The sequence below is a fragment of the Prevotella amnii CRIS 21A-A genome (assembly GCF_000177355.1).
In the GTDB taxonomy this organism is placed as follows: Bacteria; Bacteroidota; Bacteroidia; order Bacteroidales; family Bacteroidaceae; genus Prevotella; species Prevotella amnii.
In genome coordinates, this window is sequence record NZ_ADFQ01000055.1 from 1 (window position 1) to 57,671 (window position 57,671).

Below are 57,671 nucleotides of genomic sequence, written 5' to 3' on the forward strand. Positions count from 1 at the left end.
GAAATTAGTGAGAAATGTATATATTTGTATAACCATTTATAAATAATTATTGGGTCAAACATTAAAAAGATAGTAAGATTATGAAGATAACTCGAAAGTTTATGTCTCGTCTAAACTCTTTGGCTTTATTATGCATTTGTATATCTAACGTTTCTGATAAATTATGGTATCAAGTCTTAATAACGGTTATTGTCCTTATAGCTATTGCTTTTAATATATTAAGCTATATTGGTTTAGGCAAAGAATATAAAACAAAAGGAAAACGTCTGATAAAAGTATTAGATACTGATGAAGACTTGTTGGTTATATTCTTAATAGGTGTGATAGTTAATTTAGGAGTACAAAACTGGTATCTTTTTTGGGCATGTTTAATAGCTTTTTTTATAATGATGCTTATAGAGATATTACCTATTGGAAATAAAGATATATAAAGTTTTATCCATATAAAAAGCCTATTTATAATGTGAAAAGCATATCTTTATGATGGGTAAAGATGATGAGTTTAAAGCAAAAATAATCTATTTTTACTTTATTTTTAATTTATTTTTCTTTCAAAAATAATTTATTTTTCTATGTTATAGATGTCTTATTGCAAGAGAAAAGTGCATTGCGTTGTAACTTATCTTTGAAAGTTAGGATTATAGAAGCTGATGAAAACTAAGTAATAAAGGGTATGAAGTAAAACAAAGTGTGTAAAGATTCTCGCTTGTTTCTAAGCAGTGCTTTATTTGTTTGTTTTAAGAATGTAAAATGCTTATTCACACCGAGTTGTCTTTTTGGTGCTACCTGTTTTTGTCATTTTTTTGTAAATCTATTGTAGCATGAATATTATTTTATTGCTTGTCTTTATTTATTTTTTTCGATTTAAGGCGTTTTATATATATAATTTTTTGTACTTTTACAGCTTAAAAGGGATAAGTAAAATGCGTCAGAATAAAGAAAAAGGGCATTTTAGGGCATTTTCCTTTTTTTTAGTGAGATAAAACGACAATAAAAAATAAATAAAATAATGGAAGATAATCAAACTATTGATCATGACAGAATCATGAGGATTAACATTGAGGAGGAAATGAAAAGCTCATATATCGACTATTCTATGTCGGTAATAGTGGCTCGTGCTCTGCCAGATGTTCGTGATGGTTTTAAGCCAGTACATCGCCGTATACTTTTTGGTATGCGAGGTATTGGTAATTTTAGTAACCAGCCATATAAAAAATGTGCGCGCGTCGTAGGTGAAGTGCTTGGTAAGTATCATCCTCATGGGGACTCTTCTGTATATGGTGCTTTAGTTCGTATGGGGCAGGACTGGAATATGCGTTATAAGCTTGTTGATGGTCAGGGTAACTTTGGTTCGGTAGATGGCGACTCAGCTGCTGCTATGCGTTATACAGAATGTCGTTTAGCAAAGATGGGCGAGCGTGTCATGGATGATATAGATAAGGACACCGTTGATATGGTAAACAATTTCGATGATACCTTGACAGAGCCTTCTGTTATGCCTACTAAGATACCTAATCTTCTTGTAAATGGTGGAAATGGTATTGCAGTGGGAATGGCAACAAATATTCCTACTCATAATCTTAGCGAAGTTATAGATGGTTGCTGTGCTTATATTGACAATCCTGCAATAAGTACAGAAGAGCTAATGCAATATATTCCTGCTCCAGATTTCCCTACAGGCGCATATATTTATGGGCTTCAGGGTGTAAAAAATGCTTATGAGACAGGTCGTGGTCGTGTAGTGATGCGCGCTAAGGCTGAGATAGAATCAGGTGAGACTCATGATAAGATAGTTGTTACCGAAATTCCTTATGGAGTAAATAAGGCACAGCTTATAGAATATATTGCCGATTTAGTAAAGGAAGGCAAGTTAGAGGGTATTTCTAATGTAAATGATGAAACGGGTCGTCAAGGTATGCGTATCGTAGTAGATGTGAAGCGCGATGCAAATGCTAATATTATATTGAATAAGCTTTTCAAGATGACAGCTTTACAAAGTTCGTTCTCTGTTAACTGTATTGCTCTTGTAAATGGTCGTCCTCGTTTATTAAACTTACAGGAATGTATAAAATATTTTGTAGAACATCGTCATGATGTTACTATTCGTCGTACTCGGTTCGATTTAAAGAAGGCACAGGAGCGTGCTCATATCTTAGAAGGCTTACTCATTGCTTGTGATAATATAGATGAGGTAGTACATATTATTCGTGCCAGCAAGACTCCTTCTGAGGCGCAGACCAATTTGGAGAAACGCTTTAATCTTGATGAGTTGCAGTCGAAAGCTATCGTTGATATGCGTTTAGCACAGCTTACAGGGTTGCGTATGGATCAGTTGCATGAAGAATATGAAGAGTTAATGCAAACAATAAAAAACTTGCAAGAGATTCTTGATAATCCGGAGCGTTGTAAAGAAGTAATGAAAAACGAGCTTTACGATATAAAGGAAAAATATGGTGATGAACGTCGCACAGAGATTATTCCAGACGAGCATGAGTTTAATGCAGAAGATTTTTATCCCAATGATCCTGTAGTCATTACTATTAGTCATCTTGGATATATTAAGCGTACGCCATTAACCGATTTTAAGGAGCAAGCACGTGGAGGGGTAGGATCGAAAGGTGCTCGTACTCGAGAAAAAGATTTTACAGAATATATTTATTCTGCTACAATGCACCAGACAATGTTGTTCTTTACCAAAGAGGGACGTTGTTATTGGATGAAGTGTTATGATATCCCTGAAGGAGATAAGAGCTCTAAGGGTAGGGCTATACAAAACATGTTGTCATTAGAACCAGGTGATGCCGTGAATGCTTTCCTACGTATTCGTGGGTTAGATAATGAAGAGTTTTTAGATACTCACTATGTTGTTTTTGTAACTAAGAAAGGCTTAGTGAAAAAAACTTTATTACGTGCTTATTCTCGTCCACGTAACAATGGTGTTATAGCTATTAATATAAATGATGGCGATGAGGTGGTAGATGTTCGCCTTACCAATGGTAGTGATGAGCTTATTATAGCTGACAAGAATGGTCGTGCATGTCGTTTCCATGAGAATAATGTTCGTACTATGGGGCGTGTGTCAACTGGTGTGCGCGGAATGAAGCTCGATGAAGATGGCGAAGATGAAGTGATAGGTATGGTGGTAGTAAATGATTCTGAAAACGAAACAGTTATGGTTGTGTCAGAGGAAGGTTATGGAAAGCGTTCCTTAGTGTCGGACTACCGTTTAACTAATCGTGGTGGTAAAGGTGTCAAAACTTTGAATATTACAGAGAAGACAGGTAAGCTGGTAGCAATCAAAACAGTTACCGACGATAATGATCTTATGATTATAAATAAGAGTGGTATTGTTATTCGTATGGCTGTATCTGAATGTCGTGTAATGGGAAGAGCCACACAAGGAGTGCGCTTGATAAACCTTTCTAAGAAGAGTGACACAATAGCTTCTGTATGTAAAGTAAGGAGTGCAGAAATGGAGGAAAAAGTAGATGAGGTAAATAATGCAGATGATGAGGATATAACAAATACTCAAGATAATAATACTGCAGGTTCTGTACACGAAGATAAAGAATGAAATTAATTATTAAAAATAAAACTTTAATAGATAACGAATATGAAAAAATTAATGTTTGCAGCAATGATGCTACTAGGTACATCGGCTGCTTTTGCAGGTGACAGTGAGCCGTTGAAGGCTATTTTGAAAGCTACAAGCTATGAGCAAGCTGCAAGTCTTGTTCAAAATAGTTTAAGCCAGTTAGCTAATAATGCTGAGAAGGCTAAGGCTTATGATAAGCTGTATGAGCTTGCTATGACAAAGGTTAATGCAGAGCAAACTATTCAGTTAGAAAACCAGACAGCTAAGCAGATGGGTAAAGAGGGCAATAAGCCTGTTGATGAGGACGGACTATATAAAGCTCTTGATCAGGCTCTTGATGCTGCAGCAGAAGTAAATAAATATGATAATATGCCTAATGCAAAAGGTAAGATAAAACCTCGTTATGCAAGCATAATTGAGCCTACCTATAATCTTCGTGGTCAGCTAATTAATGCAGGTATATTCTTTCAGGGAAAGAAAGATGATGCTAATGCATATAAATATTTAGCTCGTTATGTAGATACTGCAGAGTGGCCAATGTTTGCAAGCTTTGATAAGGCTAAGGATAAAAATCTAAATGAGATAGCTTACTATTCTGCTATATACGCTTATCAGAACAAAGAGTATGCTAAGGCAGAAAAGTATATTGCTTATGCTATTCAGAGTCCAGAGCGTGTTAAGGATGCTAAGCAGGTACAGTTAGCTATATTAGGTTCACAGCTAAAAACCCGTGAAGATTCTGTAGCTTATGCTCAGAAGCTTTCTACGATGTATGAGAGCGATCCTACTAATGAAGCTATTCTTACCTCTTTAACATCTACTTATAATGCGTTAGGGATGAAAGATAAATCGGAAAAAATATTAAATGCTGCTTTAGAAAAAAATCCAAAAAGTTATAGTGCTTTGATTATGAAAGGACAGTTAGCTCTTCAGGATAGAAAATATGACGAAGCTGCAGGTTTCTTAGAAAAAGCATTACCAATAGCAACAGAAAACAATCAAAGAGTAGCTTTGAATGCTTCTATAGGTCAGTGCTGGTTCTATAAGGCACAAGATCGTGTAGCTCAGGTGAAGGGTATTCTTACTCCTGCAGCAAAAGCACAGTTTAATGAAGTTTATAACAAAGCTATTTCTTATTTAGAGAAAGCTAAGAGTCTTGACACAGCTAAGGAGCAAAAAAACACTTGGGCTTATCCTCTATATGGTTGCTATTATTTTGTGAAGGGTGCAAAAGCTCCTGAGACAGTTGCTGCAGAAGCTGATATTCATTAATATTAGTAGTTATTATATTAATTCTATTCTGTTGAGATAGTTTTGCTTTAAAGTAAAATATATTCCAATAGGATAGAATTAATATATATATTTTATAAAAAGCATAAGTGTTTGTAAAAAGATAGTTTTTATAAAAAATGTATCTTTCTTTAGTGAGTCTTTATGCTTTATGAAAACTTTATTTGATGAAGAAGATTATTATATTATTAGTGTTTCTTAATTTCAGCTTGTTTGTTTTAGCACAACAAGATGCTTATAAGCAGGCAGAGAGCTATCATCATTTAGCGAAAAAAGAAGAGTCTAAACTGAAGAATATATCTATTAGAGACACTGTACAGTATTATACTACTGTGTACAATATAGTAGACTACTCATTAAAGAGCGATGAATTAGATAGAAAGCCAAATAAGAAAAACAAAATACGTACTAAGTTTGATGAAGATAATAAGACACGTTTAAATAGTTTTTGTCCTGTATTGATAGATGCAGGGAAATTTTTAGCAAGTAAAGAAAAATATCGTAAGCAGGGCATTAATGCGTTTAGCCTTTATCTGATAGCTAAAAAATCACCATTATTAGAAGGTAGTATAGACGAGTCGGGTGTGGCATCTTATTATTTAGCTTATTACTACCTTAAAGAAAAAGATTATGTTACCGCTGATAGATATGCCGACGATGCTCTAAAATATGATGAGACAGCTAAAGCTGGTGCTGATGTAAAAGCTGAATGTATGTATGAGCAGATGGCTAATGAGAGCGATTCTCTAAAGTATCTTGCTGTACTAAAGCGCTTGTATAATGCCGACCCTACTAATGAAAAATATTTTTCATGGATTATGCGCTTTTATCAAAAACCTACAGCAAAGTTTAATTTAGAAGATTTTGTTGATAGCAGATTGGAGAATAATTATAATTCTCCTATTCCGTGGATCTTAAAAGGAGAGATTGCTATGCATGCAAGGCGCTGGGAGGAAGCTGTAGATGCTTATAAGCATGCTGATAAGTTAGACCCTACACTTATACCACTTATATATAATATAGGTGTATGTCTTAATCAGATGGGATTACAAATACGCGATACAGTATTATCGCAGAGGAAGAAAGGTGAGATAGTATCTGAAACACTATATACTAAGGTGTTTGCAGAGGCAAGAGATTATTTAGAAAGAGTACGGGCAAAAGACCCAAGACGTAATAAAGTAGACTGGATAGGTCCTTTATATATGGCTTATACCATATTAGATGACAAACTGAAGGTTGCTGAATTAGAATCGATATTAGAAAAGAAATAAATATAATATTTTGAAGAGAGTATTTTATATATTATTATTGATGCAGCTCACACTTGCTACTTTTGGACAAAAGAGACAAATACAAATTGCAAGAGATCAGTTGAAACAAGGAAAAGAGTTGGTAAAGGTAGAGAAGTCTATGGAGCAGTTACTCGAAGATTCCTCTAAACGGACTAATCCTAAAATATGGCTTATCCTTTGTGAAGCGTTAGTAAAACAATACGAACAGGGTAATGAGAAATTGTATTTAAATCAAAAATATGATACAACGGCTTTCTTTACAATAACAAGGAAGTTATATCACACTATGTATAGTTTTGACTCTATTGATGTAAAACTTAGTGCTATGGGTAAGCCTAAGTATAGGGTGAAACATTCAGAATTATTAAACTCTATTCGTCCTAATCTGTTTAATGGTGGTGTGTTCTTTATTCATGCTCGCAACTTTAAATTAGCGTATAGCTTTTTTGATGATTTTATATCTTTAGAAGATCAGCCTCTTTTTAATGGGTATCATTATAGGAAAGACGACCCTTTAATACCTCATGCAGCATACTGGGCTATGTATTGTGGATATAAGCTATATGATGCGTCCTTGATATTAAGGCATCAAAAATTAGCTGAGCGAGATAGTTCAATGCTAAACTTTGTAAAACAGTATGAAGCAGAAGCTTATATTTTACAGAAAGATATGTCTCGATATGTGCAAACTTTGAAGGAAGGGTTTTCGCAATATCCCAAGTTTGCTTATTTCTTCCCTCGCTTAGTAGATTATTATGATAAGATAGGAGCAAACGATTCTGTACTAATAGTTGCAAACCGTGCATTGCAAGTAGACTCTACTAATATACTTTTCCGTTTTACAAAGAGTACAGCTCTGCTTAATATAGGTAGATACGGTCAAAGTATAGCTATCTGTAAGCAGTTAATAGAAGAGAGCCCTAACTTTGCCGATGCTTATTATAATATAGGTATGGCTTATTTTAATCAAGCTATAGAGCTTGATAAGAATTGGCAACGTAGCAAAGCTAAACGTAATAGTATAGTTACTTATTATGAAAAGGCACTACCTTATATAGAAAAGTATAAGGAACTAATGCCTGAAAGTAAAGAAAAGTGGTTGTCTCCCCTTTATACCATTTATTTAAATTTGAATATGGGAAAAGAGTTTGATGCAATAGATAAGATAAAAAATGGGAAGTAATGTTATTTTAGATAAGTTAGGTATAACGCCTAATGCTATGCAAGAAGCCACATTTAAAGCTATCTTACATACTGATAAAGATATATTAGTGTTATCTCCAACAGGTACAGGAAAATCGTTCGCATATCTTATACCATTGAGTCAGCTTATTAATATAAACGAAGATAAGGTACAAGCAGTTATAGTTTTACCCAGTAGAGAGCTTGCTTTGCAGCTGTGTACTGTTATGAAAGATTTAGGCACCGGACTTCGAGCATTAGCCTTATATGGAGGCAGGGCTACGATGGACGAGCATAAATTGTTAAATAAAGAAAAACCACATTTGGTTTTTGCTACTCCCGGGCGTTTAAACGATCATCTTGATAAGGGAAATATAAATGCATCGTGTGTAGACTTTATGGTTATAGACGAGTTTGATAAGTGTTTAGCAATGGGATTTCATGAAGAGATGTATAATCTTGTAAACAAACTTCCTAATATTAAGCGTCGTATATTACTATCTGCAACATATGCAGAAGAGATACCAAACTTTATATCAATGGGAAGGTTGTTAAAGATAGATTTCTCTGATAAAAGCGAAGTGTTATCTAATCGTGTAAGCACGTTTGTAGTACATAGTCAAGAAAAGGATAAGTTAGAAACTCTTTTTGCTTTATTATGCACTTTTAAAGATCAAAGCTCTATAGTCTTTTTGAATTATCGTAACTCTGTAGAGAGAGTATATAATTTCTTACATGAAAAAGGTTTTACCACTTCTCTTTTTCATGGAGGACTGGATCAAGCAGAGAGAGAAGCTGCTCTGTATCGTTTTTCAAATGGATCGGCTAATATTCTTATAAGTACAGACTTAGCTGCTCGTGGGTTAGATATTCCTGATGTTAATAATATAATACATTATCATCTTCCTGAAAGTGAAGACAGTTTTATTCATAGGGTAGGGCGTACTGCCCGATGGGATAAGGGAGGTACTACTTGCTTTATTCTTAGTCCAGAGGAGCAGCTACCCGATTATGTTAAGGGAGAGTATGAAATAATATCTTTACCTGAAGAGCTTCCTAAACCTTCAGAACCCAAGATGGCAACTTTATATATAGGAAAAGGTAAGAAAGATAAAATTTCTAAGATAGATATAGTAGGGTTTTTATGTAAAAAAGGCGGTTTACAGGCTTCAGACATAGGAAAGATAGATGTAAAAGACAGATATTCTTATGCTGCAATAAAAAAAAGAAAAATTTCTTCAGTTATAATTAATACTAAAAATCAAAAAATAAAAGGTATTCGTACTATAGTGGAAGAAATACGATAAAAATGCTTTCAAAATGGCAAGCTGATTTTTAATTAATGCCTAATATGGTTATTTGGTGTAAGTGGTATAGTAAATAAAAAAAAAGGTAAAATGCTTGTATGACTAAAAATAAAAGCGTAAATTCGCAACGTGGGTAAGCGAAATTATAATATGTTTTTGCATACTACTCTAAACTATTATAAAACTAACATTAAACAATATATGCGTATGAAAAAGTATAATTTTGGTGCAGGTCCATGTGTACTTCCAAGGGAAGTAATAGAAAAAACAGCTAATGCTATTTTAGACTTTAATGGTATTGGGCTATCTCTTGCAGAGATTAGTCATAGGTCGAAGGACTTTAAGCCAGTTATGGAAGAGGCTCAACAATTGGTAAAAGAAGTCTTAGATGTCCCTGAAGGGTATTCTGTTCTGTTTCTTGGAGGAGGAGCTTCTTTACAGTTCTGTCAGATTCCAGCTAATTTCCTTGTAAAGAAAGCTGGTTATGTTAATACTGGCGCATGGGCTAAAAAAGCAATGAAAGAGGCTAAGCATTTTGGTGAGACTATAGAGGTGGCATCTTCTGCTGATGATAATTACACTTACATTCCTAAGGGATATGAAGTTCCTTCAGATCTTGACTATTTGCATGTAACGACTAATAACACCATCTATGGTACAGAGTTGCATAAGGATATTGATGTTCCTGTGCGCTTAATCGGTGATATGTCTTCAGATATTTTTAGTCGTCCAGTAGATGTCTCTAAATATGATTGTATTTATGGAGGGGCACAGAAAAATCTATCAATGGCAGGTGTTACTTTTGTTATTGTGAAAGATGATGCTTTAGGTAATGTAGAGCGTGAAATACCCACTATGTTAGATTATCGTACACATACAAAGAAGGGATCTATGTTTAATACTCCTCCTGTAGTACCTATTTATACTGCTCTTGAAAATCTTCGTTGGATGAAAGCACAAGGTGGTGTTAAGACTATGGAAAAACGTGCTAAGGAGCGTGCCGACTTGCTTTACGGAGAGATAGACCGTAATAAGTTGTTTAGAGGTACTGTGAAATGCGAGGAAGATCGTTCTTATATGAATATCTGCTTTGTATTAAATGATGAGTATGCAGATTTGCAAGACGATTTCTTTAAGTTTGCTACAGAACGTGGAATGGTAGGAATTAAGGGACATCGTGATGTTGGTGGATTCCGTGCAAGCTGTTATAATGCAATGACTATTGAGGGGGTTAAGGCTCTTGTATCTTGTATGCAGGACTATGAAAAGAAACATTAACTAACAAAGAAACATCAGTGAGTAGATAGAAAAGGTTACTTGCTGATGTTAAAAAATATATTTAAACTTAATATATACATATTACTATGAAAGTTTTAATAGCTACCGAAAAACCTTTTGCAGAAGCTGCTGTTAAAGGTATTAAAGAGGAACTTGAGGGGGCAAAACATGAAGTTGTGCTGCTTGAAAAATATACAGATAAGTCGCAGTTATTGTCAGCTGTTGCTGACGTTGATGCAATGATAATTAGATCAGACAAGATAGATGCAGAGGTTTTTTCTGCTGCTAAAAATTTGAAGATAATAGTACGTGCTGGTGCAGGTTATGATAATATCGATTTAGCAGCTTCTATAGCTAATAATGTTGTAGTAGAAAATACTCCGGGGCAGAATTCAAATGCTGTGGCAGAGCTTGTTTTTGGTTTATTAGTATTTGCTATTCGTGGCTTTTATAATGGAAAACCAGGTACAGAATTAAAAGGAAAGAAGTTGGGTATACTTGCTTTTGGTAATGTTGGGCGTAATGTAGCTCGTGTAGCAAAGGGCTTTGATATGGATATCTATGCTTATGATGCTTTTTGTCCAGCTAATGTTATAGAGGCTTCTGGAGTTCATGCTGTTAATGACGAGAAGGAGTTGTTTAAGAAGTGTGATATAGTGTCTTTGCATATCCCCGCTACTCCTGAAACAAAGAAGAGTATTAATTATAATTTAGTAAATATGATGCCTAAGGGTGGAATTGTTATAAACACTGCTCGCAAGGAAGTTATTAATGAAGAGGAATTAATCCGTTTAATGAACGATCGCGCAGATATTAAGTATATAACAGATATTAAGCCTGATGCAGATGAAGAATTTGCCAAGTTTGAAGGCAGATATTTTAGCACACCAAAGAAGATGGGAGCTCAGACTGCTGAGGCTAATTCAAATGCTGGTATTGCTGCAGCAAGGCAAATAAAAGCATTCTTTGCTACAGGTGATACTAAATTCCAAGTAAATAAATAATTTTTTTTTATCAGATAAGGTTACTTATTTTTGTATATAAAAGGAATATTATAATGTACTATAAAAAGTGATTATGTACATTATAATATCCTTTTTAAAAAGAGAGTGATTAATTTTTATCCTAAAACCTAAATATTATGGCAATTGTAAAACCATTTAGAGGTGTTCGCCCACCAAGGCAGTTTGTAGAAGAAGTTCAAAGTCGTCCTTATGATGTACTCAACTCAGAAGAGGCAAGAGAAGAGGCTGGAGATAATGAAAAGAGTTTATATCATATCATTAAGCCAGAGATTAATTTTGAAGAAGGTACAAGTGAATATGATGCTCGTGTTTATGAGAGTGCTGTAGCTAATTTTAAGAAGTTTCAGGAAAAAGGCTGGTTAGTTCAGGACGATAAAGAGCATTATTATATATATGCTCAGACAATGAATGGTAAAACACAATATGGGCTTGTTGTTGGTGCATACGTTAATGATTATTTAACGGGAGTTATAAAAAAACATGAATTAACTCGTCGTGATAAGGAAGAAGATCGTATGAAGCATGTTCGTGTAAATAATGCTAATATAGAGCCTGTATTTTTTGCCTATCCAGATAATAAAACTCTAGATAGCCTTATTAAGCGTTATGCTAAGACTGAACCAGAATACGATTTTGTAGCTCCTATAGATGGTTTTAGGCATCAACTTTGGATTATTGATGATGAGAAAGATATAAAAACAATTACGGAAGAGTTTGCAAAGATGCCGAGTCTTTATATTGCAGATGGTCATCATCGCTCTGCAGCGGCAGCATTAGTTGGTGCAGAGAAGGCTAAACAAAATCCGAATCATACTGGAAAGGAAGAGTATAATTATTTTATGTCTGTATGTTTTCAAGCAAGTGAGCTAACTATTTTAGATTATAATCGTGTAGTAAAGGATCTAAATGGAATGACAACAGAAGAGTTCCTTACTGCTTTAACTAAAAATTTTATTGTTCAGAAGAAAGGTAGGGCAGCGTATAGGCCTAAGCAGTTACATGAATTTTCGCTCTATATTGATGAAAATTGGTATAGCTTGACAGCAAAAGAGGGAACGTATGATGATTCTGATCCTATAGGTGTTCTTGATGTAGATATATCTAGTAGGTTAATTCTTGATGACTTGATGGGCATTAAAGATTTGCGAACAGATAAGCGTATCGATTTTGTGGGCGGTTTACGTGGTTTAGAGGAGCTAAAGCGTCGTGTAGATAGTGGCGAGATGCGTTGGGCTTTAGCTTTATATCCAGTATCTATGCAGCAGATTATGAATATTGCAGATAGCGGTAAGATTATGCCACCTAAGGCAACATGGTTTGAGCCAAAACTTCGTTCAGGACTTGTTATACATAAGCTTGAGTAAAGAAAGTGTTGTGTGCTTAATACCTATTTATGTGTAACGATAAGTATAAAACAATATTGGAAACAAGAGTAGGCGAGGGGTTTTACTCTGAGAAGCGGAGTAAATTCTTCGCCTTCGCACATCATGTATGCTCTTCTATGGAATCTTTAGATATAGTAAAAGCTTATCGTAAGAGGTTTTATGATGCGCGTCATTGTTGTTATGCTTATGTAATAGGGGCTGATAGAAGCGAATTTAGAGCAGTAGACGATGGAGAGCCTTCTTCTACGGCAGGTAAACCTATTCTTGGACAGATTAATAGTAATAGCCTTACTAATATATTAGTTGTTGTAGTACGTTATTATGGTGGAATCAATTTAGGGACAAGCGGACTTATAGAGGCATATAGAACGGCTGCTGCCGCTGCTATTAGTAACTGCATAATAGAAGAACGTTTTATAGAAGAGCATATTAAGTTTGTTTTTTCTTATTTAAAGATGAATGTTGTTATGCGCATAATAAAAGATATGAAGCCTCGTATTATAGACCAATCTTTTGATAATATGTGTGAGATGGTTGTATCTATTCGTCAAAGTAAAGTGCAGGAGTTTAGAGAGAGGTTGGATAAAGTTTTGTTTGATTAATTTGGTGTTTTTCGGTTTTTGTATTAATTTTGCTATTAATAAGAGGAAGTATGGCAGAGTGACCGAATGCGCTGGACTCGAAATCCGGTATACGCCTTATCGCGTATCGGGGGTTTGAATCCCTCTACTTCCGCAAGAGATGTATTATAGATAATGTAAGTCAAATCACTTTTTTTGACAGGTGGAAAAATATAGGTAAAAAGATTTACCATGTTTCAGATAATGAAATGATTTTATCTAAGTGAGTAGTTGGTCGTTATTGTTAGTAATGATAAATCCAATACGCAGGTAGGGGCTCGAGTGAAAATATCAGGTGGTAAAGGTAGTGTGTACATATCCAAGAGGTCTAATGTTGTTACAATATAAGTAAGCAAAACATGGCTTACTAATAAAAAATCCTAAGTGTACTTTTCTTAAAAATAGGATTCTAAGCAAATCGATGTAAGTATAGAATAACAATTATAGTATATGAAGTAGTTTGTATAGCTTAATATATTTAAGGTATAGGTTGCTTTGTTATGAAATGGTTATTAAATCTTACCTCTGTAGCTTTTTGTTATATCTAACTTTTTTATTAAATTTGCATTTCAAAAACATACTAAAATATCATATAAATAATGAAGATATCATACAAGTGGTTAAAACAATATGTAGATTTTTCTTTAACACCTAAGCATCTTGCTGAGGCTTTGACATCTACAGGGTTAGAGGTAGGCTCATTAGAGGAGGTGGAAACTGTTCGTGGTGGATTAAAAGGACTATTTGTAGGTAAGGTTCTTACTTGTGAAGATCATCCTAATTCGGATCATTTACATATAACCACCGTAGATCTTGGTAGGGGGGAAGCTCAGCAGATTGTCTGTGGAGCCCCTAATGTAGCAGCTGGGCAGAAGGTTATTGTAGCCGATTTAGGATGCGTATTATATGATGGCGATAAGGAATTTGTTATAAAAAAGAGCAAATTACGTGGTGTAGATAGCTTTGGTATGATATGTGCAGAAGATGAGATAGGTGTAGGTAAGTCGCATGATGGTATTATAGTTTTACCTGAAGAAGCTATTGTAGGTATGCCAGCAGCAGAATATTATCAGTTAGATAGTGATTGGGTGTTTGATATAGATATTACGGCTAATCGTGCAGATGCTCTAAGTCATTATGGAGTGGCTCGAGATTTGTATGCGTGGTTGAGACAAAATGGTTATGAAACGAGTTTACACCGCCCTTCATGTGATGATTTTCATGTAGATAATAATAATCTTCCTATAAAGGTAACAATAGAAAACACCTCAGCTTGTAGGCGTTATGCCTGTTTGAGTATAACAGGTTGTGAGGTGAAAGAAAGCCCGAAATGGTTGCAAGATAAGTTAAGTGTGATAGGATTACGCCCTATTAATAATATTGTAGATATTACTAATTATATAATGTGGGCATATGGCCAGCCTATGCATTGTTTTGATGCAGATATGGTGAAAGGCAACCATATTATAGTAAGAGATAAGAACGAGGGAAAGCGATTTGTTACTCTTGATGGCGAAGAGCATATATTAGGCAAGCACGATCTAGCTATATGTAATGAAGAAGAGCCTATGTGTATTGCTGGTGTTTTTGGAGGAAAAGGTAGCGGAACCTATGAAACTACAAAAAATGTAGTGTTAGAAAGTGCTTATTTTCATCCTACTTGGATACGTAAGAGTGCGCGCCGCCATGGTTTATCTACAGATGCGAGCTTTCGTTTTGAGCGTGGTGTAGACCCTAATGGTATAATATATGCATTAAAACAAGCAGCTATACTTTGTCAGCAGTTGGCTGGAGGAAAAGTAAGTATGGAAATATGCGATGAGTATCCTTCGCCAATAGCCGATTTCCCTGTAAGATTAAATTTTGAATATTGTGATCGGTTAATAGGTAAGCAGATAGGTGTTTCTACGATAAAGAGCATTGTAACCTCTCTTGAGATGAAGATAGAAAATGAAGATGAGCATGGTATTGATCTATTAGTTCCTGCTTACCGTGTAGATGTACAACGACCTTGTGATGTAGTAGAAGATATATTGCGTATATATGGATATAATAATGTAGAAATCCCTACAATGTTAAAGTCGTCTTTAACAATAGCAGAAGAGGCAGATAAGGATTATCATCGTGAAAATATAGTAAGTGAGCAGTTAGTGGGAGCAGGCTTTTCTGAAATTTTAAACAATTCTCTTACAAAGACTTCTTATTATGATCATGGAAAGTGGAATAAGTATACTTGGGAAGAAACTGTAAAGGTAATGAATCCATTATCGGCAGACCTTGGTGTGATGCGTCAAACTTTATTATTTGGAGGTTTAGAGAGCTTGGCTTATAATATTAATCGTAAAGCTACTAATTTACGCTTTTTTGAGACAGGTAATATTTATAAGTTTTCACAGGATAGATATTCTTTAGATAATCCAGTAAGAGCCTATAGTCAAGAGCATCATTTTGCTTTATGGGTAACAGGTAAACATGTAGAAGGTTCTTGGGCTCATCCTGACGAGGATAGCAGCTTTTATGAATTGAAAGCATATGTAGAGAATATTCTTCGTAGAGTGGGAGTGCGCCAGGGAGCGTTAGTCAGTGAACACTCGGACAATAATATTTTTGATAAAGCAATTGCGTTAAAAACAAGGAATGGTAAGATTATAGCTGAATTAGGAATATTAAGTATAGCTTTGTTGAAGCGTATGGATATAGGTCAGAAGGTGTTCTACGCAGAGATAAATTGGGAAGAACTTATGAAAGTTGTTCGTAAGAATAATCTCCAGTATGAAGAACTTTCTAAGTATCCAGCAGTTAGTAGAGATTTAGCATTGCTATTAGATAATAAAATAGAGTTTGTGCAGATAGAAGAAATAGCTCGGCAAACAGAAAAGAAATTGTTAAAGAAGGTGGAATTGTTTGATGTATATCAAGGTAAGAATTTACCTGTAGGTAAAAAGAGTTATGCTGTAAACTTTATTCTCCAAGACACAACAAAAACTCTCAATGATAAGGCAATAGATGCTATTATGCAGAAATTAATTAAGAATTTAACTATAAAACTCGGGGCAGAACTCCGTTAATAAAAATTTATTCTCATGGGAAGAGCATTTGAATATCGCAAAGCGACAAAGCTAAAGCGTTGGGGCCATATGGCTCGTACATTTACTAAGTTAGGTAAAGAGATTGCTATTGCTGTTAAGGCAGGTGGTCCTGAACCTGAGAATAATCCACGTCTACGTGCCATCATAGCTACTTGTAAGCGCGAGAATATGCCTAAAGACAATATTCAGCGTGCTATTAAGAATGCTATGGGTAAAGATACTAGTGATTATAAAGAAGTAACTTATGAGGGATATGGACCGCATGGTATTGCTGTGTTTGTAGACACTTTAACAGATAATACTACTCGAACAGTAGGTGATGTGCGTTCTATTTTTAATAAGTTTAATGGAAATATGGGAACGCAAGGCTCATTAAGTTTTTTGTTTGACCATAAGGCTGTATTCTCTTTTAAAAAGAAAGAGGGAGTGGATATGGAGGAATTAATTTTAGATTTGATAGACTTTGGTGTAGATGATGAGTTTGATGAAGATGAGGACGAAAACGAAATAACTATTTATGGTGATCCTAAAAGCTTTGGAGACATTCAAAAGCATTTAGAAGAGAATGGATTTGAGATTACTTCTGCAGAGTTTACTCGTATTCCAAACGATTTAAAAGAAGTTACTACAGAAGAGCGTGCAACGATAGATAAGATGGTAGAACGTCTAGAGGAATTTGATGATGTGCAAAATGTGTACACCAATATGAAGCCAGAATAAATAGACTTTTGATATTTTAAAAGAGCTAAAGTAAGGTTTATTTGAGTCTTTAGCTCTTTTTATTATAAAGATAAGAGAGAGCTTTGTAGCGGTAAATTTTAAGTAAAATAAATATAAATACTTAAAATTAATTATTATTAATGTGCATTTTTTTGTTACTTTGTAATTTGATTAAAAATGAAGGGTAAAGCAGATGAAAAACCATAAAATATACGAGGCAGATGATAAGATGATTAGTCTTATCAATGATAATTATGAAATCTTACAAAGTATAGGTCGTTTTGGTATTAATTTAGGTTTTGGAGATAAAACTGTAAAGGAAGTTTGTGAAGCTCAAAATGTAGATACTAATACTTTTCTATTTATAGTAAACTTTACTGTAAATAATAGTAATGACTGGGATGATTTGGATAAGCTCTCTATTCCTACATTGTTACAGTATCTTAAATCTAGTCATGTATATTATTTGGATTACGAATTACCAACTATACGTAAAGAACTAATTGCTGCTGTTGATCCTAATGATAATTTAGCTAAACTTATTATAAAGCTATTTGATGAATATGCTAAAACAATAGCTAAGCATATGTCGTACGAAGAAAAAACAGTTTTTTCTTATGTTGAAGTATTATTAAATGGAAAAACTACTGATGATTATAATATAGAAACATTTTCTAAGCATCATCGTCAAACAGAGGAGCAGCTTGGTGAAATAAAAGATATAATAGTAAAGTATTTACCGACAGATACTCAACGTAATAATCAACTTGCTGCAGCTTTGTTCGATATCTATAATTGTGAAGAATGGCTAACACAGCATGCTAAAGTTGAAGATTATATATTTATTCCAGTTATACGTAATTTAGAGGAACGGATAAAGCAGAATGGAGTGAGTGCTAAAATATCAAATATGATTAGCAAGAATCCTGAAGCAAGCGATACTCTTAGTGATCGTGAAAAAGAAGTTATAATAGCTTTAGTACAAGGTATGGCTAATAAAGAAATAGCAGATCACCTTTGTATTTCTACTAATACTGTTATTACTCATAGGCGTAATATTGCACGTAAGCTGCAGATACATTCACCTGCAGGATTGACCATCTATGCAATTGTAAATAATTTAGTAGATATTAGTAGTGTAAAGCTTTAATATAAAAACGAAGAATTAATTTGTTATGAGTGTAGAACAAGGACGCCCTCGAATGGCTATAATAGAACCTAATACTTTAGTGGTGTTAGGGTTGAAACAAATTTTGCAAAATGTAATTCCTATTATGACAGTTGAGGCTTTTTCTTCTTTTCCTGATTTTCAAAGAGCCGATCCAAACAGATTTTATCATTTTTTTGTAGCTCAAACTATTGTTTTAGAGAATCGTGTATTTTTTTCTAATAATATACATAAAACTATTGTTTTAACTATGACATGTGATCCTAATTCTCAGTTATCAGGCTTTCATAGTCTATGTTTAAATGTTCCAGAGGAAAAGCTAATTCGTTCTATATTAAGGATGGAACAATATGGGCATCCTGGTGGAAAGAATTTGCCAGAGCTGCCGGCAGTTCTTAAAAATAAGCTGTTGAGTAATCGTGAAATAGAGGTGTTATCTTTGATAGTGCAAGGAATGATTAATAAGGAAATAGCAGATAAGCTGAATATTAGTTTGACAACAGTAATTACTCATCGTAAAAATATTATGGATAAATTGGGTATGAGAAGTGTTTCTGCGCTCACTATTTATGCAGTGATGCATGGCTATGTGGATATAAATAAGATTTAAAAAGGTGTTTTATATATTTAAAATCTTGGATATATATAATAAGGTGAACTTAAATAACAAGCCTTTTTATAAAAAAAGTTTATTATTTTTTCGCTAAAATATTTGTGTTTAAAAAATAATTGTTTACCTTTGCACTCGCAATTCAGAAATGATTAGCCGTGTTGTTATAAATTACAGTTGTAGAGGCTAACATGTTAATTGTTGACTTGCAGCGGGGTGTAGCGCAGTCCGGTAGCGCTCCTGGTTTGGGACCAGGCGGTCGCAGGTTCGAATCCTGTCGCCCCGACAACAAATTGTAAACTTCTAGAGAGGAGTTAATATTTATAGAATGCGGCAATAGCTCAGTTGGTAGAGCACGACCTTGCCAAGGTCGGGGTCGCGAGTTCGAGTCTCGTTTGCCGCTCTTTTTTTATTGAAACACAAATAAGTTCTTAGAATCTTGTAGTAAGCCCAGGTGGCGGAATGGTAGACGCGCACGTTTCAGGTGCGTGTGTTTATAACGTGCAGGTTCGAGTCCTGTTCTGGGCACAGAACTTATGATATGATGTATCAAATGGTACAATATTTATATATTGGAGAGGTGGCGGAATGGTAGACGCGCTACTTTGAGGGGGTAGTGAAAATTGTTTCGTGGGAGTTCGAGTCTCCTCCTCTTCACGTGAGTAAGTTTGTAACTACTTACTATTTATTATATATAATTGCGGCAATAGCTCAGTTGGTAGAGCACGACCTTGCCAAGGTCGGGGTCGCGAGTTCGAGTCTCGTTTGCCGCTCTTTTTTTTGTAGCAAATAAAGCATTATCCACATGAATTTATACATCCGATATTTTGATAGTGAAGTTTTAGTACATAATGCGGATGAGGCATTAGATTTCTTAAGTTCAATCCCAGAGATACAGATAACAAGAGATTTAGAGGCGGACATTAGGGGTTATGCTTCTAATGACATATTTTATCCAAAGCGCTATAAGGTAAGGCCACGTGTTTATTTTATAGTAATAAAAACAGAAGCTGAAACAATGGAGGATTTTAAAAATAAGAAGGCAGTACGGTCTATATCTGCGTCGTCAAATCAGAAAAAAGAAAGTGCTGTACAAAATTTGACTTTAAATAGAGAAGGTTGGTATGAAGGTGAGCTTACTTTTAAACGTGTAGTAATGATACCTTCTTCAGGTAAACATGAGTATCGTGATACTACGTTTATTGCTCGTTGTAAAGCTCTTTCAGGATGGGATTGTTATCAGCGATTGGTAGATTATCTAAAAACTCGAGTAGATGACCGTAGTCAGTTCCCATCTGCTAAGGGTAAGAATTTTAGGTTTAAGTATTTAGGTCTTTGGAAATAAATTTATAAAAATATTTTTAGGTTTTGTTTTATCTGTTTATGTGTAATGAATAAAGTAATGTTAATAGGTAATGTTGGTAAAGATCCTGAAATACGTTATTTTGATGCAGATGAGTGTGTAGCGTCTTTTACTTTAGCAACTACAGAGAGGGGTTATGTTTTGCCTAATGGAACGCAAGTACCTAATCGTACAGATTGGCATAATATTATTTTATTCAAACATTTGGCTAAATATGCTGAAAAATATATTCATAAAGGCGATAAAATATTTGTAGAAGGAAGAATACGTAATCGTTCTTATGATGATAAGAAAGGTGTACGACGTGTTATTACAGAGATTTATGCAGAGAACTTAGAATGGTTAGCAGCACCTCGTAAGATGGTTGATGAAGTTGTAAAAACAAATGCTCCCGCTGATGGTTCTTATGCAGATGAGGACAAATCTAAACTACCCTTTTAATGATAGGTCTATTATTAGGTATTTCTTCGTATATTGAAATTCATAATTTAGAGCTAAGTACTAGTATAGCTTTATTTATAACTATAGCTCTATTGTTTTGTTCAGGTTTTGCCAGCGGGTCTGAAATAGCTTTTTTTAGTTTAACTCCCAGGGATTTAGATAAGATAGATTTAGAAAAATCGGCAGTAGATGTTAAAGTAAACAATCTAAGAAATGATAGTGAGCGTACTTTAGCAACTATATTAATACTTAACACTTTGGTTAATGTAACAATAATATTGTTATGTAATTATATATTTAGTAAGCTAGTTACTTTTAAAGCAGAATGGATAGAGATGCTTTGTATTACAGTATTACTAACTTTTATATTATTGCTTTTTGGTGAAATAATGCCCAAAATGTATACAAGAATCAATCCTTTGGCTTTTTGTCGACGTAGTGCGAGTATATTGATATTACTTCGTCAGTGTTTTCGTCCTTTGGTATATTTCCTTCTTAAAAGTGGAACTTTTGCAGGTAGAGTAATTCATAAGGAAAGTTATCTGTTATCTATGGACGAACTTGAACAAGCTCTGAAACTAACGGATAAGAACGATCTTAAAGATGAACAAAGTATGCTTCGTGGAATTATTCGTTTTGGTGATGAAACAGCAAAAGAGATAATGACAAGTAGGCAAGATATAGTTGCTTTAGATATTAGTAGTACTTATGTATTTGTTTTGCAGAGTATAGTAGATAATAATTATTCCAGAATCCCTGTTTTTCAAGATAGTATAGATAACATTAGAGGTATTTTATATATTAAGGATTTATTACCTCATTTATCAAAAGGCAATACTTTTAGATGGCAGAGCTTGATAAGACCCCCTTATTTTGTACCTGAAACAAAGAAGATAGATGATCTCTTGCGCGATTTTCAGTCAAATAAAGTACATATAGCTACGGTGGTAGATGAGTTTGGAGGTACTAGTGGGATAATTACTTTAGAGGATATCTTAGAAGAAATAGTAGGAGAGATCAATGACGAATTTGATGAAGATGAGAAAACTTATACACGCCTTAATGCAAATACTTATATTTTTGAGGGTAAAACCTTATTAAGTGATTTCACTAAAATTATAAAAGTTGATGATGAAGAGTTTGCAGAGATAGAAGGAGAGGCTGATTCTTTAGCCGGGTTACTTCTTGAATTGAAGGGGAATTTCCCTCTCGTACATGAAAAGTTGACTTATAGAAATTATTTATTTGAGGTGCTTGAACTTGATGGAAGGCGAATAAGTAAGATAAAGGTTACTATACATTCAATAGAAAATGAGTCTTAGTGATGTTAAAATCATAAGAATTCCAGATATAATTATAGGTATTCTTCCTATAAATGGTAGAGGGCATGAAGCAGAGGTTGCAACAGTCTTATCTTTATTGCAAATTATTTTACAAAAGAGAGTAAATGTAATGCATAATAAAGATGGAAAACCATTTATAGAAGGATATAATATAAGTATATCTCATACACAAGGATGGGCAACTGTGATATTATCTGAAAAACATAATGTTGGTATTGATATAGAATATAAAAGTGATAGGGTTTGCAGGGTAGCTAAAAGATTTTTACGTGATGACGAGCCTTATATTAAAACAAATGATATTTTATATGTATGGTGTGCTAAAGAGAGTTTGTATAAACTTCATTCATCTTTACATTTAGGATTCCAAGATATGCGTGTTGATGTAGAAGCTGCTGTTATTTATGATTTACGAACAAGAAAAAGTATTCCTATTTTTCATTATTCTACGTCAAACTATTTATTAACTTATGTATGGGAGTAAAATTTGTTTATTCTGAATTTTTAAAGAATTGCTTTTATTATAGATTTTGATTGTTTACTAAAAATATATACTTTTGTAATATAAAAAATTAATCTATGATAAAGGATATGAAAGTAGATTGTTTCCTTCCTTATTTGGAAGGAGCAAATAATGAAAGAATAATAGAAGATATATTTGGTTGTGATGAGGTAAATGAAGTGAATGTTTTTTATTCTAAAGATATTAAATTGCAGCCAGCATTGTTAGCTAATACTAATGCAATATATATAGATAATATATTTTCGACGTCTACTATAAAGTTATTAGCAGAAAAAACTAATAGTGAGTATACTTTATTTTGTTTTAATAAAGCTAACTTAACATTTGGGGAAAACTCTATAAAAAGATTACTTTCTGTAGCTATATATACAAATGCAGAAATGGTATATAGTGATTATTATTCTGTATTAGAAGGTAATATTACACAGCATCCTGTTATTGATTATCAATTTGGTAGTTTACGTAATGATTTCGATTTTGGTTCTGTAGTACTTATAAAAACATCTACATTGAAGTTATGGGCAGAGGAAGATTCTACAAATTACAAATATGCAGGTTGGTATAGTTTGCGATTGTTTTTGAGTAGGCAAGGTGAACTTTTTCATCTTAATGAATATCTATATACTGAAACGAACATAGATTTACGGAACAGTGGCGAAAAGCAATTTGATTATGTAAATCCTTCTAATCGTGATGTACAGATAGAAATGGAAAAGGTTTTTACAGCACATCTTCGTAAAATAGGTGGGTGGATAGATGTTACAAAATATAAAACACCGGTTTTAGAAGATTATATTTTTCCTGTAGAAGCTTCTGTTATAATTCCAGTTTTTAATCGTGTGAAAACAATTACGGACGCTATTAATTCTGTAATTACACAAAAAGCTAATTTTAAATTTAATGTTATTATAGTAGATAATCATTCTAATGATGGTACTACTATGGCTATAGAACAATTTGCAAAACAAGATAATCGTATTGTACATCTAATACCTGAAAGATATGATTTAGGTATAGGGGGGTGTTGGAATTATGCTTTAGAAAGTTCTTTATGTGGGAAGTTTGCAGTTCAGTTAGATAGTGATGATCTTTACTCTGGAGATAATGTCTTGCAGTACATTATAGATCAGTTTTATACTCAAGGGGCTGCTATGCTTATAGGCTCTTATCGAATGTGTGATTTTCAGCTTAATACTATACCTCCAGGGTTAATTGATCATAGAGAATGGACAGAAAACAATGGATGTAATAATGCTTTACGTATAAATGGGTTAGGTGCACCTCGTGCGTTTTTTACTCCTATTGCACGTAAACTAAAATTCCCTAATACTAGTTATGGCGAAGATTATGCTATGGAATTAGCTATTAGTCGTGAATATCGTATTGCACGCATATACGAAGAATTATATCTTTGTCGTCGTTGGATAGGTAATAGTGATTCCTCATTAAGTATTGACAAACAGAATGTTAATAATCTTTATAAGGATCGTATTCGTACTATAGAATTAAAGGCTCGTTTATTAAAAAATATGGAGGAAAAGTAATATTTATGAGTGATTTAACTTGTTTTTATGAAGCACAATTAGTTTTATGGCAAGATGTTAAACAACGTTTTAATGATTTACAGCATATAAGGATAAGGTCTTTAGGAAAATTAAAAGCACAGTTTAATCCTTCGCGTATGATAAGTACGGGAGCTAAAATTGATAGGTTTATTATAGAAAAACGACCTTGCTTTTTGTGTGCTGTAAATAGACCTAAAGAGCAAATAGTAAAGTCTTTTAATAGTCATTTTGATATTTTGATTAATCCTTTTCCTATTCTTCCAAAACATTTTACAATACCTTCTATAAGACATGAGCCACAACAAATAAAGAATAGTTTTATAGAAATGCTTCTATTTGTAGAAGAATATGCTGAAGAAATTGTTTTTTATAATGGTCCATTTTGTGGAGCGAGTGCTCCTGATCACTTACATTTTCAAGCAGTGCCTAAGATGATATTACCTGTGTATGAAAATTGGAAAGCATTGGCTAAAACTTCAGAAGAAGTTATTTTTAGAGAAGATGCGAAAGTGTTGTATGTGAATGATTATGTTTGCCCACTTATAGCTATAACTGGTTTGAATATAAATAGTATTGTTTTTTTGTTTAATAAGATATATAAAGAGCTTCCTTTACCAGAAGGCAATGTAGAGCCAATGATGAATGTTATTTCTTGGAAGGAGAAGGATCTTTTTGTAACTTTGATATTCCCTCGTCTTAAACATCGACCAGATTGTTATTATGGAAAATATACAGAACAATGTTTAGTGAGTCCAGGCGCTATAGATATGGGAGGACTTATAATTTTGCCACGTAGGGAAGATTTTGAGACCATTACCCCTTTACAAGCAACTTCTATTCTTAAGGAAGTAACTTTAACATCAGAAGATGTAGAAAAAGTACTTAGTCAACTAAAAAAATAATTATATAGCGATTATGATATATTCAGAAGAACCTATTGTAACTGTTGGTATATTGAGTAATAAAACTATTACTTTTTCCTTAACTAATGATTTTTTGCTAAATGGAAGTAAAAAGGTTTCTGGTACTTATGTTGCAGAGCTTGTAGATGATAAAATTTGTTTAGAAGATGTTTTTTATTCAGAATTATTATTCGTACCAATTAAAGAAAGTTCTATATTTACATTGCAAGATGTAGTAATAGGACTGAATTTTCATTGGCAGCGTAAAGAGGATCAAACTTTTAAAGGTAGTTTGCGTTTGGTAGTGGATAATAGCAGTATATATGCTATAAATGAAATAAAAGTGGAAAATTATCTTTATAGTGTTATATCTAGTGAAATGCGTGCTACGTCGTCACTTGAATTGCTTAAGGCTCATGCAGTTATTTCTCGTAGTTGGTTGTTATCGCAGATTATAAATAGAAAGAAAGTCAAGGAAAACTGCTCACAACATGATTTTATTGAAAATTCTCAAAAGATTATTCGGTGGTATGAGCGTTCGGAACATACTCTTTTTGATGTGTGTGCTGATGATCATTGTCAACGTTATCAGGGGCTTGGGCGTGCAATAAGTGTATTTGCAAAACAAGCCATTGATGCAACGCGTGGAGAGGTGTTAACATATAATGGAGAATTATGTGATGCTCGGTTTTCTAAGTGTTGTGGAGGTGTTACTGAGAATTTTGAGTATTGTTGGGATAATATAAAGTATCCTTATCTAAAATCCATTGTAGATACAAGTATAGATAAAAGAAGTTTTTTACCAGATCTTACGAAAGAGGCTATAGCAGAGGAATGGATAAAAACAAGTCCAAAAGCATTTTGTAATACTAAAGATAAGTTAGTTCTTCGTCAGGTGCTTAATGATTACGATCAGGAAACTACAGATTTTTATCGCTGGGAAATATCTTATACACAAGCTGAGCTTAGTTTTTTATTAGAAGAAAAATTAGGTATTAAGTTTGGGCAGATACTTTCTCTTAATCCTTTAAAACGTGGTAAGAGTGGGAGATTATATGAGATGGAGATAGAAGGAACAGAACGCTCTATAATATTGGGGAAAGAACTTGAGATACGACGCGTTTTAAGTAAAAGCCATCTTTACAGTTCGGCTTTTGTAGTAGAAAAGAAAGATTTATTAGAAGGTGTACCACAACTTTTCAAAATAGTAGGAGCAGGCTGGGGACATGGGGTAGGTCTTTGTCAGATAGGTGCAGCAGTTATGGGGGCTCAAGGTTATGATTACAAACAAATACTTTCTCATTATTATTCAGATTCTGTATTAACACGCTTGTATCATTAAAAGTAAATATATGAAGAAAGATAGCGACGTTATTAGTGGAATACCAATAGTAAATGTTTGGCACAACCATTGGTTATGGTTGCCTTCACTTTATATGATGAGAGGTTTACCTTATGTGGTGTTGTTTATGACATCATTAGTATTTTTCAGTCAGTTAGGAATAGATAATAGTGATATTATAATATCTAACACATGGCTTATACTTCCTTTTATTTTTCGTCCATTCCTTAGCAGGGTAGTATTAAGCTTTGATAGTAAGCGTTATTGGATTTTGCTTAGTGAATTTATTATAGGATTAAGTTTTATAGGAATAGCCCTTTCTGTTCCGAATAGATATAATCTTAGTTTATCATTTGTATTTCTTTTTGTTATAGCTATTGCTGCATCTATTCACGATATAGCAATAGAGCATTTTTATAAGAGGAATGCTAATTATAGGCGTCGTTCTGCTTTTATGGGAATACGTACTATCTTTTATATGTGTGCTATTGTTATAGGTTTTACTTTCCCACTATTGGCAGTAGGTTATTTTGAAGTAGTTTCACGTTTAGTAAAGACATCATGGATAACAATTTTTTATAGTTTAGGTAGTGTAAGTTTAATATGTTGTTTTTACCATTTCATAGTGTTACCCAAAGCCTATATTCGTGCAAAACTTCCTTTTTGTGTAGGTGTAACAAAAAGATGGTTTTTAGATATTGTGCAAATGATAGTGGCACGTAATGGTTATATTTATCATTTGTTGTTTATTTTTTTATATTTATTTCCAGAATTTATTTTTTTACGTATTATAATTTTCTTTCTTTTTGATACAGGTAGTGGTGGCGGATTAGGATTTTCTCCTCAGGAGGTGGGGTTTATACATGGTGCAATTGGTTATGTAGCTATTCTCTTAGGAGCAGCTGTAGGCTTTTGGGCAGTCGGCAAGTGTGGTGTTATTACTTTACGTTGGTCGATGGCGTTTGCAATAGTTTTATCTAAGTTGTTGTTTCTTTATCTTAGTTTTTCTTTTAATTCTTCACTTCTTATAGTATCTTTATTTGTGTTTTTAGATTATTTGTGTGCAGGATATTCTATTGTTATGTATGTATTGTTGTTACTTTTTTTTACACATGGCAAGCATCCCACTTTCTTTTATTCGATAGGAGCATCAATATTAGGGATATCTTTTTTTTCTTCTAGTATGTTTATAGGTATGTTAACAGAATATTTTAGTTATCAGCAGATATTTATATTTATATCATTTTTAGGAATTATACCTCTTTTTAGTGTAAAGATAATTTCTATTAATAGCGAAACAGATAATATGTTTAAGAAGTTTGTGAGATTACGAAAAATAGAGGTTTTTAAAAATTAATAAAAGAGTCTGCTTTATTAAGTAGATAGTTGTAAATATAATAGAAAAAGAATAATTTTACAATATAATAATTATTATCATATATTATGAATAAAATTAAGTGTTTTTTATTTGGTGTTATGTTTGTTACATTAGCATCATGTGGTATTACAGAGAAAGTGCCTTTAACGGGAAGAGTACATCGTATAGGGATTTCTGATGCTCAGATGTTGAGTTTGAGTAATAAAGAATATTCTATGTTTATGGCTTCAGCTACAAAATCTGTAAGTAAAGTAAATACTCAAATGGTAGAACGTGTAGGGCATCGTTTATCTTCAGCTGTAGAAAAATATCTTTTTGACAATGGTTATTCGAAAGAAATACAAAATCTGTCATGGGAGTTTAATCTCATTCAGAATAATCAGGCTAATGCTTTTTGTATGCCAGGGGGTAAGATTGTTGTATATGAAGGCTTACTGCCTTATACAAAGAATGAATCAAGTCTTGCCATTGTCTTAGGTCATGAGATAGCTCATGCTGTAGCAAAGCATGGGGCAGAGCAGATAACAAAGAAACAAGCTCAATCTATAGGCACAAGTGTTTTAAGTTCAGTCTTAAATTCTACGGTTGGCTCTGGTGTCGGAGATATTGCTGCGCAAGCAGCTAATGGATATTTTCTTTTTCGTAATTTAAAGTATAGTCGTGCTAATGAAAGTGAGGCAGATTATATGGGGTTGATATTTGCAGCAATGGCTGGCTATAATCCACGTAATGCTATTGATTTTTGGGAGCGGATGTCAGCTGCAACGCAAGGGAAGATTTCAGAGTTTCTTAGTGATCATCCCTCTGATAAGCATCGTATAGAAGATATTAAGAAGTGGATGCCAGAGGCAATGAAATATTACACAATGGCTAAGAATAACATTACAACTACCCCTAATAGTAAAAAGGCTTCTTCAGTAAAAACAAATCGTAGTAAGGGTAAGCATTAGGAATATATATTTTTTTTGTACATGTAGGTATAAGTAAGCAATGTAAAATGTTCTGTTTAGCCAGTTGTAATAGAAGGTATGCTTATTTATAAAAAGCGTTTTTATTTGTAAAATGTAAAAAAGGGGGTTGAAAATCAATCCCCTTTTATTATGAGCTGTCGGGATGACAAGACTTTCGGTTGCATTAAGTGTAACTTTAACTTGCTGATATTCAATGGGGCAATTTAATATTATTAGCTATATATCGCCGACTTTCCACCGATAGTATCGTTTTCATACTACTTTGTGCTTCAAACATTTGAGTGATATTCTCACTTGTATTTTTTGATAATTACACCGTAAAATCACTCTTTGAAGCCTTCAGGATACATCTTAATTATACGGCATCTGCCACTTTTTTACCAGACTCTTCAGGTATGTTTTCGACAAGTTTTGCCGTAAGCCGGTCAATCGTTTTTTGCTGGTTTTCAATGGTTTTTTGTTGGGTGGATATAATAGAATACAGCTTTTCTGCATCAGTCCCTTTTGCTCCTTTCTGCCCCATAACCAGCCAGTTAGCATCTATATTATCGAAACTCTCGATTATCTTTACTATCGTTTCATAATTTGGTGCATTTCGCCCTGATACAATATTATTTGCGGAAGTCCAGGATATTCCCAGCTTCCGAGCGAACGTACTAACCGTATGCCCCTCTTTTTCCATAATCTTTACGATTCTGTCTGTAATAGTTCCTTCTGCCATTTTTTTCAATTATTAAAAATAGGAGAAATAATCACCCATTTATTTGTTTATATCAAATAAAAGTTGCAACTTTGCGCTACGAAAGAATTTTTGCGCTACGAAAATAACTAAAATTATTGATGTGGCAATGAAAACATTTAAAAAGATTAGAAATGAAATTTACAGAGTACATTAAATCGCTGCCAAATCAGAGGAATGAGGTGATTATGGATTTAACAAAACTGTGTCGTGTGAATGAGAGTACGGTCTACAGATGGCTTCGAGGGGACTTTGTTCCTGATGCTTTGAAAAGAAAGGTTATCTCAGAGTATCTGAATATTCCCGAAAAGGAGCTGTGGCCAAATGCATAGTGAGTGTCAAAGCTGCGAGTTCCATCGCAACTGCATCAATGGGTTGTATTGCCTTAAACTGAAAAAGTATGTTCAATACTCCCTTAAAAAAGAATGTGAAACTAAAACAACAAACTTATGAAGACAAAAGACTTTGAAACAGCTATTGCTGCATTAAATGTAGGTATCGTTATCGATGAGATGAAATTGAGACATTCAGATGTCCGGCAAGTCATTGCACACCAAGGCAGCAAAGGAATCGTATGGGATGAACACGGTCGCGCTTTCACTACCAGTATAGAAAAAGAAGCGTATATCGCACCCAACGAGGATGGTGTATGGGAAAGCGTAAAAGGGTATCCTCTTAATCGAAATAAATTGTATGACCTTAAATTCGATTAACAATGACCAGTATACGAAAGAGAAGAAAGGCTATTAAGCGTAAATATGGAATTAAGACGATTTCGTATTGTATTAAGCTCCCGAAGGACATTAAGTTCTCCCCTACAATGCGCAAGATAATGAGAAGAAAAGTAACCGATTTAATTTACAACCGCTTAAAAGATTATGTACATCGACAGGGATAGAAGAGGAATTATCTCTATCAATGAATTAAGTGAGTCGGAATTAATTCTATTGCATAAAGCATTACAGGCTTATTCTCGGTGCAACTTCGGTTATGTTAATAGAATGGATTGCGCACGGATTTGGAAATTTGAAAGAGAATTCAATAGTATAATGAAGCATGAAAAGTAATGGAAAGAATAAGCGGTGGACTGCACAAGAGGCTGAGTATGTTCAGCAGAACCTTGGCAAGGTCTCGTTTGAGGATATGGCTGCCAGTCTTGGTCGCAGCCCGATGTCCGTCAGACTTTTTGTTCTGCGCAGGAGAATGACTACTGGGTCATTGGTTAAACGCAATTTATTGATGGAGATGCTGAAGCTGAAGTTCAGACATCACGAAGAATTTACCCCTACAAGGGCTTTTTATAAGGAAACTGGTATCGGGCAACGCCGTTGGTGGGATTTGTACTACGGAAGGAAATCAATCACAGGAGAGGAATACACCGCAGTGGCGGAGTACTTGGGTATAACCATTCAGGAAGCGTTGGAATCACGCCAGTTAGAATTATTTGAGGAAAAATAATATGGTAGATAAGTTATTTATTGAAAAGGTAAAATCGGCTTTGAACATCGTGAATGTGGTCGAGTCCTTTACTCACTTGCATAAAGCTGGTGTGAACTATAAGGGAGTCTGTCCATTCCATGATGATCACACACCGTCTATGGTGGTAAGCCCTTCAAGGCAGACTTACCATTGTTTTGTTTGCGGAGCGAGCGGTGATGTCATCTCGTTCGTCCAACATCATCTTAACTTGAGCTTCATCGAAGCCTTACGTTGGTGCGCCACCTTAGCGGGGCTGGAGTTCCCACAGAAAGAGATGAGTCCTGAAGAGGAAGCTAAGTACAAGCAAAAGGAAGCACAGCGTATTGCTATCGAGGCAGCAGCCAAGTTTTTCCAAAAAAATCTATCTCAAGCCGAGAGTTTTTTGAATAAACGTGGGTACAAATTAGATAACAAAGCATTGTCCGACTTCGGTGTAGGATATGCCCCTGTAGGCAATGTCGCAATGAACACGCTTACCACAGCTGGGTATTCACTCGACCGATTAAAGGAAGTCGATGTTGTCGGTTCTACTGAAGGTAGGTTCTACGACCGATTCAGAGACCGTGTAATGTTCCCTTTCTATGATATGCAGGGACATATTATTGGTTTTTCAGGGCGCATCGTTACGCCAAGAGAAGGTCTGGGCAAGTATGTAAATACAGGAGAAACACCCCTCTTTACAAAAGGTAAGCATATTTTTGGCCTTTACCAGGCAAGAAAGTCCATCGGCAAAAAAGGCTACGCTTATCTTGTAGAAGGTCAGTTCGATGTTATGTCCCTTCATAAGGTTGGCGTGGAGCACGTAATCGGTGGAAGTGGAACGGCATTTACAGATGACCAGATAAAGCTACTTCTTCGCTTCACGGACTCTATCGTTATGGTCTATGACGCAGATGCAGCAGGAGTCAAGGCTTCGTTGAAGAATTGCGAGCTGCTATTGAAAGCTGGGGCAAAGGTTAAATGTATTCGTCTCCCGAAAGGAACCGACCCCGACGAATTTGCCAAAGCCAATGGAGAGGCAACACAAGATAAGTTAAAAGAACTGACAGAACCTTTCCCCAAGGCTCTCAAAAGAATGATGATACTTCACGGCTGTAAGGACGAGACAGTTATTGCCGACTGCCTGAATACGATATGTTCGCTTGTTGCTTGCGTTCAGGATGCTGCTCTGAGATTAGAGTATATCAAGTCCATTGCTGTCGATTTCAAGAGCAAGATCGGCATCATCGATGATAAGGTCAGAGGCTTACGTGCCAAGGTAAAGGAAGCATTGCCTCAAACCAAGACGCAGTCGGGTATCTTTGGTATTGATGCGCTAAAGGAGAATCTTGAAAGCGACCGCCCTGGTATTCTAACCTCAGTTATGCAAGAATTTCTTGACGGTTATGGTGAAGAACCTATCGTCTATGTTGCTGGTCGCCCATCCAGCAACGATATTCAGGAGCTACGCCGTGTTTATTGCTATTTTGCATCATCAGAAACTGGCTGTAGCATTACTGCAGACGGCGAGGAAAGCGAGTTTCTAAGTACACTTGCAGAGATGTTTCGCTCAGGCATCAATATTCAGATGACCTACAATGACTCCACAGGCTCGTTCGTCGATTACTACATTGGGCTGCATGGCAGATTCTTAGAAACCTTCCAAGGAGATAAAGTCCCCCTTGTCTCTCGATGTATTGAACTCACATCTTATGCAGAGGATACGGTAATCACGGTAAACCGTAATCACTACTGTTCAAATCTAAAGCTCACCAAGGGACAGTTTGACGAGCTGAGAAAGCCTTTCGTTTCCAAGCGTAAGGCTGCGATGAAGGTGAGTATGCAAGCGGATAACCTTGACGATGAGGAGTTCGATGTAAACGAGCCTCCTGATTATGTGATGGAGAATGAGGACTACCGAAAGATGTGGAAAGAGTGTGGCTATTATCCCCGTTTAAATAAAAAGAGCGAACCTGTATGCTATATGTTCCGCAACAAGAACGGTAATGGAATGACACAGGTAGCCGACTTCTTTATGACTCCGCTGCTTCACATCTTTTCTGATGATTTCGAGCAAAACAAGCGTGTGCTTCGTATCAACCGTCGCTTTTATGACACCCCCATCTACATAGAGATACCTTCCAAGGCAATGCTGAAGATGTCATCGATAGAGGAAGTGCTTATCAATTACGAAGCCGTGAACTTCAATGGCGAGGAATGGCAATGGAAAGCCATTAAGACCTATATGAGTCGACACTTCGTTATGTGTTCCGAAGTTAAGACATACGGTAACCAGCAGAGTGAAGGAATGAGCCGTAAGGCAGACGAACAATTCTTCGCTTTCGCCAACGGTATATTCCACAACGTAGAGGGGAAATGGCAGTTTGAGCCAGTCAATAAACTGGGAGTTGTCACACACAACAAGAACAACTACTACTTGCCAGCATTCTCTACAATATATGCCGGCAGTGGAAAGCAATCGGATAAGTACGAGCTTATCAGTCAACTGGTATATAAGGAAGTTCCTGTGGAGAAAAGGGTAACCTTCGAGAAGTGGGCATCGTTGATGAACCAGGTCTATAAAATCAACGATAATGGAAAGTGGGCACTTATCTTCGCCATTATGTGCGCCTTTCGAAGCAACATCCACTGCATCGACCGATTGTTCACAGCTCCTTTCTTTATGGGTCCGATGTCTTCAGGTAAAACACAGATTGCCATATCCATCCGCTCACTCTTCATTTCCCCAAATATTCCTATCTTCAACCTGAATACAGGTACCGACGCAGCCATGGCCACCATTATGGGTATGTTTAAGGATGTCCCAGTCGTACTTGACGAATACAATAACAAGGACATCAGCGATAATAAGTTTCAGGCATTGAAGGGTATCGTATATGACGGTGATGGAAAGCAGAAGCGTAAGGGTACATCAGGAAGGGAAATAGAAAACGACAAAGTGTTTGCCCCCGTTGTTATCTGCGGACAGGAAACTCCACAGCGTGATGATAATGCTTTGATGAGCCGTGTTATTGTGTGCGAAGTACCCAAGCCTCGCAACAGAACACAGGAGGAAGTTCGTATCTTTGAGGAATTGAAGACTATTGAAGACCCAAATAAGGTGGGACTATCAAATGTGCTGCTTCAGATATTGGAACTTCGCCCAATGTTTATGGACCACTTCCGCCATCTCAAGCAAGAGGCGTACAATGAGCTGAAGCAAGATGTTATCAATTCAGGAGAAATGGACCGTTTAATGAAAACGGCTTCTCTATTTCTTGGCGCGGTAAAGTTGATAGAGCAGTATTCTAACCTTCAGCTGCCATTCACTTATGCCGAGTTCTTCAAGATAGCGCAAGAGAAAATCAGATTTCAACTCTCCCTCATTCGCAGCACTGATAAGCTGGCTATGTTCTTCACGGCCGTCAACAATATGATCGACACGAAGCAAGTCATCGAGGGTCGTGAGTTCCTTATCGAGCAGCCAAAGAAGGTTACTGGCAAGGACTCACGAGGCGACCAGCATACATTCACGTTCGATCCTGACACGAACATCATGTTCATCCGTCTCAGTTCGGTATTCAGTATCTTCGACCGCAGCGGATATAATAGTGAGGGTAGCACGCTGTCTACCATTGAGCAGAACTTACGCAGCCACCCATCATATATCGGAACAGTACCTTCTCGTAGATTTACCTGGGAGGAAACTATTGAAGTCCCAATGAGCAAAGAACAAGACTCTATGGTAAAAATAAGGAAACCAAAGAGTACATCTACAAGTGCTGTTATCATTGACTATGACAAGTTCAGAGAATTATATAATATTGATTTCAGGCGATCATTTGAGCCCGATCCTGAACCTGAAGTAAAGAAAGAAGAGAATGTGCGGACAAATACACATACAACAACCACACAAGACCTTCCTTTCCCTCCATCAAATAGTAATGATAAACCATTCTAACATACTAAAAAAGAGCATTACATATATATCAAAACAAGTATATAATACCCCAATTTAACTATGTAAAGGTACTAAAAAAAACTGATATTACCAAAGATATTCCATATTATTTTCAGCCAAAAATAGGCTAACATTTTCCTCAATCGAGTCGTGCTAGTTCGGATGAATAGGCACGGCTTATTTTATTCTTCCACCTCCAGAAATCGGCGCAAAATCCCCCGTACCCCCTAAAATTTCAAAAAAGCAAGGAAAATACGAGTTTTGAAAAATAATTTTCAGAAAAACACCTTCCTACAATCCTACAATCCTACAAATCAAATTATTTTCAAACCTATAATATTACATATATCTTTATAAATCAAATAGTTATGTATTATTATTAGTATGTAGGTTAGGTTGATTATTTTTGTAGGTTTGTAGGACAATGTAGGAAATAGGTTTTTTACCGTTTTTCTCCGTTTCGATTTCATCATCCTACAAAATATCCCTTTTTGTAGGTTTGTAGGACGATATATTTGGGTGATATAAACAAATAAAAGAGTGATATAATTTTATTATTACACTGATTATCAGTATCTTTGTATTATTGAATTTTAATTTGTAGGATTGTAGGACGATAGGAAGATAAAAAAATAAAAAGGAGTATGGAGAGAAAAAAATGGGCTCAAAAACGTGTGGTGTCTATTCGGATAGAACAGTACCTCGCAGAATACATCTCTGCAAAATATGGGATGGATGCTACCACTGGTGGCATCAAGATACCATGTAGCACAGACTTATACTTCTGTGTTTGGGAACATATGACCAAGAAGCGCATCAACCAGCCCAATGTTATAGACGGCAATCTCCGCATTCATCTACCACTCCGAAAGGCAGGATCAGTATGCAGTCCTTGGAAAGACCCTGCCTATTACAACTACCTTTCCGTGGCCGCAGCTAAGGAGATAGAGAAGCAGATACGACGAATGTTCAATTTTGAACTGCACCGTGTTCTGTTGGAGAACGAGGAGTTCGGTAGGCAACGTAGGAACATTGATGTCATCTACGATTTTATTCACACCTATCAGTTGAAGTCTATCTCCTCAGATGCGCTTTTGAAGAATTATTATCGTTTCCGAAACCGCCTCAGACCTAAGAAGGTGCGCAAGTATCAAAAAGTTGCATCCAATTAAAGTTTTTTAATACAGACCGAACTATTGTTTTTGTCATTCAAATATCGCAGACTATGTTAGAGTTCTTAAATGCCGTTCAAGTGCGTCTTGTTAATCAAGATAAACACGAAAAGGAAAATGTGTATGATTTTATCGCCGACACCTTCTCATACATACCACAACTTACTGACAATGATGCCGGTAATTATTGGAATTGTGATAAGACCTTAGTGATAGACCTCCCCGTCAAGGAGGTTCGCAGGGTATTCTCTGTTGAACGAAGTGCCATTGTTACAATCAAGACATCAGACAGGAAACCCCATAGTATAGGCACTTCCGATATTCCTGCACGAGTTCAGATAGCCTCTAATCTCACCTCCGCCAACCTCGTTATAAAGTGCAAAATGCTTACAGACCCTCTTTTGTAGGTCTTTTGTCTACACCTTATTATATAGTAAATTCGCATCAAAAATAAGTTGATGAACGAATTACAGAACCTACTTGTATCAGGTAAACCACTATGGATAACGGTAGATGGTTTCCGTCAAGCCATGCTCTCAGTTTTTCCTTTGCATGGAAAAATCGACGATAATGCAGACCCGAAATCTGCACTTGGATTTTCTCAAGCCGAGAAAGAGGTTTATTTGAAAAACCACACTTGGTATCAGTTTGAAACCCATACTGCCCTTCAGGAACTCATCAAGGTGCTTGCACAGGAAGGGGGGGCTGCGGTAACGCTTACCGATGAGTTCGACGATGAGCAGCTCCCTGATAATTCTATTGCCTACCACCGTGTGTTTGGCACAGTGATGGCAGAGAGTTATTGGTGGTTTTCTTCCAAGCAACTTGAAGCCGACCTCCTCGCTGCCGAAGCCAACCCACAGATTTCTTGCCATTTCCTTCACATCAACTCGCCTGGTGGCGAGGCGTGGTATCTTGACCGCCTGAGCGAAACGCTCCGCAATTGTAAAAAGCCAATCCTTACCTTCTATGAGAAGATGTGCTGTTCGGCAGGATACTATATCGGTTGTCATGGTAACCGTATCTATGCGCTGACGGAGAACGATTACGCAGGTTGCATCGGCACGATGTGTAGCTTTTACGACTTCGAGGATTATTTTGCCAAACTCGGTATCAAGAAAGTAGAAGCCAAGGCTACCAATTCCGATCTCAAGAATAAGACATTCGATGACCTCCGTCATGGTAAGGATGAAGCTTTCGTTCAGAATATTCTCAACCCTCTCAACGCCCAGTTCCTCGCAGAGGTAAGGGGACAGCGTAAGTCGCTGGCAGAGTTGCCCGACGATGCCCCTGTGCTTCGTGGTGAGACCTTCTACACGCCAAAGGCTGTGGAGATAGGTCTTGCCGATGGTAGCAAAACTATGGCTGAAGCCGTGGCCGAAGCAATGACAATGGGAAGCGAATATTCCAACGCCAACAAATTGAAGACTGCCATATACAATATTTAATTCTTTAGTTTTTAGTTTATTATGAATTTCAAAGAAAAGTTGAAAAGCGTTCTTGACCTCTTGCAGCTCGGCAAGAAGTTCGAGGACAAGACTCTTTCTCAAGAGGAGTTCAATTCTATTGTGGCTGAATACCAGAAGAAGTATCAGACCACGCTGAATGATGACCTTGCTGCGGAACAGGCAGCCAAGCAGACCGCCAAGCAGGCTGCCGAGTTCCAGCAGATGCTCAACACCATTCAGTCAGTTATTAAAGGTGTAGACCCTGCGTCTAAGGAGAACGAGAATCCCGAAGAGGAGCAGCCACAAAGCAATGCCACTCTTGAGGGTATTCTTGAGTCGCTCAATGGTATGCGTGCCGACTTCCAGGCCCTTGCAAAGAAGCCTGAAGAGGACAAACCAACACAGACTATTACGGTTTCTTCTGTTAGCATCAATGGCTTTGGCAACACACCTAAGTATCTCTTCGGTGTAGAACACCAAATGTTCTCGATGCAGGATCGCTGGAATAAGATTGCCGCCAATCCTCGTGCTGCCGCAGCCTTGCCTGAAGTAGACGAGCAGGTGGATGGTGTTGCCTTTTACAAGGCTGCCTACGGCTTTGCCAAGTCGCTCAAGGCTCGTTACCAGTACCTTCAGGAGAATAAGTTGCTCGATGCCCCAGCCCTCGCTGCTGGTAAGTATGCCACCAACTATGAGGGTGTGGACAAGGCTGGTGTCGGCGACCAGTTCATCGTTCTTCGTCAGGACACACTCATCGCACGTGTGCTTCAGCTCCGCGATATGACCCAGTACTTCCCAGTGGCTTACGGCTATCAGGATAGAGGTCTTGTTTTCAATGCCTTCTTCGACGAGGTTTCACAGGCTTATCAGACAGGTGAAGTATTCAAGGGTGGCATGAAGATCGAGAATCACATGGGTTACGTTGATGATGCCATGATCAAGATGGAATGGGGACCAATGAAGGAATTAGAACGCAAGTACATCGGCTATCTTAATAAGGAAGGCTCCGACCCTATCAAGTGGACGATGATAGAGTATCAGTTACTCAATACCCTTACCACAGCGCAGGTGGAACAGAACAAACGCCGTATGCGTGGTATCTACGTGAAGCCCGAGACTGGTGTGGCTGGTTCTTATCTCAACGCTGGTACAGGTATCCTCTATACCTTGTTGCGCTATGTGCATCAGTACGACATTAAGCCACACGTGGACGAGGACTACCGCAGCTATACACAGGCAACGATGTTGGCTGCCGTTCAGGAGTTCCTTGCCGATGTTCGCAGTACCGTTACCGAGGATATGGATATCGATCAGCATGTTCTCTACCTCAATAAGAATCATCAGGGCTGGTGGATTAAGAATGTCCGCACTACCTATGGTAAGGATACCGATTTCACGGGTCCGATGGGTGCGCTCAACGTAGTACCCGATACTACCACGAACATTATTTGGCTGCCTTACCTCGGTCAGCTCCCATTTATGATGTTGCATCAGCCCGGTAACCTCCAGTTCTTGGAGTATATTCCTGGAGAGATGCTCGCTATGAAGATGCAGGAGCAGATGGAGCAGGTACGTGCGTGGAGTACTTGGAAGGAAGGCTGCTCGGCTTCATTCACAGGTCGCCGCTTCGATAACCGTGATGCTATGGATAAGAACGCTTACGAATGGCAGCAAATTTTCATCAACCTCTTCGCTGCCACCATTAAGGATAAGGTGGACGGCAACGATGGTTTTTGGCAGATTACAGATGCTACCACCACCACCGATACCATTACCGACATCGTCAATGCCAAGAAAGGTGTAGCCTACTGCATCGAGGCTGGTGTGGCAGATCATCTTCCAACCATCGCCAAGTCGGGTAAGTTCGCCAATATCTCGGATGCCTTCACGGCAACGAAGGTGGGCGACTACATTATGGTTATCATCGGAGGCGATGGCAACTTCCGTGAGCTGGAGCGTTGCGTAGGTGGCAAGCGCACCATCAATAAGGAGTTGCAGCCTAATGTTCCAGGCGGCAGGTAAATATCGGCCATTTTTTAGTTGTTAGTTAAATGATAGTTGAACGCAGGGGGCAGCTTTAGGGCTGCTCCCTACAAAACAAAAAGAACAATGATTAGAAATAAAATTCAAAAACGACACCGTGCGTACAATCCCTTGAAGGGATTTAATTACGCCAACCGTCAGGCTCGCAATATGTTCATGGTTACGTTTGCGGCTTTCGGTGTTATCTTATTGCTCGGAGCGTTGCTCGACCACTCTCTGGGAATGGCTTCTGCTTCAGGACTCTCGCTTGCTTCTATGGCTATGTTAGGGCATATCGATGATGTGTCCGATCGTGATACCCACGGTAGCGACATATCCTATATAGTCTACCTCGTTGCTATTAACCAGATTGACCGTACTAAGGAGTTTCCACAGCCCAACGCACAGCGTGAGGTGGCACCCATTCCGTTAAAGAAGGGAGAGATACCGCACTACTTCGAGGCACACGACATTCCTACATTCACAGGAACAACCGAGAAGGGCGACATCACTACCACTGGCGAAAACCAGTTTGTTATCATCATGGGTGGCGCACGAGTTCAGCTCTACAACTTCATCGAAGAATATGGTGGTGGCAAGTTCATTATCTTCTTCAAACACATCAAGTCGAAGGAATGGTATATCATCGGCGAGCTGGAACGCCCTATCATTCTCTCGAACACAGAGACTAAGGACGATAAGGACGGCCGTTACACCACCTTTACCTTCAAGCGTTCTTCAGTAGACTTACCGCTGATTTACACTGGCAACCCTGCAATGAACGCATCGACGGAGGTGTCAGCAGGTGCTACCGAGATTGCCATCACGGCATCTTCCAACACCTATAAGATTGCCAACGGCACAGGCTCGGCAGCGGTTATCACAACCGTTTCAGGTCTTACTGCCACCGATAAGGGTCGCTACATCACCCTTGTTGGCGCAGGAACTGATAAGCCAGCCACCGTTACCGATGGTACAACCTTCGTGTTGGAGAATGGTGCTACATGGACGGCGAAGGAAGGGACAACCCTTACACTCCGCATCCTTGATACAACGACCTTAATCGAAGTATCTCGTACCGAAGTATAATCTTTAGGGGTTAGAGAGGGTAACTTCTCTAACTCCTTTAATTCCTTTAATTATGTATAGTGTAAAAGAGAAACTCAATCATTTTCGCCAGCTGTCAAACCCCTCAGTTGCCGAGGCCGACCTTGCGCTATTGAAGGATAAGTCTCCAGGCAACAGCAATCTCATTCGCTACGGTCTTGCTCCAACCAAGAACGCCGAGGATATTCTGTTCGATTTGCTGGATGTTGTTACGCACGACGAGGTTGTTCGTAACCGCCGTGAATACCTTTCAACCCAGGAAGCCGAGGCAGAAACAAACAACACCCCTAATGGTGATGATAATCCAAATCCTGATGAAGAGAAGAAAGAGAAGTCTGTTGTCGAAGGCGAGAAGCAAGAGGACGAAACCCCAAAGGATAACGATAATCCTGCTAATGAGAAGCCTACCGACGAAACTCCTGCGCCTAAAGCCGAGGAAGTGGAACAGCCCAAAGAGGAGATTCCCACAGAAACGACCGAGGAAACAGAGCAGGTAACAGTTCTTGAAGAAGCTCCTAAAGCTGAAGCTGAAGAGGTGGAACAGCCCAAAGAGGAAGCAGCCACAGAGGCAGCAGAAGAAGGCGAGCAACCAGCAACTGAAAAAAAAAGTACCTCACCAAAGAAGAAGAGTACCCAAAAGTAGACTGGACTAATCTTCTCGATGCCGACGTGCAGATGGCAACCGTTATCTACAACGACCGCATCAACACTTGGCGACAGATGAAGCAGCTCGACGAAGTGCTTGATACTCACCCCACAGCCCACACCGTAACTGATATGGCAGAGCTAAGGATAAGAAATAATCAAGCCTTTGCCGAGTTGCAATCATTCAATGATACGGGCAAGTTTCTCTGTAAGCACCCCATACTCTTCGGACGCTCAGAGATTGCCCAGCTCATCAAGTTGCTTCGCTCCGACCCTGCCGAGTTCCTCCGTCAGCATAAGAACGTGTTCGACAATATCAAGCGTTATCGCTCCTATCTCAAGCGAAGCGATAGAAAAGATAAGCGCACCGCCGACCGAAAGAACCTCGAAAGGCATCAGGAAAGGGAGCGACTTTTCAAAATGGTTCTTGAACAACAAAATAAATAATGACAATGGAAAATAGCATAAAAGTTTTTAATTTGGGTGGTCTTCCTACTGCCCCGCTGGACTCTTTTATCGAACTTCAGGAAGATTTCAAAAAGCCTGATGCAGACAAATTATCGAAGTTGCAGATGCTCATAATCACTCGTGGCTTCAAGTATTCATTCAAAGTTTGGAAAGACCCTGACGGTAAGCTGTGGATTATCGATGCGCACCAAAGAAGGAAGGCTCTTCTCGGGCTTCGCTCCTATGGTTTCAAGATTCCCGATATTCCCTATGAGGAAATACAGGCTTCGAACAAGAAAGAAGCAGTAGAGGAAATCGCTGCATATAATTCAGAGTTTGCGCAGAAGAATCCCGATACCCTTTTATTCACGAAATATAATATTAGCGGCGATGATCTTGCCAAATTCAATCTTGGCTATGAAGTTAAGCAAAACGATTTCTCTGTCGGAACAGATAAGTTATTTGCCACAGAGAATGATACAGCAGAGATACAAGAAGATGCCGTTGATACCCTTCCACAAGAGGACAGTGATGTCTTTGCCCGTCCTGGTGATGTTTTCCGACTTGGCAATAATAGACTGATGTGTGGAGACTGTCGTTCAAAAAAGGATATTGTTATGTTGATGAATGGACAAGTTGCTGATATGATTCTCACAGACCCTCCTTATAATGTAAATTATGAAGGTGGCGGAGATAGTAAACTTACCATTCAGAACGACTCAATGGAGAATGATTTGTTCCTCCGCTTCTTACAGTCTGTATTCAACGTGATGTTTTCCATTGTTAAAGCTGGAGGTTCCTTCTATGTTTTCCACGCAGACTCTGAAGGCGAGAACTTTCGTAGAGCCATTCGAGAAGCAGGGTTCAAGATTGCGCAATGCTGCGTTTGGGTCAAGGATTCCCTTGTAATGGGACGTCAGGACTATCAATGGCAGCACGAACCGTGTTTATACGGTTGGAAGCCTGGGGCTGCACATTTTTGGAACTCAGATAGGAAGCAGACAACCATTTGGAATTTCGATAAGCCAAAAGCCAATAGAATTCATCCAACAATGAAGCCTATTGCGCTGATGGCATACCCAATTACCAACAGTGCCAAGAATGGCGATATTGTTGTTGATGTGTTCTCTGGTTCAGGTTCTACAATTATGGCGTGCCAACAGACCGACCGTATCGGCTATGGAATGGAAATAGACCCTAAATACGTGTCTGCTACTGTACGAAGATACATGGCAATGTTTCCCCAACAGCCAGTTCTGTTGGAGAGGGATGGCAATGTCTTATCAGAGGATTACACCAAAAAGATAATTCTATGTCGGAATTAGTACAGAATGAAATTCTCTCAGATGAGTATATCAATCAAGTCAGAACGCTCGGAGCATTGAATTATACCCCCGAACGTATCTGCCAGCTACTCGGTCTGAGGAAAACTAAGCGTATAGCCTTGCTGTATCGTATCACCATTCCTGGGGATGTGTATTGCGAGGCATACCAGCAAGGACTTGCGCTTGGCGAATATAACATTGACGCAGAGCTTGCTAAAAAAGCAGAGAAAGGGGATAATGACTCTATTACTTTGCTTGAGGAACGCAAGAATGAGCGTGCTGAGAAAGACCTGCGTATGAAACTCTTTGGAATATGAAAAGTGAAATTGAGAAGTTAGACTCCATACACCCTGACCTTATATCCGCATTCTTGACGAATGGGGACTGCGAGGGTATTCCACAGGAAATAAAGTTGTTCTTACAGCAACTACAATGGTCTGCGGAGATATTCGAGCATGAGCGTAACATTACAAGAGCTGCAAAAAAGCTGAAGCTCCGTATCAATGCAGAGCAACGGCTAAAGATAGAGGAACGCACCTGTATGGCGAGAATCTATCAGGCTATCAACTACTTTCAGGTGGATTGTAATGTCCCCATTAAAGTTTGGGAAAGCAACTTTGCCAACAAGTATGAGGATATTGCTAAACTCTGTGCCCTCAATCGCGACTACAAGGGTATGAAGTCATGCTATGACGCTGCCTTGGAATGTCGTCGTAGGTCTTCAGAGATAGCAGAGGCAGACAGGGATTTAGGAGTTCTCTTCTTAATTTCTCCTGAACTAACCCCCGAGGAACTTGGCTTTTCGAAGAAGAACCTCAAGGAGATTGCAGCCAAGCACAACCAAGGATTTTATGTTACACTCATCGACTCCCTGCCCATCGAGAACAAGGAGAAGAAGCGTCTGCTGCGTGATGCCGATATTCAGGATGCCGAAATAGTGGAGGAACTGTCCAATGACTGATATGCAACCAACCGAGAACCCTACGCTCGACTTCGAGCATTATTATATGAACCACGTGCAGCTATTGGCGAACATCATCGACCCCAATATGCTCTATGCCGAGTGGGCGCGTGCCACGGGTAAGACCGAGGGTGTGATTGTGCCACGGCTCATCCGTGTGGCGAACGATATGCCGGGCGAGCTGTCGTTCCTGGTGCACAAGACCTACGTTGCCCTGATGACCAACGTATGGCCGAATATTCAGGCATCGTTCTCTCGTCCCGTCATGGTAAACGGTAAGCAGAGGGCAATGCTGGAGTATGGCATCGACTATGTGGTGGGCGAGTCAAAGCTGCCATCCCACTTCCGCCGTCCCCGTTACCCCATAGCCTACGCCAAGCACTCCATTATCTTCCGCAACGGAGCACACTTGCAGCTCGTGTCTTCCGACCAGCCCGAGAGTGTGGCAGGTCGTAACGCCGTACACGCCTTCGTGGAGGAGATGAAGCACAACAGCGGCGAGAAGCTGAAGTCGCGCCTGTTCCCATCGCTCCGCGGTGGCTCGGCAGAGATTAGACGGTCGGCCTACTACGAGGGTGTTACGGGAGTGAGCGATACTGCCCGTGTTGATTTGGGTGAGGACGATTGGTTCGAGGAATACGAGAACAAGATGGACCGCCAGCTCATCGAGGAGATAGCCTCGGTGTCGCTCTCCATCAACCAGTCGCTGTACAAGCAGTTCACCCTTCAGCAGGAGCTGCGAAACACCAAGAACCCCGTCGTGATGGAGAAGATACGACTGGAAAACGAGCGGCTCAATGCCTTTGTGGCACGCTGGAAGCCTCGCCTTGCCGATATGCGCCGTAACGCCATCTACTATATCCGTGCATCATCATTCTGCAACAAGGACATTCTCGGTCCTAAATTCTTCAAGACACAGCTCGACACGCTTGATATGGACGAGTTTCTCACGGCTATCTGCGCCATTCGCCATAAGGAGGTAACCAACAAGTTTTTCACAACCTACGATCACGAGCGACATCAGTTCAAGGATAGCTATATCTACGACCAGATACTGAAATTTGACCTCAAGGACCAGTTCCTGCTCACGGCACGCTACCTGCGCCATTACGATAAGCGAGAACCTCTCTACATAGGCTACGACCCAGGCAACTTCCAGTCGCTCATCGTGGGACAGAAGAAAGACTATGGTAACCGTTTTGATATTATCAAGGAGTTTTGGGCATACATTCCCGACGACCAGCAGCAGCTTGCACAGCAGGTGTACTCGTTCTTCGGCACGGATGCCGTGAACAAGGTTATCCACCTCTACCCTGACCGTGCAGGCAACAAGACACGTGAGGAACTGGAGCAGATAACCACCGACTCGCTCACGATGAAGGCTGCCTTGGAGAGTTACGGCTTCTCGGTTATCCTTTACAACAACGGTGCGCCCACCATCTACCACTGGCAGCAGTTCCGCCTGTGTCAGTTGCTCTTTGGTGAGAAACTTACCTTGCTCCCAAAGGTGCGTATCGATGAGAACGAGTGCCCTAACCTGTGCAGTGCCATTCTTATCAGTCCGCTGAAGAAAACCAACGGCAAAATAGAGCTTGACAAAGCCTCGGAGAAGAAGGAGGAACTGAAACGGCGACCAGGGCTAACGACGCAGCTCCCCAGTGCAATGATTTATCTGCTTTATGGTCTTTATTCCGACCTTATCAAGAAAGAATTAAGCAGTTATCCCGATGATTTGCCCGAAAACATAGCCATTTAAGCCCCAATAATGTAGCAAAAGCAACATAAAAAGTTGGCAAAAACAGGCAATAACGAGGGCTATTTACATAGATCAAAAAATTACTTTGTTGAAAATCAATGGTTTGCGTTCTGAAAATCAAAAACGAAAATAAACAAACGGCGTTTGTCAGCACGCACCGCTGATTTTGGATATTGAGGTGCAACCTCTCAAAAGCACGGAAATATGACGCCAGCCACCATTTGCCGTCCTTTGCTCCCATAGGGGAATTGCGTAATTTCGCAAGTGATGAAGAAGGCAATCGAAATGGATGGCATCAATGCGATGCAGTGGGCAAGGGAGATTAGCAAGCTCCCTGGTGGCGACTTCACGCTGTGCTTCTTCCCTTATTCGAGGTCGCAGGGCGTGGCAGGGGATAAGCTCATAGTGAAACCACATTGCAAGTACCGCACCCAACTACCACAGGATAGGTTTGCAGTGAACTCGGAGAACTACTTTCTGTTCGAGGACGAGTATGGAGAACCTAAGATGTGCTACCGCATACTCATTAGGTATATGGGCTTCCCGCAAGATGGATATAAACTACACAAGATAAATTGGTTATGACAGACAGTATAGAACTATACGGCAATGCTGGTACATATATCATGGACGGCAACGTACTATCCTTTCAGATAGGCGAGGGTAAGCAGGTGTTCCAAACACCTGGACTGCTCGTACCGCAGGGCAGACAGTTAGTCATGCACGAACACCAGTGGCTCAGTTTCAATGGGTATCAAGTATGTATGCGTGGCGTGAACAACGCACTCTGCGACGAAGTAACGGCGGAAATCAAGGAGAACCGTCTGCTGCCACGCTTATACAGCAAGGAGATTAAGATGCTCTACGGTCATGGTCCATGTGCCTATATGCAGACGATAGAGGGTGGCAAGATGAAGCGTGAGTACCTTGCGCTGCCCCAGTGGGATGAGTGGATCAATACGTGGTGTGAGCGTGGGATGGAAACATCGGCACAGGCTTTCGCCAAGACCTGCATTAAGAACTTCTACTACTTTGGCGACTTCTTCGTGAAGTGGCGTTTTACCCGTGGTAAGCGATTGGGGATGCAGCCTGTGGCTGGGCTGGAAGCGATGGAGAATAAGCACTGCCGTCTTGCCACCACACGGCAGGATGTAGCCTACGAGATGATGAGTTACAGCGACTTCCGTCATATAGCGGTGGGCAGGTGGACCTATTGTGCAAGTAGCTACAAGATATATCCTAAGTTCAATTTATCAGAAGTAGACAACTACCAGTATGCTGCCATTTCTCACCATCGGGAGAAATCGGTCGATGAGTTCTACGGCGTGAACGAAACTCACCAAGGCGCACGCCCCTATATCCAGGGTAGCAACAAGACTGCTACCTACATTAACTCCTTCCTGCGCAACTCGTTAGCTGCCAAGATACACATCATTATCCCCAATGCGTGGGTATCGAGCAAGCGCAACCAACTGATGAAGTTGTGCGAGGAGAATAAAATCCGTAAATCGAAGAAGCAGGAGTTGGTAAAATATAACGGTATCGGTATCGGCACGGAATATAGGGAGTCGTTACTTGTGGAGTATATGCGATTGGAGCTACGCAAGATTGGCGATTATCTAAGCGGTTCTGGCAACCAGGGAAAGGCTTATTCCTCCATCTCGTTTATGGACAGCTCAGGTAACGAGCAGCAATGGAAGATAGAGACTATCGACCTTAAATACAAGGAATATATCGAGGCTTTGATAGCTTACGACAAACGCACCGAACAAGCCTTGCTTTCAAGTGTCGGACTCGATGCCTCCATAACGGCAGTGGACAAAGACGGGGTTATCAGCAAGTCGGGTTCCGACTCTTACTATAACTACCTTATATATATAATGTCGCTTACACCAGAGGACGAGATTTGCTGCGAGCCTTTCAATTATGCGCTCCGCCTCAATTTCCCCGACCTTTGGCAGCAGGGCTATCGCATAGGCTTCTATCGTGAGGTTCCGCAGCGACAGGAAGATGTAGCACCCAAGGACAGACTTAATCAGCAACAGGCATGAAGAATATATTAGTTGATATCTTTAAAGACTTCGGCACCTTCAGCAAGTATGCTCCCGGTGTCGAGACGAATATGGACTTAAACGACCTCCTCTCGTCAGGCGTAACAGCCCGAAAGCGTGTGGAAACCATCATCACCGCCGAGGTGTTCAATGCCATCGCCCTTAATCCCGACGATGCACTGATAGAGTCCCTGCGTTCTGCTGTGGCCAATATGACAATGGCTTCGCAGCTGATATTTGACAGTATCAACCGTCGTAAGAACCACGTGGATGTCTATAAGTACGAGATTGAGGGAATGAAGCGTTCCTATATGGACAACTACTACAACGCTATGGATACCATTATCCAGCAGCTTATGTCGGCAGAGGTCAATAGTGGGGACACCTGTTCTCCTGCTGCCTTATGGCGAAAATCCCGATACTACAAGATTATTGATAGCTGCAAAATCAGAACTGCGGATGAATTCGACTCTATCTATCCAATAGACCTGTCTTACTTCTTTTTCTTCCGCATTCTTCCCCTTCAGAAGGAGACCCTCGACGAGCGTCTTTCGGCATACTACGACCGCCTCACTGATGACAATCGTGAGCGAATAGAGCCGATATTGACCCTTGCACTGGTTAAAAAGACCGTAGCCAAGTCGCTCCGTCGGTTCGACATCTTAGAGTTCCCTCCAACCATCCGCAACCTCTTTGACGACAGCCACGTCTCTCGCTCGGGCAAGGACGAACACGATGCAGCCATCGACCTCGCCGACCGTCTTGACCTCGAAGCCGAGGAACTTACCGCCAATGCCGATACCTTGCTCGCAACGGACGCATCTGTGGACTTCTGCTCTAATTCTGCGTATAACCGCCCTGATGACAAAATCATTATACTGCCATGATAAAGGATATAGAACTCGTCTACAAAGGGGAAATACACCGCATCCCGAACTGTTGGGACGGTATGACCGACCGCCAGTACGTTCACCTTGTGGCCGACTTGCTTCGTATGGCTGCTGGTAAACTCTCTGCTGGAGAGGTGCGCATCAACTGGCTGTGCGACATTATGGGTTGGGATAAGCATAAGTTTCGCTCCGAGGAACAGATAGCCAATCTCGTTGCAATCTCCGAGCAGCTCACGTTTATGTTTCAAATCAACTATCCCGACAACAACGCCGTACTGGACGGCGTGGACGACGAAACTTACCAGTTATGCCGTCGCATTGATCCCTACCGTCTGCATATTCCCCTTGCTCGTGTACTGCGCCGGCTCGACTATCAGTATGTGGTGGACCTGTGCTTCTGTGCGCAGCTCATCCCTGCCGTCCGAATTGGCGAGCATCGTTATCAAGGCTACAAGATTGAGACAGGCTACGGAATGCTCACCTGCTCGCTCACAGCCCTTCAGTATATCGAGGCACAGGAACTCATCGAGCAGGGCGACGAGTCGCTTCCGCTCCTCGCTGCCATTCTCTACTATCCCGAAAAGGAGTACCATTCCGAGCTTGTCCACGAAAAGGCTAAAGAGTTCGCTAAACTACCGCTCGAATTACTTACGGCTATATCATTTAATTTTCAGGCTTTTAACAACTATCTCTTTAGTAATACTTCATTCTCTCTTTTGTCGAAGTTCGTCAAAAAGCCCAAACATCCCATCACTACCGATGCCTCCGATGCGCTCTACGACCTCTCCAAAGAGGGGCTTGGCGATGCTCGTCAGATAGAGCAGATGAACGTGCTTACCTATCTGAAGGTGCTGCGCAAGAAGACTATCGATGCCGTCCACGATATGAAGGGCTTTGGGTGGGATAAGTTGAAAATCAGTGAGGAGGTGGGCTTGCCCATTTCCGTAATCGACAAGATATTATGATTAAAGACCAGTTTCTCTATTTCGCACAGTACCCCTCCAAGGAGGGTATCCGTGCCATACTCACTAATGGGTCGAGCGACTTCCCTGGGTATAACGAGCTTACTGAAGCTCTCGACAATCTTCCCGATATGTCGCGCATCCCCGAGATTGCCAACTATGTCTACGGTCAGTCGTTTGACGAACTGAAGCAGCGCATCGATAAGCTGGCAGGTTCATTCCTCTTCGTTGATTACGGCGAACTGAATATGCTTGCCGATGGGCGCAACTCCTATCAGATTACTCAGCGCATAGCCATCACCGTAGCCAACAAGATGACCAACCGTGCCGATGCTGCCGAATATATGCTTGCCTCCGATGCTACACTTCGTCTACTCTCAAGGGTTCACGCCTGGATGCTTGCCGATGCGGAGCAGGACAATATCGAGTGGCTCTCACGTGGTGAACTCGATAAGGCGGAGATAATTCCCTTTGTCGCTACGGAACTCTCCTCTGTCGGATGGACGCTTATGCTCTCCTGCATCAGCCCCGATACACTTGGCACCCACCACCTCAGTCGGTCCTTTGTCAAGCGGATGCAGTAACGTAATTTTGTACCACAATTAAAGTCTGATAACAATGACAAAACTACCAATGATATCTATCGTCTCTCTGCCACTCACCATAGTGGCCGACTTCTCGCAGTATCTCTATCAGGACTGGGAATTTGCCAAGTGGATAGGCGTCGCCATCATCATCGACACTATTCTCAGCGTGTGGAAGCACTTTCTTCACAAAGACGCCTCCAGCGAGGCTTTTTTCGGTAAGTTCAGCAAGAAGATTGCCATTTACATTCTTCTACTCATCCTCTCCAACGTACTTGCCAATTTCAAGGTGAATGGCAGCGTGGTCGGTGCTACCCAGTGGATAGGAACCTATCTTTGCGTATTTATGATGGTACGCGAGTGTTTCTCTTGCGTAGAGAATATCCAAGCCATCTATCCCATATTTCCAACCTCATTTGTCCGCCGTTTGAAAGACTTTAACGACAAAGGCGAATACATCAAAAAAGACTGATTATGGCAACAATAGCACAGCGTGATTTCGCACGCAACATATATGTGGCAGCTCAGAAAGCCACCGACATCGCCCCCGAGTTCGTTACCGCACAGGCTATTCTTGAGAGTGGCTGGGGCAAAGCCCGTGTAGGCAAGTACAACCTCTTCGGCATCACTAAGGGCAGCCGATGGACGGGCAAGACCGTTCTGATCAAGACACACGAGTACTTCAATACCCCCAACCGCACCTTCGTCGCTCCCGAGCGTGTTGTGTCAATATGCAAGTGCAAAGGTGGAAATCGCTGGTATTACACCGTCTATCGTCTCTTTAAGGACTTCGACTCCCTTGCCGACTGCCTTGCCGAACACTCACGACTGCTTCAGAAGCCAGGCTTTGCCGATGCGTGGCCATACCGCCACGATGCCGAAGAGTTCGCCCATCGTATCTGCGATAATAAGGGTTGCAAGTATGCCACCTCGCCAGACTATCTTCGACAAATGCTCCTGTTAATAGGTTCTATTCGTAAAATGTGTCAATAGACTATGGAAAAGAGAATTGCGATTATCTATACTATTAGCAGTGCGTTCCTGATACTCATCGTTGCTCTTGCCTTATTCGTGCAGCTCTATCTCGATACGGCAGCTGACCGCAACCGCATTAAGCAGAACCAAAGCCTTCTGCTTCATAACGGCATGGTAGAGGTTAGCGAGACCAACACTGGCAATAGCCACGCTTCTGCTCCAGCCCTCACGCTTCGCACTTCCGAGTTTAAGGAAAGCGGAGACACCTTGACAAAGATAGCCCGTCAGATAGGTATCAAGCCCTCACGTATCTCTGAGGCTGCCACCGCTGCCACTACCACCGCTGCCGACATTACCACACCAGTTTGGCACACCACCGACACCGCCACAGTATCTACCGATAGTTTGTATCGTCCCGATAGCCTGGTGTGCTTCTCTTGGCACGATTCTTGGTTGTCGTTATCAGGCTGCGTGTCCGACAGTATATTTCGTGGCTCGGTAACTTCCACCGATACCCTCGACATCATCGTCCACCGTATACCCAAGCGTTTCCTTTTCTTTCGCTTTGGCTGTAAGCAGGTACGCATGGACATCATTAGTCGTAATCCACACACACGGCTCACTTATGCACGATATTTTCAGTTAATCAAATAAATGTTTTTATAAGGTTTAGTTTTTAGGTTATAAGATTTTTTAGGATGATGGGGCTTCCGCAGCGATGCGCAAGCCCCTTTTTGGTACGCTCGGCATGAGCATTATCTAATGGGTGGAAGTCCCGAGTAAGCCCTAATAGCGGGAATTACATAGCCAAGAGCAAGGGTGTTCATCGTGAGGTGAAATCTGAAGGAAGCCGGCGGCAAACATCTGGCCTAACGAACAGAAACTTCATATAAGGCATATGACCATGGATAAGATTGCCAGACAAATCAAAGTCCCATAGCTATTCGGAATGGTCGGTGGAGTTTCCTTGAGCTTAGCGAAAAAATGAAGTAGGTATAAGATGGAAAGATAATGTTCTTATCCGAGGAGGTCTCACGGACGTTTCAAATAGTTGCTTTTACGAAAGAAGCGGAGTAAAGCTTGCCGTGAGAAGTCAGCAGAGGTCATAGTACCCAAGGTACGTGTGCCTACAGGGAAGGACCGAATCGTGCAGTGCAATAGTAAATGAATGCTACCCTGCGAATTTCTTCGTCAGATGTCCGAAAGGAACTCTCTATCCAAGACGATAGGACGGAATCCGACAATAGGGTAGAAGTGACGTTACTCAAAGGGATAGCTGAAAACAACTTGCCACACACCGTGAGGTGTAAAAGTACGAAACCGCCGTATGCCAAACGGCACGTACGGTGGTGTGGGAGGTCGGTAAATGTGAAAGTAGGAGGTAAATGCCTTTTATGAATAACATTTACCTCCTACCCGATTATCGTTTTTATCCTTAGATAATCCCCGAGATTTTCCTTGACGACCTCATAACTCACGGTTTTGTCGTAGCAGAATAACCCCACCCACCGCTCGTTCTATACAGCCGTAGTAGCTTCAAAACTGCTACGGCTTTTTGCTTCAAATGTTAAAATTTTATTTCAGTACAAATAAAAGTACTGAAATATTTGCGTAGTACGGATAAAAGTATTACCTTTGTATTGTTCAATAAAATAAATATAGAATATGAAAACAAAAAAATTAGCACTCACAGAAATCGAGTTCGATATGATTGAGTCAGGGCGTAACTACCGCAAGAGTTATCCAAACGGAGACCCCGAGTTAAGATACTATCTTGAACGTCTCTTTGTAGAATGGCTCGAAGGCAACGAAGATTAAAACAAACATGCCTCTCCTCTTCGGAGGAGGGGTTATTAAAGAAAGGATACAACTATGGCAACAATGACATTAAAGAGAACACAGGCGGACACAATGAAAGCCCAAATGAGCGACTTGCTGATTTCCATCTCATGGTCAGATCTCGCAAAGCGTTATTTCGGCAAATCAGGTTCTTGGCTCTACCACAAACTTGACGGCATCGATGGTAACAAGAAGCCCACAGAGTTTAGCGAGGCAGAGAAGTTAATACTTCGTGGTGCGCTTACCGACCTTGCCGACCGCATCCGCCGAGCCGCTGACGGCATACACTAAGCCTCGGTTTCTATATTGACCGATTTGAACACCAAGTCGCCACGTGGGCTGGTGGCGCATCTTAGCCCTCTTGCACCAAGCAAGGGGGCTTTTTGCTTCAAATGTTAAAAATACATTTTACTATCAAAAAAGATAGTATGAAATTTGGTTACTATCCAAAAAAGTAGTACCTTTGTATTGTTCAAATAAATATATAGTATGAAACAAGAAAAAATCAAAATGGAGGTTACCTCCGAAGAACAAGACCTCATTCAGGCAATCAGAAATTATTGCGACAGTTATCCAAACGGTTATCCACAGCTCCTTATTTATGCACAGGACATCTTCGACCGACTAACGGATATGCCAAAAGAGTAAAACAAAAGGTTCTCCCTACGGGGAGAACCACTTAAAAGATAAAACTAAAATTACAAGATTATGGAAATAGCAGTACAGAAAGCAGACAAAATCACCGATATGAAGAACCGTATGCGTGATATATATCTTAGTGTGTCATGGCGTGAAATCTCACGCACTTACTTCGAGAAGTCTGTGCCTTGGTTTCAGCATAAGATGTATGGCATTGACGGCAACGGTGGTGTGGGAGGTTTCACACCTGAAGAAGCACAGCAACTTCGTGGTGCGCTTGTAGACCTTAGCGACCGTATTCGTCGAGCTGCCGATAATATTCCAGCCCCGGCTGCTACTATATAGCCGATTTGAACACGAAGTCGCCATCAGGCTGGTGGCGCATCTTAGCCCTCTTGCACCAAGCAAGGGGGCTTTTTATTATTTGCGTAACGTTAAAAAAAAGTTGCGCCACGCAAAAATAATTGCGTTAAGTGTCGCTTATCTCGCTGATTATTCCTACTTTTGCACTTGGAAATTATAGACTACACTGATTTTATACGATAAGACAACAATATTACCGACACCATGTATCAAGAATTAAGGAGCTACCCTTGATAAATAATAAGGTCTTATTAAAGGGAGTTTTTTTAATCTCCAAACTAAAAGCAACCAATAGTATGACACAATTTGATAAAGAGAAACTAATAGAAGTAGTATTGTATATTATCAATGCTACCAAAGGGCTGGATTATTATCACATTTTCAAAATCTTATATTTCGCACAACAGAAACATTTATGCAAATGGGGAAGTCGTATCGTTGCAGATGATTTTGTAGCGATGGAATACGGACCAGTTCCAACAAAACTCTATAGTGCTGTTTGTAAGAATGAACATTATGCGAAAGAGCTAATTCCACTTTTTACAGAAGCTATTGAGTTTGCTGGCAAAGATGCCTCTAACACGCTTTTGCCAAAAAGAGAAGCAAACATGGATTATCTCTCCCCTGCCGATATAGAAAGCCTTAAAGAATCAATTGCTGAAAACAAAGGTCTCTCTTTTGGCGAGTTGGTAGATAAATCGCACGATAGTGCATGGCAGGCTACAAACAACTGTTGTGTTATGAGTATTAGCGACATTGCTAAAGCTGGCGGAGCAAATGACGGCTTTGTAGACTACATTAACGAACAAGAATTCATCCAAAAGGCTTTATCATAATGGATATACCTCAGACACTTATTGATAAAGCTGTGAGTGATGAAGTTCGATTGGGCGATGTCTACAAAATAGAGTTATCAAAAGCAGATGGAATAATACCTAAAAATGGATACGACACACGTGATAAATTCTTTGTAGTATTAGGCTTTGATGAGCAAGGAAATGTTTATGGAGGCATTCTCTTCAATTCTAAAATTAATCAAAACCTCCCTACTCTTATAAAAGATTATCACATACCAATATCGGCTAAGGCTTATCCCTTCCTTTCACACGATTCGTTTTTGAATTGCACTAAAATATTTTCAGCTACTTCAACGCATCTAATGAAAGGTGAAAAGTTAGGAACGATTAATACAACCGATTTTGAATTAATCCGTTCTACCGTGTGTGGTTATCCAAATGCTAATCCTCATAAACTAAAAAGTTTTGGACTAATCTAATTTAAATATCTAAAGATAAATCTTATGAAAAAAGTATTGTTAGCCATACTTATGGCATTTGTTGGAATCGGAGTTAGTGCGCAGACTCAAAATGCTCCTAAGAAAAAGTTAGAGAACTGCAAATTTGACGCTACTGGTAGTACATACTCCTTAACAGGAGTTGACGTGGTACCTAATACTAATGCTGGAGAGTTGTATAACAGAGCTTTCAAATGGGTTTCGACAACATACAAGAATCCTAACTATGTAATTAAATCTAAAGATAAAGATGCTGGAGTTCTTGTTATTTATGGAGCTTTTGATAATATATATAAAGGAAGACTTGAGTTAAATTTTAAAGATAACAAATATAAGTGGGTCATTTCAGAAATGGTGCAAACCATAGGAAGTGATGAACCAGTTGAGAAAAACCCTATGTTTAAATTAATGGAGGGGTCTGTTATGAAAATGGCTTGTTACAATTACATAACAGCTCTCCGCACTGCAATGTTACAGAAAGGAGAAGATTGGTAATTTTTGCCCCACGCAAAAATAATTGCGCTTTTCCTTGGCAGTTACAAAACTTCTTCCAGAGCGCACGAAAAAAGCCGGAGCATTGCTGCCCCGACCTGCCATTGGAAGTCTGCTGTCAAACAATAACTATACAACGGCTATTAGTTTCCTGCCTATCTCATGCAACCCTTCCACAATGCGCTCACGCTGTTGCGGGCGAGGTTTCTTTATGCCGTTGGCATAGTGACTCAGCAGCCTTTCGTTGACGCCCGATGCACGCGATATGGCGGCAAGGCTTGCATATTGCTCACACGAACGAATAAGGGCTGCCGTGTCAAGCTCGTAGTCAAACTCGTATTCCCCATTGCGCAGCCACTCTGGCACCTCGTCACCATCGGCTACCATGCCTTCCACATGGAATTGCAAGGTCTCAGGGATTTCCTTCATCAGCACGTCGTAAGTCTTTGCCGTGAGTACCACTGCTCCGGGTACATTGTCGCCGAAGGTTGCGCCAAAGTTATGGTCGCACCATTCTATAAATACTTTTATCTGCTCCATAGTGTTTGTTATTAGTTGTCTTATGTTTTGTTGGAATGGAGGGTGGTTATTTCCACCCTGCCTGTTTCCAAATGCTGTTCAGTAAAAACTGACTTAAATCCTCGTTCATGTGACCCCTTATCGTTACCTTTCCAGGCTTCGTCGGGTGTTTGAACTGTCTGTGGTCGCCTTTTGTCGTGATACACACCCAAGCATCGGCTTCCAGCATCTTGATGACTTCCTTTACTTTGTACCTTTTCATTTGTTGTATATTGTTATTGTTTGACAACACAAAGGTAGTAATAATAATACTATTATCCGAACTTTTAGTTGATAAAAAGTATTCGTTTTAATACTTTTAACCTTTCTGTCTATATTCTCCTTGTTTTTCTTTTCGCCACGCAAAAATAATCGCATTTTTATTTGGCGGTTACAAAAAGACTTCTTATCTTTGCAATTGTCAAAACAAAGCGTAGTAATACGCAACAGAAGGGCGAGAAGAACTTCAAGCCCCGAACTTATTAAACTTCGATGGGCTTATTTTTATGCCCATATTACAGCCTCGCTGTAAAGAAGATATGGCGGATGCCTCCCAGTGAAATTGCCCTTCGGTGCGAAATCGCTTTGTTTTGACGAACGGGAAGAGCATCCGCTTTTTTCGTATCCGTACCCAGCGGTTCTGGGAAATGTCAAAACAAAGCGTAATATGCAACAAGTAATCGAATTCGAGAGTTCTGCAAAGAAACAGCAGCCTATCGACGTACGTGCTACGATACAGCGCAAAATCAAGTCCATTAACCTTTGGCTCGACTCAAAGAGCAAGTTTTACAGCCGTATCGCCGAGTTCCCCGTAACCCGTCGTTTGGTACTTCGCGTCAATGCCGTATCTTTGTGCCTCATGCTCACCGCCATCGCCGTCGAGCAGCGTCCACTCGTTGCCATCACCTCCGCCCTCTGCGCAGGCTGGCTCGTCTATCGTATCAACAAAACAGATAAAAAAGGAGGTAAACGATGATTTATGTTTTCGACCTTACTATCAAAACCACACTTCCGTCGTATATGCAACCGGTTGCAGAACTGATGGCAAAATTTGATAGTGTGGTGTTTCTTGACTATAATGAGTTTCAGATTTTCACCGACTGTCTCAAGAAAAGCCTTGAGCGGTCAAAACCCGAAGGCAGTACGGCTTTTGTCGAGGTGTATAATTCCTTTAGCGAAGAAGATACAGGCGGCATCTATGTGTACTCGCATCGCAATAGTGGAGACAGCTTACTCCGAATGAGGTTCACTCCTGCACGTTCCATTATGGAGTACGACCTGAATTCCTGCAAGTTCAGCGATATTAGTAACCGCTTAAAGGAAGGAGGCGCACAATGAAAACCACTCTCATTCATCTGAGCGAGGAAGCCACCGCTACCCTTGAGGCGATGCTCGACCCTGGTTACATCTATGAGCGCACCGAGCGTCTTCAGGCCATCGAGGACTTCCTTATCGATCAGTGGCGCGATGCCCACAACATCAAGCCCGAGGCAGCCCTCACATTCCTCGACACCTTGCGCGCCCTGCGTAAGGACTTCGGCACATTCCTCACCTCGGTAGACCCCTCAGGCGAAGCCGACGATCGTCAAAC

General features: G+C 39.5%; 59 protein-coding genes and 6 tRNA genes (1 of these 65 running past the window's edge). 62 read left to right on the plus strand and 3 right to left on the minus strand.

Translation table 11 applies throughout. The annotated features are described in order from the left end of the window. Positions 1–80: 80 nt before the first annotated feature. The 29 genes from HMPREF9018_RS04920 (at position 81) to HMPREF9018_RS05060 (ending at position 28,371) form a co-directional block, all read left to right on the plus strand. Positions 81–431 carry a hypothetical protein gene (locus tag HMPREF9018_RS04920; protein ID WP_008449035.1) on the plus strand — a complete coding sequence of 117 codons (351 nt, stop codon included), beginning with the start codon at positions 81–83 and terminating at the stop codon, positions 429–431. Positions 432–1,009: 578 nt separating this feature from the next. After that, positions 1,010–3,574: a DNA gyrase subunit A gene (gene gyrA / locus HMPREF9018_RS04925; RefSeq protein ID WP_008448968.1), complete on the plus strand. Its 2,565-nt coding sequence runs from the start codon at positions 1,010–1,012 to the stop codon at positions 3,572–3,574. Positions 3,575–3,613: 39 nt separating this feature from the next. After that, positions 3,614–4,867: a tetratricopeptide repeat protein gene (locus tag HMPREF9018_RS04930; protein ID WP_008448951.1), complete on the plus strand. Its 1,254-nt coding sequence runs from the start codon at positions 3,614–3,616 to the stop codon at positions 4,865–4,867. A 185-nt stretch (positions 4,868–5,052) separates the two neighbouring features. Continuing rightward, on the plus strand, positions 5,053–6,159 hold the full coding sequence (locus HMPREF9018_RS04935; protein WP_008449010.1) for a tetratricopeptide repeat protein: 1,107 nt from the start codon (positions 5,053–5,055) through the stop codon (positions 6,157–6,159). Between the two features lie 40 nt (positions 6,160–6,199). Continuing rightward, entirely contained in the window at positions 6,200–7,363 is a 1,164-nt protein-coding gene (locus HMPREF9018_RS04940) for a tetratricopeptide repeat protein (protein ID WP_008448995.1), read from the plus strand. Next, entirely contained in the window at positions 7,353–8,669 is a 1,317-nt protein-coding gene (locus HMPREF9018_RS04945; protein ID WP_008449026.1) for a DEAD/DEAH box helicase, read from the plus strand. The genes HMPREF9018_RS04940 and HMPREF9018_RS04945 overlap by 11 nt, the downstream gene beginning before the upstream one ends. Positions 8,670–8,876: 207 nt before the next feature. Next, the gene (gene serC, locus HMPREF9018_RS04950; protein WP_036853890.1) at positions 8,877–9,947 is read left to right on the plus strand and encodes a 3-phosphoserine/phosphohydroxythreonine transaminase; all 1,071 of its coding nucleotides are present in this window, start codon (positions 8,877–8,879) and stop codon (positions 9,945–9,947) included. 86 nt (positions 9,948–10,033) lie between these two features. Further along, positions 10,034–10,951 carry an NAD(P)-dependent oxidoreductase gene (locus HMPREF9018_RS04955; protein ID WP_008448949.1) on the plus strand — a complete coding sequence of 306 codons (918 nt, stop codon included), beginning with the start codon at positions 10,034–10,036 and terminating at the stop codon, positions 10,949–10,951. Between the two features lie 137 nt (positions 10,952–11,088). Further along, on the plus strand, positions 11,089–12,336 hold the full coding sequence (locus tag HMPREF9018_RS04960; protein WP_008448937.1) for a DUF1015 domain-containing protein: 1,248 nt from the start codon (positions 11,089–11,091) through the stop codon (positions 12,334–12,336). A 29-nt stretch (positions 12,337–12,365) separates the two neighbouring features. Continuing rightward, on the plus strand, positions 12,366–12,959 hold the full coding sequence (locus tag HMPREF9018_RS04965; RefSeq protein WP_008449048.1) for an IMPACT family protein: 594 nt from the start codon (positions 12,366–12,368) through the stop codon (positions 12,957–12,959). Between the two features lie 44 nt (positions 12,960–13,003). Next, positions 13,004–13,092, plus strand: a tRNA-Ser gene (locus tag HMPREF9018_RS04970). 484 nt (positions 13,093–13,576) lie between these two features. Then, on the plus strand, positions 13,577–16,045 hold the full coding sequence (pheT, locus tag HMPREF9018_RS04975) for a phenylalanine--tRNA ligase subunit beta (protein ID WP_008449013.1): 2,469 nt from the start codon (positions 13,577–13,579) through the stop codon (positions 16,043–16,045). Between the two features lie 15 nt (positions 16,046–16,060). Further along, positions 16,061–16,786, plus strand: a complete 726-nt coding sequence (locus HMPREF9018_RS04980) for a YebC/PmpR family DNA-binding transcriptional regulator (RefSeq protein ID WP_039864433.1) — start codon at positions 16,061–16,063, stop codon at positions 16,784–16,786. 193 nt (positions 16,787–16,979) lie between these two features. Beyond that, on the plus strand, positions 16,980–17,936 hold the full coding sequence (locus HMPREF9018_RS04985) for a LuxR C-terminal-related transcriptional regulator (protein ID WP_008448991.1): 957 nt from the start codon (positions 16,980–16,982) through the stop codon (positions 17,934–17,936). 25 nt (positions 17,937–17,961) lie between these two features. Continuing rightward, positions 17,962–18,564, plus strand: a complete 603-nt coding sequence (locus HMPREF9018_RS04990) for a response regulator transcription factor (RefSeq protein ID WP_008449015.1) — start codon at positions 17,962–17,964, stop codon at positions 18,562–18,564. 212 nt (positions 18,565–18,776) lie between these two features. Beyond that, positions 18,777–18,850, plus strand: a tRNA-Pro gene (locus HMPREF9018_RS04995). 44 nt (positions 18,851–18,894) lie between these two features. Then, positions 18,895–18,967, plus strand: a tRNA-Gly gene (locus tag HMPREF9018_RS05000). Between the two features lie 45 nt (positions 18,968–19,012). Beyond that, positions 19,013–19,092: transfer RNA gene (locus HMPREF9018_RS05005), tRNA-Leu, on the plus strand. 46 nt (positions 19,093–19,138) lie between these two features. Further along, positions 19,139–19,221: transfer RNA gene (locus HMPREF9018_RS05010), tRNA-Leu, on the plus strand. Between the two features lie 43 nt (positions 19,222–19,264). Continuing rightward, a tRNA-Gly gene (locus HMPREF9018_RS05015) sits at positions 19,265–19,337 on the plus strand. A gap of 32 nt (positions 19,338–19,369) precedes the next feature. Further along, a complete protein-coding gene (locus tag HMPREF9018_RS05020; protein ID WP_019035420.1) occupies positions 19,370–19,909 on the plus strand; it encodes a hypothetical protein in 540 nt (179 codons plus the stop codon). A 45-nt stretch (positions 19,910–19,954) separates the two neighbouring features. Beyond that, a complete protein-coding gene (locus HMPREF9018_RS05025) occupies positions 19,955–20,368 on the plus strand; it encodes a single-stranded DNA-binding protein (RefSeq protein ID WP_008448945.1) in 414 nt (137 codons plus the stop codon). After that, positions 20,368–21,690, plus strand: a complete 1,323-nt coding sequence (gene gldE, locus HMPREF9018_RS05030) for a gliding motility-associated protein GldE (RefSeq protein WP_008448979.1) — start codon at positions 20,368–20,370, stop codon at positions 21,688–21,690. The genes HMPREF9018_RS05025 and gldE overlap by 1 nt, the downstream gene beginning before the upstream one ends. Further along, positions 21,680–22,195 carry a 4'-phosphopantetheinyl transferase family protein gene (locus HMPREF9018_RS05035; RefSeq protein ID WP_008449006.1) on the plus strand — a complete coding sequence of 172 codons (516 nt, stop codon included), beginning with the start codon at positions 21,680–21,682 and terminating at the stop codon, positions 22,193–22,195. The genes gldE and HMPREF9018_RS05035 overlap by 11 nt, the downstream gene beginning before the upstream one ends. A 95-nt stretch (positions 22,196–22,290) precedes the next feature. Continuing rightward, positions 22,291–23,778: a glycosyltransferase family 2 protein gene (locus tag HMPREF9018_RS05040; RefSeq protein ID WP_008448997.1), complete on the plus strand. Its 1,488-nt coding sequence runs from the start codon at positions 22,291–22,293 to the stop codon at positions 23,776–23,778. 5 nt (positions 23,779–23,783) lie between these two features. Then, on the plus strand, positions 23,784–24,701 hold the full coding sequence (locus tag HMPREF9018_RS05045; protein ID WP_008448980.1) for a DUF4922 domain-containing protein: 918 nt from the start codon (positions 23,784–23,786) through the stop codon (positions 24,699–24,701). A gap of 13 nt (positions 24,702–24,714) precedes the next feature. Next, complete coding sequence (locus tag HMPREF9018_RS05050; protein WP_008448960.1) at positions 24,715–26,043, plus strand: SpoIID/LytB domain-containing protein; 1,329 nt, start codon at positions 24,715–24,717, stop codon at positions 26,041–26,043. 10 nt (positions 26,044–26,053) lie between these two features. Next, complete coding sequence (locus HMPREF9018_RS05055) at positions 26,054–27,400, plus strand: MFS transporter (protein WP_008448972.1); 1,347 nt, start codon at positions 26,054–26,056, stop codon at positions 27,398–27,400. Between the two features lie 86 nt (positions 27,401–27,486). Then, positions 27,487–28,371 (plus strand): M48 family metallopeptidase, encoded by an 885-nt coding sequence (locus HMPREF9018_RS05060; protein WP_008449039.1) that lies wholly within the window; start codon positions 27,487–27,489, stop codon positions 28,369–28,371. Positions 28,372–28,747: 376 nt separating this feature from the next. Here HMPREF9018_RS05060 and HMPREF9018_RS05065 read toward each other — a convergent pair whose 3' ends face one another. After that, positions 28,748–29,113, minus strand: coding sequence for a helix-turn-helix domain-containing protein (locus HMPREF9018_RS05065; RefSeq protein WP_008449042.1), 366 nt, complete (start codon positions 29,111–29,113; stop codon positions 28,748–28,750). Positions 29,114–29,319: 206 nt separating this feature from the next. Here HMPREF9018_RS05065 and HMPREF9018_RS05070 point away from each other — a divergent pair, with 206 nt between their 5' ends. From HMPREF9018_RS05070 to HMPREF9018_RS05210, 30 genes are all read left to right on the plus strand, one after another. Next, on the plus strand, positions 29,320–29,463 hold the full coding sequence (locus HMPREF9018_RS05070; protein ID WP_232724644.1) for a helix-turn-helix domain-containing protein: 144 nt from the start codon (positions 29,320–29,322) through the stop codon (positions 29,461–29,463). A 117-nt stretch (positions 29,464–29,580) separates the two neighbouring features. Then, on the plus strand, positions 29,581–29,844 hold the full coding sequence (locus HMPREF9018_RS05075) for a hypothetical protein (protein WP_036868071.1): 264 nt from the start codon (positions 29,581–29,583) through the stop codon (positions 29,842–29,844). 343 nt (positions 29,845–30,187) lie between these two features. Further along, positions 30,188–30,589 (plus strand): hypothetical protein, encoded by a 402-nt coding sequence (locus HMPREF9018_RS05085; protein ID WP_039864445.1) that lies wholly within the window; start codon positions 30,188–30,190, stop codon positions 30,587–30,589. Position 30,590: 1 nt separating this feature from the next. After that, complete coding sequence (dnaG, locus tag HMPREF9018_RS05090; protein WP_008448965.1) at positions 30,591–34,550, plus strand: DNA primase; 3,960 nt, start codon at positions 30,591–30,593, stop codon at positions 34,548–34,550. Positions 34,551–35,194: 644 nt separating this feature from the next. After that, positions 35,195–35,722 (plus strand): hypothetical protein, encoded by a 528-nt coding sequence (locus tag HMPREF9018_RS05095; RefSeq protein WP_008449044.1) that lies wholly within the window; start codon positions 35,195–35,197, stop codon positions 35,720–35,722. Positions 35,723–35,775: 53 nt separating this feature from the next. Then, positions 35,776–36,129, plus strand: coding sequence for a hypothetical protein (locus HMPREF9018_RS05100; RefSeq protein WP_019035400.1), 354 nt, complete (start codon positions 35,776–35,778; stop codon positions 36,127–36,129). 51 nt (positions 36,130–36,180) lie between these two features. Next, positions 36,181–37,170 carry a S49 family peptidase gene (locus tag HMPREF9018_RS05105; RefSeq protein WP_036853848.1) on the plus strand — a complete coding sequence of 330 codons (990 nt, stop codon included), beginning with the start codon at positions 36,181–36,183 and terminating at the stop codon, positions 37,168–37,170. Positions 37,171–37,191: 21 nt separating this feature from the next. Further along, entirely contained in the window at positions 37,192–39,192 is a 2,001-nt protein-coding gene (locus HMPREF9018_RS05110; RefSeq protein ID WP_008448957.1) for a hypothetical protein, read from the plus strand. 87 nt (positions 39,193–39,279) lie between these two features. Further along, positions 39,280–40,281: a hypothetical protein gene (locus HMPREF9018_RS05115; RefSeq protein ID WP_008448982.1), complete on the plus strand. Its 1,002-nt coding sequence runs from the start codon at positions 39,280–39,282 to the stop codon at positions 40,279–40,281. 130 nt (positions 40,282–40,411) lie between these two features. Next, entirely contained in the window at positions 40,412–40,942 is a 531-nt protein-coding gene (locus tag HMPREF9018_RS05120) for a hypothetical protein (protein ID WP_232724646.1), read from the plus strand. 32 nt (positions 40,943–40,974) lie between these two features. Continuing rightward, a complete protein-coding gene (locus HMPREF9018_RS05125; RefSeq protein WP_008448974.1) occupies positions 40,975–41,391 on the plus strand; it encodes a hypothetical protein in 417 nt (138 codons plus the stop codon). After that, entirely contained in the window at positions 41,391–42,716 is a 1,326-nt protein-coding gene (locus HMPREF9018_RS05130) for a DNA-methyltransferase (protein ID WP_008448940.1), read from the plus strand. The genes HMPREF9018_RS05125 and HMPREF9018_RS05130 overlap by 1 nt, the downstream gene beginning before the upstream one ends. Next, positions 42,704–43,033, plus strand: coding sequence for a hypothetical protein (locus tag HMPREF9018_RS05135; protein ID WP_008448999.1), 330 nt, complete (start codon positions 42,704–42,706; stop codon positions 43,031–43,033). Before HMPREF9018_RS05130 ends, HMPREF9018_RS05135 begins: the two co-directional genes overlap by 13 nt. Continuing rightward, a complete protein-coding gene (locus tag HMPREF9018_RS05140) occupies positions 43,030–43,677 on the plus strand; it encodes a hypothetical protein (protein ID WP_008449019.1) in 648 nt (215 codons plus the stop codon). Before HMPREF9018_RS05135 ends, HMPREF9018_RS05140 begins: the two co-directional genes overlap by 4 nt. Continuing rightward, the gene (locus tag HMPREF9018_RS05145; RefSeq protein WP_008448941.1) at positions 43,670–45,433 is read left to right on the plus strand and encodes a hypothetical protein; all 1,764 of its coding nucleotides are present in this window, start codon (positions 43,670–43,672) and stop codon (positions 45,431–45,433) included. Before HMPREF9018_RS05140 ends, HMPREF9018_RS05145 begins: the two co-directional genes overlap by 8 nt. Positions 45,434–45,700: 267 nt before the next feature. Next, positions 45,701–46,018, plus strand: coding sequence for a hypothetical protein (locus HMPREF9018_RS05150; protein ID WP_019035392.1), 318 nt, complete (start codon positions 45,701–45,703; stop codon positions 46,016–46,018). Then, the gene (locus HMPREF9018_RS05155; protein WP_008449028.1) at positions 46,015–47,484 is read left to right on the plus strand and encodes a hypothetical protein; all 1,470 of its coding nucleotides are present in this window, start codon (positions 46,015–46,017) and stop codon (positions 47,482–47,484) included. Before HMPREF9018_RS05150 ends, HMPREF9018_RS05155 begins: the two co-directional genes overlap by 4 nt. After that, positions 47,481–48,371, plus strand: coding sequence for a hypothetical protein (locus HMPREF9018_RS05160; RefSeq protein WP_008448993.1), 891 nt, complete (start codon positions 47,481–47,483; stop codon positions 48,369–48,371). Before HMPREF9018_RS05155 ends, HMPREF9018_RS05160 begins: the two co-directional genes overlap by 4 nt. Beyond that, positions 48,368–49,339: a hypothetical protein gene (locus HMPREF9018_RS05165; protein WP_008449020.1), complete on the plus strand. Its 972-nt coding sequence runs from the start codon at positions 48,368–48,370 to the stop codon at positions 49,337–49,339. Before HMPREF9018_RS05160 ends, HMPREF9018_RS05165 begins: the two co-directional genes overlap by 4 nt. Further along, positions 49,336–49,920, plus strand: a complete 585-nt coding sequence (locus HMPREF9018_RS05170) for a hypothetical protein (RefSeq protein ID WP_008449023.1) — start codon at positions 49,336–49,338, stop codon at positions 49,918–49,920. The genes HMPREF9018_RS05165 and HMPREF9018_RS05170 overlap by 4 nt, the downstream gene beginning before the upstream one ends. A gap of 34 nt (positions 49,921–49,954) precedes the next feature. Continuing rightward, positions 49,955–50,392: a bacteriophage holin gene (locus HMPREF9018_RS05175; RefSeq protein WP_004378599.1), complete on the plus strand. Its 438-nt coding sequence runs from the start codon at positions 49,955–49,957 to the stop codon at positions 50,390–50,392. A 2-nt stretch (positions 50,393–50,394) separates the two neighbouring features. Beyond that, a complete protein-coding gene (locus tag HMPREF9018_RS05180; protein WP_008448962.1) occupies positions 50,395–50,913 on the plus strand; it encodes a glycoside hydrolase family 73 protein in 519 nt (172 codons plus the stop codon). Between the two features lie 3 nt (positions 50,914–50,916). Next, on the plus strand, positions 50,917–51,549 hold the full coding sequence (locus tag HMPREF9018_RS05185; protein WP_039864452.1) for a DUF6549 family protein: 633 nt from the start codon (positions 50,917–50,919) through the stop codon (positions 51,547–51,549). A 510-nt stretch (positions 51,550–52,059) separates the two neighbouring features. Continuing rightward, positions 52,060–52,293 (plus strand): hypothetical protein, encoded by a 234-nt coding sequence (locus HMPREF9018_RS10990; protein ID WP_157794586.1) that lies wholly within the window; start codon positions 52,060–52,062, stop codon positions 52,291–52,293. Between the two features lie 474 nt (positions 52,294–52,767). After that, positions 52,768–53,025, plus strand: coding sequence for a DUF5053 domain-containing protein (locus tag HMPREF9018_RS05190; protein ID WP_019035386.1), 258 nt, complete (start codon positions 52,768–52,770; stop codon positions 53,023–53,025). Positions 53,026–53,223: 198 nt separating this feature from the next. Further along, positions 53,224–53,382: a hypothetical protein gene (locus HMPREF9018_RS10995; protein ID WP_019035385.1), complete on the plus strand. Its 159-nt coding sequence runs from the start codon at positions 53,224–53,226 to the stop codon at positions 53,380–53,382. Between the two features lie 60 nt (positions 53,383–53,442). Continuing rightward, positions 53,443–53,718 carry a DUF5053 domain-containing protein gene (locus HMPREF9018_RS05195; RefSeq protein ID WP_008449032.1) on the plus strand — a complete coding sequence of 92 codons (276 nt, stop codon included), beginning with the start codon at positions 53,443–53,445 and terminating at the stop codon, positions 53,716–53,718. A 314-nt stretch (positions 53,719–54,032) separates the two neighbouring features. After that, positions 54,033–54,572, plus strand: coding sequence for a Panacea domain-containing protein (locus HMPREF9018_RS05200; RefSeq protein ID WP_008449033.1), 540 nt, complete (start codon positions 54,033–54,035; stop codon positions 54,570–54,572). Further along, complete coding sequence (locus tag HMPREF9018_RS05205; protein ID WP_008449046.1) at positions 54,572–55,012, plus strand: hypothetical protein; 441 nt, start codon at positions 54,572–54,574, stop codon at positions 55,010–55,012. Before HMPREF9018_RS05200 ends, HMPREF9018_RS05205 begins: the two co-directional genes overlap by 1 nt. A gap of 24 nt (positions 55,013–55,036) precedes the next feature. Then, complete coding sequence (locus HMPREF9018_RS05210; protein WP_039864457.1) at positions 55,037–55,525, plus strand: DUF4468 domain-containing protein; 489 nt, start codon at positions 55,037–55,039, stop codon at positions 55,523–55,525. Positions 55,526–55,651: 126 nt separating this feature from the next. Here the strand turns inward: HMPREF9018_RS05210 and HMPREF9018_RS05215 are convergent, their stop codons facing one another. Continuing rightward, positions 55,652–56,062, minus strand: a complete 411-nt coding sequence (locus tag HMPREF9018_RS05215; protein ID WP_008448970.1) for a type II toxin-antitoxin system HicB family antitoxin — start codon at positions 56,060–56,062, stop codon at positions 55,652–55,654. 46 nt (positions 56,063–56,108) lie between these two features. Further along, positions 56,109–56,303, minus strand: a complete 195-nt coding sequence (locus tag HMPREF9018_RS05220; protein ID WP_008448989.1) for a type II toxin-antitoxin system HicA family toxin — start codon at positions 56,301–56,303, stop codon at positions 56,109–56,111. A gap of 444 nt (positions 56,304–56,747) precedes the next feature. Between HMPREF9018_RS05220 and HMPREF9018_RS05225 the strand changes: the two genes are divergently transcribed. The 3 genes in view from HMPREF9018_RS05225 to HMPREF9018_RS05235 are tightly spaced (each overlapping or abutting the next) and all read left to right on the plus strand, a layout consistent with a single transcriptional unit that may run on beyond the window. Then, positions 56,748–57,056 carry a hypothetical protein gene (locus HMPREF9018_RS05225; protein WP_008449003.1) on the plus strand — a complete coding sequence of 103 codons (309 nt, stop codon included), beginning with the start codon at positions 56,748–56,750 and terminating at the stop codon, positions 57,054–57,056. Continuing rightward, positions 57,053–57,418 (plus strand): hypothetical protein, encoded by a 366-nt coding sequence (locus HMPREF9018_RS05230; protein WP_004338389.1) that lies wholly within the window; start codon positions 57,053–57,055, stop codon positions 57,416–57,418. Before HMPREF9018_RS05225 ends, HMPREF9018_RS05230 begins: the two co-directional genes overlap by 4 nt. Next, positions 57,415–57,671, plus strand: the 5' portion of a protein-coding gene (locus tag HMPREF9018_RS05235) for a hypothetical protein (RefSeq protein ID WP_004338388.1). The gene runs 25 nt beyond the window's last position; the window shows 257 of its 282 coding nt (coding positions 1–257); its start codon is at positions 57,415–57,417; the stop codon falls past the right edge of the window. Before HMPREF9018_RS05230 ends, HMPREF9018_RS05235 begins: the two co-directional genes overlap by 4 nt.

Bases quoted from the DNA above. Each gene is read 5' to 3' on its own strand.
- HMPREF9018_RS04945 (WP_008449026.1), top strand. From the start codon at position 7,353: ATGGGAAGTAATGTTATTTTAGATAAGTTAGGTATAACGCCTAATGCT.
- HMPREF9018_RS10995 (WP_019035385.1), top strand. From the start codon at position 53,224: ATGAAACAAGAAAAAATCAAAATGGAGGTTACCTCCGAAGAACAAGAC.
- HMPREF9018_RS04920 (WP_008449035.1), top strand. From the start codon at position 81: ATGAAGATAACTCGAAAGTTTATGTCTCGTCTAAACTCTTTGGCTTTA.
- HMPREF9018_RS05060 (WP_008449039.1), top strand. From the start codon at position 27,487: ATGAATAAAATTAAGTGTTTTTTATTTGGTGTTATGTTTGTTACATTA.
- HMPREF9018_RS05110 (WP_008448957.1), top strand. From the start codon at position 37,192: ATGAATTTCAAAGAAAAGTTGAAAAGCGTTCTTGACCTCTTGCAGCTC.
- HMPREF9018_RS05130 (WP_008448940.1), top strand. From the start codon at position 41,391: ATGACAATGGAAAATAGCATAAAAGTTTTTAATTTGGGTGGTCTTCCT.
- pheT (WP_008449013.1), top strand. From the start codon at position 13,577: ATGAAGATATCATACAAGTGGTTAAAACAATATGTAGATTTTTCTTTA.
- HMPREF9018_RS05100 (WP_019035400.1), top strand. From the start codon at position 35,776: ATGTTAGAGTTCTTAAATGCCGTTCAAGTGCGTCTTGTTAATCAAGAT.
- HMPREF9018_RS05050 (WP_008448960.1), top strand. From the start codon at position 24,715: ATGATATATTCAGAAGAACCTATTGTAACTGTTGGTATATTGAGTAAT.
- gldE (WP_008448979.1), top strand. From the start codon at position 20,368: ATGATAGGTCTATTATTAGGTATTTCTTCGTATATTGAAATTCATAAT.
- HMPREF9018_RS05115 (WP_008448982.1), top strand. From the start codon at position 39,280: ATGATTAGAAATAAAATTCAAAAACGACACCGTGCGTACAATCCCTTG.
- HMPREF9018_RS05125 (WP_008448974.1), top strand. From the start codon at position 40,975: ATGGCAACCGTTATCTACAACGACCGCATCAACACTTGGCGACAGATG.
- HMPREF9018_RS04955 (WP_008448949.1), top strand. From the start codon at position 10,034: ATGAAAGTTTTAATAGCTACCGAAAAACCTTTTGCAGAAGCTGCTGTT.
- HMPREF9018_RS05215 (WP_008448970.1), bottom strand. From the start codon at position 56,062: ATGGAGCAGATAAAAGTATTTATAGAATGGTGCGACCATAACTTTGGC.
- HMPREF9018_RS05070 (WP_232724644.1), top strand. From the start codon at position 29,320: ATGGATTTAACAAAACTGTGTCGTGTGAATGAGAGTACGGTCTACAGA.
- HMPREF9018_RS04935 (WP_008449010.1), top strand. From the start codon at position 5,053: ATGAAGAAGATTATTATATTATTAGTGTTTCTTAATTTCAGCTTGTTT.
- HMPREF9018_RS05075 (WP_036868071.1), top strand. From the start codon at position 29,581: ATGAAGACAAAAGACTTTGAAACAGCTATTGCTGCATTAAATGTAGGT.
- HMPREF9018_RS05105 (WP_036853848.1), top strand. From the start codon at position 36,181: ATGAACGAATTACAGAACCTACTTGTATCAGGTAAACCACTATGGATA.
- HMPREF9018_RS05220 (WP_008448989.1), bottom strand. From the start codon at position 56,303: ATGAAAAGGTACAAAGTAAAGGAAGTCATCAAGATGCTGGAAGCCGAT.
- HMPREF9018_RS05140 (WP_008449019.1), top strand. From the start codon at position 43,030: ATGAAAAGTGAAATTGAGAAGTTAGACTCCATACACCCTGACCTTATA.
- gyrA (WP_008448968.1), top strand. From the start codon at position 1,010: ATGGAAGATAATCAAACTATTGATCATGACAGAATCATGAGGATTAAC.
- HMPREF9018_RS04940 (WP_008448995.1), top strand. From the start codon at position 6,200: ATGCAGCTCACACTTGCTACTTTTGGACAAAAGAGACAAATACAAATT.
- HMPREF9018_RS04960 (WP_008448937.1), top strand. From the start codon at position 11,089: ATGGCAATTGTAAAACCATTTAGAGGTGTTCGCCCACCAAGGCAGTTT.
- HMPREF9018_RS05045 (WP_008448980.1), top strand. From the start codon at position 23,784: ATGAGTGATTTAACTTGTTTTTATGAAGCACAATTAGTTTTATGGCAA.
- HMPREF9018_RS04985 (WP_008448991.1), top strand. From the start codon at position 16,980: ATGAAAAACCATAAAATATACGAGGCAGATGATAAGATGATTAGTCTT.
- HMPREF9018_RS05055 (WP_008448972.1), top strand. From the start codon at position 26,054: ATGAAGAAAGATAGCGACGTTATTAGTGGAATACCAATAGTAAATGTT.
- HMPREF9018_RS05190 (WP_019035386.1), top strand. From the start codon at position 52,768: ATGGCAACAATGACATTAAAGAGAACACAGGCGGACACAATGAAAGCC.
- HMPREF9018_RS05230 (WP_004338389.1), top strand. From the start codon at position 57,053: ATGATTTATGTTTTCGACCTTACTATCAAAACCACACTTCCGTCGTAT.
- HMPREF9018_RS05225 (WP_008449003.1), top strand. From the start codon at position 56,748: ATGCAACAAGTAATCGAATTCGAGAGTTCTGCAAAGAAACAGCAGCCT.
- HMPREF9018_RS05165 (WP_008449020.1), top strand. From the start codon at position 48,368: ATGATAAAGGATATAGAACTCGTCTACAAAGGGGAAATACACCGCATC.
- HMPREF9018_RS05035 (WP_008449006.1), top strand. From the start codon at position 21,680: ATGAGTCTTAGTGATGTTAAAATCATAAGAATTCCAGATATAATTATA.
- HMPREF9018_RS05185 (WP_039864452.1), top strand. From the start codon at position 50,917: ATGGAAAAGAGAATTGCGATTATCTATACTATTAGCAGTGCGTTCCTG.
- HMPREF9018_RS05200 (WP_008449033.1), top strand. From the start codon at position 54,033: ATGACACAATTTGATAAAGAGAAACTAATAGAAGTAGTATTGTATATT.
- HMPREF9018_RS05180 (WP_008448962.1), top strand. From the start codon at position 50,395: ATGGCAACAATAGCACAGCGTGATTTCGCACGCAACATATATGTGGCA.
- HMPREF9018_RS05205 (WP_008449046.1), top strand. From the start codon at position 54,572: ATGGATATACCTCAGACACTTATTGATAAAGCTGTGAGTGATGAAGTT.
- HMPREF9018_RS05020 (WP_019035420.1), top strand. From the start codon at position 19,370: ATGAATTTATACATCCGATATTTTGATAGTGAAGTTTTAGTACATAAT.
- HMPREF9018_RS05065 (WP_008449042.1), bottom strand. From the start codon at position 29,113: ATGGCAGAAGGAACTATTACAGACAGAATCGTAAAGATTATGGAAAAA.
- HMPREF9018_RS05210 (WP_039864457.1), top strand. From the start codon at position 55,037: ATGAAAAAAGTATTGTTAGCCATACTTATGGCATTTGTTGGAATCGGA.
- dnaG (WP_008448965.1), top strand. From the start codon at position 30,591: ATGGTAGATAAGTTATTTATTGAAAAGGTAAAATCGGCTTTGAACATC.
- HMPREF9018_RS04930 (WP_008448951.1), top strand. From the start codon at position 3,614: ATGAAAAAATTAATGTTTGCAGCAATGATGCTACTAGGTACATCGGCT.
- HMPREF9018_RS05095 (WP_008449044.1), top strand. From the start codon at position 35,195: ATGGAGAGAAAAAAATGGGCTCAAAAACGTGTGGTGTCTATTCGGATA.
- HMPREF9018_RS04990 (WP_008449015.1), top strand. From the start codon at position 17,962: ATGAGTGTAGAACAAGGACGCCCTCGAATGGCTATAATAGAACCTAAT.
- HMPREF9018_RS10990 (WP_157794586.1), top strand. From the start codon at position 52,060: ATGAATGCTACCCTGCGAATTTCTTCGTCAGATGTCCGAAAGGAACTC.
- HMPREF9018_RS04980 (WP_039864433.1), top strand. From the start codon at position 16,061: ATGGGAAGAGCATTTGAATATCGCAAAGCGACAAAGCTAAAGCGTTGG.
- HMPREF9018_RS05025 (WP_008448945.1), top strand. From the start codon at position 19,955: ATGAATAAAGTAATGTTAATAGGTAATGTTGGTAAAGATCCTGAAATA.
- HMPREF9018_RS05175 (WP_004378599.1), top strand. From the start codon at position 49,955: ATGACAAAACTACCAATGATATCTATCGTCTCTCTGCCACTCACCATA.
- serC (WP_036853890.1), top strand. From the start codon at position 8,877: ATGAAAAAGTATAATTTTGGTGCAGGTCCATGTGTACTTCCAAGGGAA.
- HMPREF9018_RS05195 (WP_008449032.1), top strand. From the start codon at position 53,443: ATGGAAATAGCAGTACAGAAAGCAGACAAAATCACCGATATGAAGAAC.
- HMPREF9018_RS05135 (WP_008448999.1), top strand. From the start codon at position 42,704: ATGTCGGAATTAGTACAGAATGAAATTCTCTCAGATGAGTATATCAAT.
- HMPREF9018_RS05085 (WP_039864445.1), top strand. From the start codon at position 30,188: ATGAAAAGTAATGGAAAGAATAAGCGGTGGACTGCACAAGAGGCTGAG.
- HMPREF9018_RS05145 (WP_008448941.1), top strand. From the start codon at position 43,670: ATGACTGATATGCAACCAACCGAGAACCCTACGCTCGACTTCGAGCAT.
- HMPREF9018_RS05040 (WP_008448997.1), top strand. From the start codon at position 22,291: ATGATAAAGGATATGAAAGTAGATTGTTTCCTTCCTTATTTGGAAGGA.
- HMPREF9018_RS05160 (WP_008448993.1), top strand. From the start codon at position 47,481: ATGAAGAATATATTAGTTGATATCTTTAAAGACTTCGGCACCTTCAGC.
- HMPREF9018_RS05155 (WP_008449028.1), top strand. From the start codon at position 46,015: ATGACAGACAGTATAGAACTATACGGCAATGCTGGTACATATATCATG.
- HMPREF9018_RS04965 (WP_008449048.1), top strand. From the start codon at position 12,366: ATGTGTAACGATAAGTATAAAACAATATTGGAAACAAGAGTAGGCGAG.
- HMPREF9018_RS05150 (WP_019035392.1), top strand. From the start codon at position 45,701: ATGAAGAAGGCAATCGAAATGGATGGCATCAATGCGATGCAGTGGGCA.
- HMPREF9018_RS05170 (WP_008449023.1), top strand. From the start codon at position 49,336: ATGATTAAAGACCAGTTTCTCTATTTCGCACAGTACCCCTCCAAGGAG.